The sequence below is a fragment of the Furfurilactobacillus sp. WILCCON 0119 genome, from assembly GCF_053471565.1.
This window is the reverse complement of the sequence record NZ_JBPCCV010000003.1, coordinates 294499-352169: the sequence shown is the minus strand read 5'-3', so window position 1 is coordinate 352169 and position 57671 is coordinate 294499. Positions and strand designations below refer to the sequence as shown.

The 57671-nt window shown below is 47.6% G+C and carries 44 protein-coding genes (1 of these 44 running past the window's edge); 25 read left to right on the top strand and 19 right to left on the bottom strand.

Annotated elements, in window-relative coordinates; all coding sequences use genetic code 11:
* Positions 1 to 967 carry the 3' portion of an NAD(P)/FAD-dependent oxidoreductase gene (locus tag ACRYI5_RS07115; protein ID WP_448224789.1) on the top strand. The gene continues 209 nt to the left of window position 1, outside the view, so 967 of the gene's 1176 nt are visible here — the last part of the coding sequence; its start codon lies beyond the left edge, outside the window; the stop codon is at positions 965 to 967.
* A 62-nt stretch (positions 968 to 1029) separates the two neighbouring features.
* Here ACRYI5_RS07115 and ACRYI5_RS07110 read toward each other — a convergent pair whose 3' ends face one another.
* The 8 genes from ACRYI5_RS07110 to ACRYI5_RS07075 all read right to left on the bottom strand — a co-directional run bounded on the left by ACRYI5_RS07110 (position 1030) and on the right by ACRYI5_RS07075 (position 9902).
* Complete coding sequence (locus ACRYI5_RS07110; RefSeq protein WP_448224788.1) at positions 1030 to 2268, bottom strand: MBL fold metallo-hydrolase; 1239 nt, start codon at positions 2266 to 2268, stop codon at positions 1030 to 1032.
* 98 nt (positions 2269 to 2366) lie between these two features.
* Complete coding sequence (locus tag ACRYI5_RS07105; protein ID WP_448224787.1) at positions 2367 to 3635, bottom strand: ABC transporter substrate-binding protein; 1269 nt, start codon at positions 3633 to 3635, stop codon at positions 2367 to 2369.
* Positions 3636 to 3731: 96 nt separating this feature from the next.
* Positions 3732 to 4556 carry a carbohydrate ABC transporter permease gene (locus tag ACRYI5_RS07100; RefSeq protein ID WP_448224786.1) on the bottom strand — a complete coding sequence of 275 codons (825 nt, stop codon included), beginning with the start codon at positions 4554 to 4556 and terminating at the stop codon, positions 3732 to 3734.
* A 12-nt stretch (positions 4557 to 4568) separates the two neighbouring features.
* On the bottom strand, positions 4569 to 5465 hold the full coding sequence (locus ACRYI5_RS07095) for a carbohydrate ABC transporter permease (protein ID WP_448224785.1): 897 nt from the start codon (positions 5463 to 5465) through the stop codon (positions 4569 to 4571).
* Positions 5462 to 6562, bottom strand: coding sequence for an ABC transporter ATP-binding protein (locus ACRYI5_RS07090; RefSeq protein ID WP_448224784.1), 1101 nt, complete (start codon positions 6560 to 6562; stop codon positions 5462 to 5464). Before ACRYI5_RS07090 ends, ACRYI5_RS07095 begins: the two co-directional genes overlap by 4 nt.
* A gap of 556 nt (positions 6563 to 7118) precedes the next feature.
* Positions 7119 to 8690: an MFS transporter gene (locus ACRYI5_RS07085; RefSeq protein WP_448224783.1), complete on the bottom strand. Its 1572-nt coding sequence runs from the start codon at positions 8688 to 8690 to the stop codon at positions 7119 to 7121.
* A gap of 21 nt (positions 8691 to 8711) precedes the next feature.
* Positions 8712 to 9263, bottom strand: coding sequence for a PadR family transcriptional regulator (locus ACRYI5_RS07080; RefSeq protein ID WP_448224782.1), 552 nt, complete (start codon positions 9261 to 9263; stop codon positions 8712 to 8714).
* A 174-nt stretch (positions 9264 to 9437) separates the two neighbouring features.
* A complete protein-coding gene (locus ACRYI5_RS07075) occupies positions 9438 to 9902 on the bottom strand; it encodes a GNAT family N-acetyltransferase (protein WP_407880282.1) in 465 nt (154 codons plus the stop codon).
* Positions 9903 to 9941: 39 nt separating this feature from the next.
* Between ACRYI5_RS07075 and ACRYI5_RS07070 the strand changes: the two genes are divergently transcribed.
* The 3 genes from ACRYI5_RS07070 to cls all read left to right on the top strand — a co-directional run bounded on the left by ACRYI5_RS07070 (position 9942) and on the right by cls (position 13369).
* Complete coding sequence (locus ACRYI5_RS07070; RefSeq protein ID WP_448224781.1) at positions 9942 to 10592, top strand: endonuclease III domain-containing protein; 651 nt, start codon at positions 9942 to 9944, stop codon at positions 10590 to 10592.
* Positions 10593 to 10604: 12 nt separating this feature from the next.
* A complete protein-coding gene (locus tag ACRYI5_RS07065; RefSeq protein ID WP_448224780.1) occupies positions 10605 to 11831 on the top strand; it encodes an ATP-binding protein in 1227 nt (408 codons plus the stop codon).
* Between the two features lie 92 nt (positions 11832 to 11923).
* On the top strand, positions 11924 to 13369 hold the full coding sequence (gene cls / locus ACRYI5_RS07060; protein ID WP_448224779.1) for a cardiolipin synthase: 1446 nt from the start codon (positions 11924 to 11926) through the stop codon (positions 13367 to 13369).
* Positions 13370 to 13441: 72 nt separating this feature from the next.
* Here cls and ACRYI5_RS07055 read toward each other — a convergent pair whose 3' ends face one another.
* Both ACRYI5_RS07055 and ACRYI5_RS07050 read right to left on the bottom strand, forming a co-directional pair.
* Positions 13442 to 14902 carry a DUF4097 family beta strand repeat-containing protein gene (locus ACRYI5_RS07055; RefSeq protein ID WP_448224778.1) on the bottom strand — a complete coding sequence of 487 codons (1461 nt, stop codon included), beginning with the start codon at positions 14900 to 14902 and terminating at the stop codon, positions 13442 to 13444.
* Positions 14889 to 15245, bottom strand: coding sequence for a PadR family transcriptional regulator (locus tag ACRYI5_RS07050; protein WP_407880273.1), 357 nt, complete (start codon positions 15243 to 15245; stop codon positions 14889 to 14891). Before ACRYI5_RS07050 ends, ACRYI5_RS07055 begins: the two co-directional genes overlap by 14 nt.
* 720 nt (positions 15246 to 15965) lie before the next feature.
* Between ACRYI5_RS07050 and ACRYI5_RS07045 the strand changes: the two genes are divergently transcribed.
* The 3 genes from ACRYI5_RS07045 to ACRYI5_RS07035 are packed head-to-tail and all read left to right on the top strand — an operon-like array spanning position 15966 to position 24571.
* The gene (locus tag ACRYI5_RS07045) at positions 15966 to 19574 is read left to right on the top strand and encodes a PD-(D/E)XK nuclease family protein (RefSeq protein WP_448224777.1); all 3609 of its coding nucleotides are present in this window, start codon (positions 15966 to 15968) and stop codon (positions 19572 to 19574) included.
* A complete protein-coding gene (addA, locus tag ACRYI5_RS07040; RefSeq protein ID WP_448224776.1) occupies positions 19561 to 23379 on the top strand; it encodes a helicase-exonuclease AddAB subunit AddA in 3819 nt (1272 codons plus the stop codon). The genes ACRYI5_RS07045 and addA overlap by 14 nt, the downstream gene beginning before the upstream one ends.
* Positions 23380 to 23395: 16 nt before the next feature.
* Entirely contained in the window at positions 23396 to 24571 is a 1176-nt protein-coding gene (locus ACRYI5_RS07035; protein WP_448224775.1) for an NADH-dependent flavin oxidoreductase, read from the top strand.
* A gap of 138 nt (positions 24572 to 24709) precedes the next feature.
* Here the strand turns inward: ACRYI5_RS07035 and gndA are convergent, their stop codons facing one another.
* Complete coding sequence (gndA, locus tag ACRYI5_RS07030; RefSeq protein ID WP_407880265.1) at positions 24710 to 26152, bottom strand: NADP-dependent phosphogluconate dehydrogenase; 1443 nt, start codon at positions 26150 to 26152, stop codon at positions 24710 to 24712.
* A 327-nt stretch (positions 26153 to 26479) separates the two neighbouring features.
* Between gndA and ACRYI5_RS07025 the strand changes: the two genes are divergently transcribed.
* Complete coding sequence (locus ACRYI5_RS07025; RefSeq protein ID WP_448224774.1) at positions 26480 to 27658, top strand: thiolase family protein; 1179 nt, start codon at positions 26480 to 26482, stop codon at positions 27656 to 27658.
* A gap of 347 nt (positions 27659 to 28005) precedes the next feature.
* Positions 28006 to 28452 (top strand): MarR family winged helix-turn-helix transcriptional regulator, encoded by a 447-nt coding sequence (locus ACRYI5_RS07020; protein WP_407880262.1) that lies wholly within the window; start codon positions 28006 to 28008, stop codon positions 28450 to 28452.
* Here ACRYI5_RS07020 and ACRYI5_RS07015 read toward each other — a convergent pair.
* The gene (locus ACRYI5_RS07015; protein WP_448224773.1) at positions 28449 to 28874 is read right to left on the bottom strand and encodes a GtrA family protein; all 426 of its coding nucleotides are present in this window, start codon (positions 28872 to 28874) and stop codon (positions 28449 to 28451) included. The genes ACRYI5_RS07020 and ACRYI5_RS07015 overlap by 4 nt on opposite strands.
* A 234-nt stretch (positions 28875 to 29108) precedes the next feature.
* On the opposite strand from ACRYI5_RS07015, the gene ACRYI5_RS07010 reads away from it, so the two are divergent.
* Positions 29109 to 30089: a choloylglycine hydrolase family protein gene (locus ACRYI5_RS07010; RefSeq protein WP_407880259.1), complete on the top strand. Its 981-nt coding sequence runs from the start codon at positions 29109 to 29111 to the stop codon at positions 30087 to 30089.
* 239 nt (positions 30090 to 30328) lie between these two features.
* The gene (locus ACRYI5_RS07005; RefSeq protein ID WP_448224772.1) at positions 30329 to 30553 is read left to right on the top strand and encodes a hypothetical protein; all 225 of its coding nucleotides are present in this window, start codon (positions 30329 to 30331) and stop codon (positions 30551 to 30553) included.
* 72 nt (positions 30554 to 30625) lie between these two features.
* On the opposite strand, the gene zwf is transcribed toward ACRYI5_RS07005, so the two are convergent.
* On the bottom strand, positions 30626 to 32107 hold the full coding sequence (gene zwf, locus ACRYI5_RS07000) for a glucose-6-phosphate dehydrogenase (protein WP_448224771.1): 1482 nt from the start codon (positions 32105 to 32107) through the stop codon (positions 30626 to 30628).
* Between the two features lie 299 nt (positions 32108 to 32406).
* Complete coding sequence (gene glpK / locus ACRYI5_RS06995) at positions 32407 to 33909, bottom strand: glycerol kinase GlpK (RefSeq protein ID WP_448224770.1); 1503 nt, start codon at positions 33907 to 33909, stop codon at positions 32407 to 32409.
* Positions 33910 to 34105: 196 nt separating this feature from the next.
* Between glpK and ACRYI5_RS06990 the strand changes: the two genes are divergently transcribed.
* From ACRYI5_RS06990 to ACRYI5_RS06975, 4 genes are all read left to right on the top strand, one after another.
* Complete coding sequence (locus ACRYI5_RS06990; protein ID WP_448224769.1) at positions 34106 to 34642, top strand: RrF2 family transcriptional regulator; 537 nt, start codon at positions 34106 to 34108, stop codon at positions 34640 to 34642.
* Between the two features lie 10 nt (positions 34643 to 34652).
* Positions 34653 to 37937 carry an MMPL family transporter gene (locus ACRYI5_RS06985; RefSeq protein WP_448224768.1) on the top strand — a complete coding sequence of 1095 codons (3285 nt, stop codon included), beginning with the start codon at positions 34653 to 34655 and terminating at the stop codon, positions 37935 to 37937.
* 339 nt (positions 37938 to 38276) lie between these two features.
* On the top strand, positions 38277 to 39620 hold the full coding sequence (locus tag ACRYI5_RS06980; protein WP_448224767.1) for an FAD-dependent oxidoreductase: 1344 nt from the start codon (positions 38277 to 38279) through the stop codon (positions 39618 to 39620).
* A gap of 253 nt (positions 39621 to 39873) precedes the next feature.
* Positions 39874 to 41514 carry a hypothetical protein gene (locus ACRYI5_RS06975; RefSeq protein WP_448224766.1) on the top strand — a complete coding sequence of 547 codons (1641 nt, stop codon included), beginning with the start codon at positions 39874 to 39876 and terminating at the stop codon, positions 41512 to 41514.
* Between the two features lie 125 nt (positions 41515 to 41639).
* Here ACRYI5_RS06975 and ACRYI5_RS06970 read toward each other — a convergent pair whose 3' ends face one another.
* Complete coding sequence (locus ACRYI5_RS06970) at positions 41640 to 43826, bottom strand: Tex family protein (RefSeq protein ID WP_448224765.1); 2187 nt, start codon at positions 43824 to 43826, stop codon at positions 41640 to 41642.
* A 311-nt stretch (positions 43827 to 44137) separates the two neighbouring features.
* On the opposite strand from ACRYI5_RS06970, the gene ACRYI5_RS06965 reads away from it, so the two are divergent.
* The 6 genes from ACRYI5_RS06965 to ACRYI5_RS06940 all read left to right on the top strand — a co-directional run bounded on the left by ACRYI5_RS06965 (position 44138) and on the right by ACRYI5_RS06940 (position 49001).
* On the top strand, positions 44138 to 44875 hold the full coding sequence (locus ACRYI5_RS06965) for a VTC domain-containing protein (RefSeq protein WP_448224764.1): 738 nt from the start codon (positions 44138 to 44140) through the stop codon (positions 44873 to 44875).
* Positions 44857 to 45534 carry a DUF4956 domain-containing protein gene (locus tag ACRYI5_RS06960; protein ID WP_407880242.1) on the top strand — a complete coding sequence of 226 codons (678 nt, stop codon included), beginning with the start codon at positions 44857 to 44859 and terminating at the stop codon, positions 45532 to 45534. The genes ACRYI5_RS06965 and ACRYI5_RS06960 overlap by 19 nt, the downstream gene beginning before the upstream one ends.
* Positions 45535 to 45545: 11 nt before the next feature.
* A complete protein-coding gene (locus tag ACRYI5_RS06955) occupies positions 45546 to 46115 on the top strand; it encodes a TetR/AcrR family transcriptional regulator (RefSeq protein ID WP_448224763.1) in 570 nt (189 codons plus the stop codon).
* Between the two features lie 16 nt (positions 46116 to 46131).
* Positions 46132 to 47601: a CotH kinase family protein gene (locus tag ACRYI5_RS06950; RefSeq protein WP_448224762.1), complete on the top strand. Its 1470-nt coding sequence runs from the start codon at positions 46132 to 46134 to the stop codon at positions 47599 to 47601.
* Between the two features lie 19 nt (positions 47602 to 47620).
* A complete protein-coding gene (sfsA, locus tag ACRYI5_RS06945) occupies positions 47621 to 48364 on the top strand; it encodes a DNA/RNA nuclease SfsA (RefSeq protein WP_448224761.1) in 744 nt (247 codons plus the stop codon).
* A 196-nt stretch (positions 48365 to 48560) separates the two neighbouring features.
* The gene (locus ACRYI5_RS06940; protein ID WP_448224760.1) at positions 48561 to 49001 is read left to right on the top strand and encodes a VOC family protein; all 441 of its coding nucleotides are present in this window, start codon (positions 48561 to 48563) and stop codon (positions 48999 to 49001) included.
* 481 nt (positions 49002 to 49482) lie between these two features.
* Here the strand turns inward: ACRYI5_RS06940 and adhP are convergent, their stop codons facing one another.
* On the bottom strand, positions 49483 to 50505 hold the full coding sequence (adhP, locus tag ACRYI5_RS06935; protein WP_448224759.1) for an alcohol dehydrogenase AdhP: 1023 nt from the start codon (positions 50503 to 50505) through the stop codon (positions 49483 to 49485).
* A gap of 291 nt (positions 50506 to 50796) precedes the next feature.
* On the opposite strand from adhP, the gene ACRYI5_RS06930 reads away from it, so the two are divergent.
* Positions 50797 to 51975, top strand: a complete 1179-nt coding sequence (locus tag ACRYI5_RS06930) for an MDR family MFS transporter (RefSeq protein ID WP_407880234.1) — start codon at positions 50797 to 50799, stop codon at positions 51973 to 51975.
* Positions 51976 to 52206: 231 nt separating this feature from the next.
* On the opposite strand, the gene nrdI is transcribed toward ACRYI5_RS06930, so the two are convergent.
* Positions 52207 to 52662 carry a class Ib ribonucleoside-diphosphate reductase assembly flavoprotein NrdI gene (gene nrdI / locus ACRYI5_RS06925; RefSeq protein ID WP_448224758.1) on the bottom strand — a complete coding sequence of 152 codons (456 nt, stop codon included), beginning with the start codon at positions 52660 to 52662 and terminating at the stop codon, positions 52207 to 52209.
* Between the two features lie 126 nt (positions 52663 to 52788).
* On the opposite strand from nrdI, the gene ACRYI5_RS06920 reads away from it, so the two are divergent.
* Both ACRYI5_RS06920 and ACRYI5_RS06915 read left to right on the top strand, forming a co-directional pair.
* Positions 52789 to 53619: an HAD family hydrolase gene (locus ACRYI5_RS06920; RefSeq protein ID WP_448224757.1), complete on the top strand. Its 831-nt coding sequence runs from the start codon at positions 52789 to 52791 to the stop codon at positions 53617 to 53619.
* Positions 53616 to 54194: a TetR/AcrR family transcriptional regulator gene (locus ACRYI5_RS06915; RefSeq protein WP_448224756.1), complete on the top strand. Its 579-nt coding sequence runs from the start codon at positions 53616 to 53618 to the stop codon at positions 54192 to 54194. The genes ACRYI5_RS06920 and ACRYI5_RS06915 overlap by 4 nt, the downstream gene beginning before the upstream one ends.
* On the opposite strand, the gene ACRYI5_RS06910 is transcribed toward ACRYI5_RS06915, so the two are convergent.
* Entirely contained in the window at positions 54186 to 55019 is an 834-nt protein-coding gene (locus ACRYI5_RS06910) for an MBL fold metallo-hydrolase (RefSeq protein WP_448224755.1), read from the bottom strand. The two genes, ACRYI5_RS06915 and ACRYI5_RS06910, sit on opposite strands and share 9 nt — an antisense overlap.
* Positions 55020 to 55144: 125 nt before the next feature.
* Here ACRYI5_RS06910 and ACRYI5_RS06905 point away from each other — a divergent pair, with 125 nt between their 5' ends.
* Positions 55145 to 55669 carry a dihydrofolate reductase family protein gene (locus ACRYI5_RS06905; protein ID WP_448224754.1) on the top strand — a complete coding sequence of 175 codons (525 nt, stop codon included), beginning with the start codon at positions 55145 to 55147 and terminating at the stop codon, positions 55667 to 55669.
* Positions 55670 to 56001: 332 nt separating this feature from the next.
* Here ACRYI5_RS06905 and ACRYI5_RS06900 read toward each other — a convergent pair whose 3' ends face one another.
* Complete coding sequence (locus ACRYI5_RS06900) at positions 56002 to 57378, bottom strand: hemolysin family protein (protein ID WP_407880221.1); 1377 nt, start codon at positions 57376 to 57378, stop codon at positions 56002 to 56004.
* Positions 57379 to 57671: the final 293 nt, after the last annotated feature.

Sequence of the window (57671 nt, the reverse complement as noted above, 5' to 3'; positions counted from 1 at the left end):
GCAGGATACGGTGACCAAGATCGACGTTGATCACAAGCAAGTTAGTGTTGCAGGTGAAGCAGCACCACTTAATTATGATTACTTGGTGGTTGCACTCGGCTTTGAATCAGAGGACTTTGGCATTAAGGGCGCCGCTGAGTACGGTCTAAAGCTTCAAGACATCGACAGTGCCGTCGCCATTCGGAAGCACTTAGAAACACGTTTAGCAGCCTATAACGAGACTAAGGATGAACGGGACCTCCACATTATTGTGTGTGGGGCCGGTTTTACTAGTATCGAACTGTTGGGTGAACTAGTTCACCGGATGCCTAGTTTAATTCAGCAATACAATTTACCAGCAGATAAGATCGAAATTACCTGTTTGGAGGCCCAACCAAAAGTTTTGCCAATGTTTGATGAAAAACTTGTTGATTACGCGGTGAAGTATTTGGCAGATAATGGCGCCATCATCCACACCGCAACGGCAATTGATGAAGTAACTGCCCACGGGGTCGTTAGTGGTGACAAGACGTATGAAGCAAACACAATTATCTGGACGACTGGTGTTCGCGGAAGCCAAGTGATTGCCGACTCCGGTTTTGATCAAAAGCGGAACCGGGTTGCTGTCGAACCAACGTTAACCCTTAAGGATCACCCAGATGTCTTTATCATTGGGGATAATAGTGCGGTTCCTGACCCAGCTAGTGGGCGGTTCTACCCAACAACTGGGCAAATCGCGATTGCACAAGCAACCCATGTCGTTAAGAACATCAAGGGGAGTCTTGAAGGACAGTCGATGACGAACTTTACGTACAAGTCCATGGGAACGGTTTGTTCACTTGGGCCAACTAGAGGCATTGCTGAAATTGGGTCAACTGGTTCAATCAAGCTAAAGGGGCATAAGGTTTCTCTCGTTAAGAAAATGATTAATGATCGTTCGATTATGGAAGAAACCGGCTTTGCTAACATGATGCGCAACCTTAGCTAGTTAAATTAAAAAGCTTATCAACACACATTACGATTTGTGTGCTGATAAGCTTTTTTTGTCGGTTAGAAGTGGTAAGACTGATTTCGCTCAGGCAAGCGGGTTTCGGTGGGGAGTGAAGCCAATGCCTCTGCGGCCGCCGCTGGGTGGAATGAATGCCACAAGACGGTGGTCTGTCCGTTTACCCGTTTGGCAATGGCGACTAATGCATTGGGGGTCGCGTGGCCAGAACTACTGAGTGTTTGTAACTGCCAGTGATGCGTTGAGAGAAAGTCCTGGAGAACGGCAAAGCGTGGGTCATAATCACCCAGTGGTTCACCATTACTATGCAGATACAGTAGTGGACCAAACGAATCAAGCTGGGGAAGATTTTCAAAACTATTTTGCAGACAAAAATGATCAGGCTCATGGCGAAGCGTGGCAGATGAAACTGGAATAAGTGTATTGAGATCTTCACGGTTTAAATGTGTGGTATTTAAGACATGAATCAGTGCCTCAGGGTAAAATGCATGAAGCAACCGGGCGTAAGCAAGCTCCCAAACAACGGGCCGGTTGAGTGCATTGGCTGTTTGGTTAAACCGGAGGAGTCGCTCTAAATTTCGTGGATAGGGGTTTAACACAAGTAGCTCAGGGTGCGTTTGGATGAGCTCGCGAAAGCTAGCTTGCAATTGCGCTTCACTGGCAGGTTCTTGTTCTGATGGCGGGAAGCTGAAACTTGTGGCTTCCAACATAAAGAGGTCTAAGTGAGCCTGATGAAAGACATCGAGCCAGTGGTGCACGTTTTCAATGTGGGGACCGTTGAGCCGGACATCGCCAGAGATGCCAAAAGAATGCCGCCCATCTGAAATCAGGAGGGCCGTAGCACCAAACGCATCGTGGTCGCTGGCAAACCCAGTCACCGTTAAGTCACCGATCTGGACTGGGGTATCGTAATGAAACGAGTGAAAGTTGAGCCCCATTGGCTTAGCGAGACCGGCCGCGGCCAAGTGCTTGTAAAGACGATAGGAATCGGCTGAGAGGTAAACGGGGATGTCCGTTTTTAAATATTGGAGGGCTGCGGTGTGATCAAGGTGCAGGTGGCTGATGAAAATCGCCTCATGGCGGTAAGGACTTGGTTCAGCTGACCGGGTAAAAAGTTCGGGTAGATCCGGCAAGAGATGGTTAGCCATTAAGGTGTCTGGATCTGCGTCATCGCTGTTAACTGCAATCCCGAAGTCCGTGATAATTCGCGATGTGGCGGTTGTGATCTCGACAATATTGCCACCAATAGTGTTTAGGCCGTTTAGAAAACGAACGTTAGTCATAAAATGGCCTCCTTTTAAAAAGAATTAAGTGCTATGTAAGTAAAGCGGCTCCTGACACTGGACCGCTCTACAAAACCTAAAGTTGATGGGAAACGTGGTTACTGCTTTTCTGTGATTTGTTTCGTTTGGGTTGCTAATTGATCGAGGGCGTCCTTTGCGGAGGTTCCTTTGGTTAGCATGTCGTTAAAGGCATTTTGTTTATCATTGTAGTACTCACTGAATCCAACAAATGTTGGTTGCGAGAAGGCTTGGGGTAATGAATTAACGGCGGCTTTGTTTTCAGGATGGGCCTTTAGAAAGTCCTGATAATCCGTGGATTTGGTTGCGCTCTTATCTAGTGGAACGTAGCCAGTTAGCTTAGCCCATTTTGTGGCCGTCGTTGGCTTCAGCAGATACTTCATAAAGTCGTAGGCACCCTGCTGTTGCTTTTTGCTGGCCCTCTTAAAGAGCACAACGTCGTTACCAGCAACTTCTGTGCCGCTTTTACCGTCATATGACGGTACTGGGGCTGTTGTCCAGTGAAGGTCCTTTGGTGCTTGCAATTTTGTCTGGGTCAACCCGGCAGAGGAACCAATGTAGAAGGCTGATTTACCGTTAACAAAGTTTTTGGTCCAGTACATATCTGATCCAGCGGATTTGGCAGTGCCATCCTTAACCATGTCGAGAACAAACTTAGCAGCGGAAATGGCCTTTTTATTGTTAACATTGACCGTTCCTGCGCTGGTTACGGGGGTGACACCGGCAGCATGGGTCATGCCGTCCCATTCCATGTCAAAACTCTTATCGAATCCGTAAGCGTAGATCCCGTCTTGTTTGAGTTTAGCACCGTCTTTTTTCAGATCTTCCCACGTCTTCGGAACGGTTAGATTGTATTTTTTAAGAATGTCCTGGTTCACGTACATAATGCGGGTGGATTTTGATAATGGCGTTGAGTAATAGGATTTCCCAATCTTTGATCCGGTCAAGAATGCGGGATAAATGTCGTTGCGCGCCTTTTTAGACATGCTACTGTACATTGGATCAAGGTTATCAATGAAACCGTGACTCTTGTAATCAGGAAGGTTTGTGTAAGTTGTCATCCCAATAACGGGGAGGCTATGTGATTTTGCTGCGGCCATAACTTTTTGATTCATCTGGGCGTAATCACCCTGAGACGTTGTCGTCACGTGATAAGTTTTTTGCGACTTGTTGTAGTCGTTGACGATGGTTTCAAGGTTCTTTTGGTACGGTCCAGTTAAGCCACTCCAAAAGGAGATGTTTGTTGGTGTCGCGTGCTTTGATGCGTGAGCCGGTTGAAAAACGGTCATGGTTAATGTTGCGGCAGCAGCAAGTGTTGCCAAAATTGCAAACCCCTTGTGGATCTTCATAATGGTGAGCCTTCCTTTCTACGATAACCAAGTATGTTAAGCAAAACGCCCCTCATTTGCGAATGGCAACACCCCTTTCGGTGAGGAATGTGTGAACTAGCCTTTAAGACCGGCGTGGCTAATTCCAGCAATAATGTATTTTTGAAGGATCAGGTAGACAATGATCATTGGCAAAACGACAAACGTGGAGGCAGCCATAAGGAGCTGAAACTGGGTGCCTGCGTCACTTGTAAAGGCGTTTAAGCCGACAGGCAACGTGCGTAATTTTGCAGAGTTGGTGACAATGAGCGGCCACATGAAGGAGTTCCAGCTCCCAATGACCTCAAGGATGCCAATGGCGGTGATGGCAGATTTAGACAGTGGGACCATCATGGTCCACAAAAAGTGCCAATCGGACGCGCCATCAATCTTGGCGGCATAATACAGTTCGTTTGGAATGGTGTTAAACGTTTGCCGCAACGTAAAGACCGCGAAGAAGCTGGCAAGCCAGGGGATGATCAATGCGCCATAGGTGTTGATTAACCCAAATTTCGACAAGGTAACGAAATTTGGAATGATGAGCATTTCACCAGGAACCATCATGGTGGAGAGGAATAAGCCGAATAGCGCTCGCTGACCGTAAAAGGATAGTCGTGAAAAGGCAAACGCAGCGAGGATGGTCGTAAACAGCTGGCCAATGGTGGTTATGGTGGTTACGAAAATGCTGTTCAGAAAGTAGGTGAAAAACGGGGCTGCGTGCCAAGCACTGACAAAGTTATGCCACTGAAGGTGCTTAGGGAGCCAGGTTGGGGGAACAACCATTGTTTCTGGTGCGGTCTTCAGTGCGGTGGTCAGCATCCAAATGAACGGAATTAACATGGTCACGGCACCGAGAACCAGGACGGTGAACAATAATAATTGGCTTAAACGTTGTTTTGTCATTGTGACGCTCCCTTACACATAGTGAACGTGCTTTTTGCCGTACCAGAGTTGCCCAAGGGTAACGAGAAGAATCATGATGAATAACACGACACCTGAAGCGGCGGCAACACCGTACTTCCATTCAGAATAGAATTTTTGGTACAGGTAAAAGACGATTGTTAACGTGGCCTTCCCGGGTCCTGGGGAACCCGAAAAGAGAACAAAGATCTCGTCAAACACCTTGAAGCCGCCAATAACGCTGGTGATGCTGACCAAGAACGTCATTGGGGATAGCAGTGGTAAGGTAATGTGGATGAAACGTTGCCATGCGTTGGCGCCGTCGATTTTAGCGACCTGGTCGTAACGTTGATTGATGTTGTTTAACCCGACTAAGAACAAAATAATTTTAAAACCAAGGCCCTTCCAAACAGTCATCATAATGAGTGCTGGCATGGCCCAGTGGGGATCGTTTAACCAATCAATGGCATGAATCCCAAAGTGAGCTAAAACAGCGTTAAACAGCCCGTATTGGCCGTTATAAAGCCATTGCCAAACGAGGGAGATTGCGACGGTGCTGGTCACAAATGGCAAGAAGTAGGCCGTCTTGAGAAGGCCTGCCAGCCAGTGGACGTTGTTTAGCATCATCGCGATCCCCAGCGATAAAATGACAGATAGTGGAACGACCCCTAAGACAAAGATGAGGGTGTTTCTGACGGCAAGATGAAAGTCTGGATCAGTCAAAATGAAGCGGAAATTATCGAGGCCAAGCGCGCTCACCTTGTCAGTGAAAAAGTCATACTTCGTGTAAAAGCTCATCGCAAAGGATTTGACGATGGGGTAGATGTTGAAAACGATGGTGATGATCAGCATTGGCGCTAGGTAGGTTAGGGCAATTAGCGTTGATTTTAAGGTGGGTCGTTGATTAATCATGCACCGGTTGCCTCCCTGGTTGAAAATGGTGTAATGGTGGCAGATTGAACCGGTGGCCAGATGCGTTGATCCGTTTGATCAAAGATGAAGGTCCCGGTGGGCGCAAGGGCGAATGCGAATGATTGTTGGGATCGATTATGTAGATCGGCTGGAAAACTGGTTGAGATGAGATCATCGCCAGCGTAGTTAATGCGCGTCATAATTTCACGGCCAAATTGGTGTGTTACTAAGTGAGTCCCATTAAGAACAATATCGTGAGTTCCTGGTTGCACTGGTACCAAGCTTTCAGCACGAACAGCGAGGGTGCGGCCGGCTTTTAAAATGGCCTCCGGGATGTGGCCTGCAAGGTCATGTTGCGCATCGGCTAATGGGAGTGTATTGATGATTGGGGCGCCGATGAAACGGGCTACGAAAAGGTTGGCCGGTTGTTCATAGAGTCGGTTTGGGGTGGTGAACTGTTGAATTGCCCCTTCGTTTAAGACCATAATTTGATCCGCAATGTGAGTTGCTTCTTCCTGATCATGAGTGACAAAAACCGTTGTGATGCCCGTTTCCTGCTGAATGCGGCGGATTTCTTCACGCATTTCGACCCGTAGGCGCGCGTCTAAGTTTGATAAGGGTTCATCGAGCAACAGAATGCTGGGGGACTTTGCTAAGGCACGAGCGATGGCAACCCGTTGTTGTTGACCACCAGACAGCTCGCCGGGGTGTTTGTCGAGCTCATCAGTTAAATGAACTAACGCTGCCAGTTCATGCGCTCGGGCCAACCGGGCTGCTTTTGGCATTTTCATCATCTTCATGGGAAAGCAGATGTTATCAAGAACGGTCATGTGCGGATAAAGCGCATAGTTCTGAAAAACCATCCCCACTTTTCGGGCCAAGGCATCATGGTGCGTCACGTCTTGGTCGCCAAAGTAAATTTGGCCAGCAGTTGGTTGAAGTAAACCACTGATCAAATTGAGGGTCGTTGACTTACCACAGCCACTAGGGCCGAGGAGACAAGTCAACTGTCCTTCGGGGATGGTGAAACTAATTTGATTTAAAATGTGATGATGATTGTCGTAGGCCAGTGAGACCTGTTTAAAGGTAACGTCCACAGTAAAACACCCTTTCAAAGTAAACTAACGTCAAAGCTGGAAAGTAGGATCAAGGAACATTGACGGCAACGGCAGCGAACACCATTGCTGAGATTATGTTAGTGGTTCATTTAGAATTACCCGTTGGGGCTAGTATACACGATTGAAAACGATGGTCAATCATTTTAAAGTTCGGTTTTATATTCAAAAATTAATAAAAAAATCTATAAATAACGTAATATTACATAAATTATGAACATCAGTAATTGGGCACTTGCATGTAAAGCCATCGATAGTGCCGAAATAAAGGTGAAATTGGCGAATCACACAGGGCACTTATTGATTAGTTACCAGGTGGAATGCGTTAAGAAACGGGTGAAAAACAAGTTAGTCATTTTCTTATTTAAACGTCGGTTAAATAAGAAAACTGGTGATGGCAAATGTGAAGCAGTCATGAAACTAATGATTATTTTAAAGTGGTGGCCACCGTTTCAGCGGTCGGAAAATCTGGATGAACGAAAAGGCGGCTGCCTTCCCTAAAATGGGAAGACAGTCGCCTTTTTCGTCAGTGAAATTGTTAAGCGTTCGCGGATGAATGGTGATCGCGAACCAGTAAAATTGCTGCGAAAGCACCGAGAAGTGCAAAGCCAATGGCTAACAGTAAAAGGTTTTTGAAACCAAGATCAAACGCCGAAATAACGAGGTGGTGAACGTTATGGTAAGCAGGAAGTTGGCGCAGTGGCGCTGCTTGTTTGCTGGCAAGCACAGCTTTGCCGGAAAATGGTCCAGCAGCGAGGAGGCCATGTTTAATCCCACCAAGGGCCTGGGGTGGTAGCCCCGTATTTGCGAGGTGGCTAGTAATGTGGTCATGATAGGCATTGGTTAACTGAATGCCCAAGGTGACGACCCCAAAGCTAATCCCAAACTGACGGAAGACGTTGACGATGCCACTTGCCATTCCAATGTGCTTAGGTTCGACGGCGCTAATGGCCGCAGCAGATAGTGGGGGATTCACGGTTGCGTTACCAAGTCCTAAAAAGACGAACGCAATGGCAAAGTTTTCGTACGTAACGTTTGGCGTAATGGTGCGGTACAACAGGTACAGGCCGAGGCTAATGGAGAGCATTCCGGCAAACATTAACCAGCGATTTCCCCAGCGGTTCGTTAAAATTCCAATGACAGGGCCTAAAATAAGGCTGAAGACACTGATTGTTAATTGCCGAATCCCCGTTTGCATAGCGGAGTAACCAATGTAGTTTTGCATGAGAACGGTGAGGTACGTGTACATTGCGTAGAGCCCGGCACCAAGGCCAAAGCCGACAAGGGTTGCCCCAACAAATGATGGAATTTTAAACATCCGCACATCCATCATGGGTTCCTTGATCCGCAATTCAAGGATCACAAAGGCAACCAGGAGGAGCAAACCACCACCTAATAAGCCAGCAACATGAACGTTAAGCCATGACCAACTGGTGTGATTTTCTTTTTGCAACAAACCAAAGATGATGCAGAAAATGGCAACGGTACTAATGACGATCCCGACGATGTCGACGTGGCCATTTCGGTTACCGTAGCTTTCATCGACAAAGAAGAAGGCCATCAACAGGGCGATAATGCCGACGGGAACGTTAATTAAGAAGATGGCCCGCCATGAAAAGGCTTGAACCAGGATTCCCCCAAAGAGTGGTCCGATGGCCGTTGCCAAACCAACAACGGAACTCCAGATTCCAAGGGCAACACCACGTTCTTTCCCTTTAAACGTTGTGGCGACGATCGCCATGGACAAACTGAGCATGGCGGCACCACCAAACCCTTGAACCCCACGGAAAATGTTTAATTGAAGGCCGCTTTGAGCGAGTGCTGAGGCGAGTGAACCCAAGGTGAAAATCAACAAGCCCATTTGGAAAATGCGTTTCCGGCCAAACAGGTCACCTAGCTTAGAAATTAGTAAAAGGCTAACGGCGTAGACCATGGTGTACGCGTTGATAATCCACTGTAAATTGTTAAACGACTCGTTGAAATCGCGCTGAATGGTTGGCAATGCGACGTTAACAACGGTCACATCAAGAAGAGCCATGAACACGCCGAGACACACTGCCACGAGGGCAAGCCAGTGGCGAATGGCTGGTGATAATTTAAATTTTTGCATGATGTAGTGCTCCTTTAAAAGTTACTTGAGGTTAGTGAGTGCGCCTGCTGAAAGCTCACGTTGAACGGTGATTGCCCAGTCGATGGCGGCTTGTGCTTTGGCCAGTCGGTATTGACCAAGGGCGGTTGAGGTAAACTTGTCAGCGTCGTCCATGTCAGCCGCCTGAATGGCTGATTTGGCAGTCTGGGCGCTATCTCTTACGGCCGTTTTATAAGCAATAAACGTCTCAAGCAGGTCGATGGCTTCCGGCGTTGTCAGATGATGTAAATTATCAAGTTTGAAAAGGTACAGCATTTCTTCATTCTTACCTGGCGTGATTGGCTTTGCCATTAACGCTTTGAAGTGGTCGCGACCATGATCGGTGAGGTGAGCGACATTTTGCTGACGACCACCGTCGTGTTGCGTATTCACTAGGGTAATATCGCCCGCTTCTTCAAGCTTATCCAACAGCGGATAAATGATCCCCCAGCTGACCGTAAATCGGTCACCGATAACGTGACTAAGAATGTCACGTAATTGGTAACCGGTTAATGGGTTGTCCATCAATTCACCTAAAACAAATAGTGTGTACATGAATTACGACTCCTTTTATATCAAAAAGATATATATCTAACAGATACATAGCATACGCGCATTTACAGAGAAGTCAACAAAAAATAAAAAAGTGCCAGTAAGCACCACCCGGTAATGATTAGCCGAAAGACGAATCATTGTGAGGGCGGTGGTCACTGGCACTAAGCGATCAAACTAAATGGTGGCGTGGCGGCCTAAATTTGGGTATTGATCAAGGCGCGTGTCTTCTAACGTAATGTTTGGCGGCGTTGCGAGCACATCACGTTTTGTTTCACGGAAGTGGTGGTGGGCATAAAAGGCGCGGGCCGCTTCATTTTGAATGACAACTTTCAACTGTAACGGTTCAGTCGCAATTGTTCGTAAGCCACCTATGAGGGCGGTCCCGACATGCTGATGATGAAATGCAGGGTCAACGAATAATAGGTGAATAAAACTGGCTAAGCGGTAAAATGAAGTGAACCCTACGACCTGCTGATTTAACTCAGCGACTAAAATGAGTTCACCGCGGCTATCACGGTCAAAATCTGTGAGGCGCGGCTGATGAACCCATGGAAAGGCACGCTGGCGGGCCACGAGGTAAATTTGTTCAAGTCTGGGATAGTCTGCCACGGTAGCAGGGCGAATGGTGATCTGTGACATGATGGACGCCTTTCTTGGATCAATGATGAGGATAATTTGATGAAGTTAAAACCACTATACAACATTTTAGAAACGAATATGGGGCCACAAAACTGGTTGGCACCCGAAACGCTGTGGGCACAGTCACCCCTTCAAGTGATGTGGACAGCGATTCTCATTCAGAATGCGAGTGCCGCCAACGCGACAGCCGCTGCAAAGGCATTACTAGCGGCAACTGATAATGATCCGGCAGTCATCCGCAACCTTGATCCTGAAGCATTAGCAACGGTGATTAAACCGGCTGGATTGTACAGGATGAAGGCAACGTATTTAATTGCGGCCGCCGAGTGGTTAGGGCGTTACGATGATGATTTGCTCGCCATTGAACGGATGGATCGAAAAACATTGCAAACAGCACTTTTATCCGTCAAGGGCCTGGGAAACGAAACGGTGGATGACATTATGATGTACGGTTTTCATCACCCACTGTTTATTGCGGATACCTATGCCCGGCGGCAAGTTGGTTGGCTTGGACTTGAAGTACCAAAATCATACCGAGCGTTTCAACAACTTGTGGAGGCGGATGCTGGGCTAACGTGGTTTGAGTTTCAAGAGCTTCACGCACTGATTGACGGTCTGGGCAAACAAATTAAGACGGCCACACAGTGGGAGGCCAGCTTTATGGGGTCGTTTAAACTAAGGGAACGTTAGGGAGGTCAACCGATGCAAGAACCAGACATTATGCTGACAGATTGGGCACTCAACAAGACAACTGGGCAAACGGTGAGCGTCTCGGCGGATGACCTGTTAAACCAACTCTTATTGATTGTCGGCCAAACGGGAAGCGGTAAATCGACGTCAATGGTTGCCCTGTTAATGGCACTGCAACACAAGAGCCAAACGGCAATTATTTTAGACCCAACTGGTGAGTATGTGAACCTGCCAAACGCTGTGGTGGGTCAATTAGGGGGCAAGGCCTTTCTTGACTACACGGCGTTAACGGCACCAGAGCTGGCCCAGCTGGCAGGCATTACGGATCATGAGGCGATTGAAACGCTGGGCGCGGCCATTGTCAGCTTACGAATCATGAAGAATGTGGTCCGTAAACAGGGACTTTACGTGAAGATGAACCGGTTGTGGTCGGATCACGAGGATGCATTAGCACGGTTACACGCGTATCCACGGCCCTACAACGGCGCGCTATTACCAGAGCAGTTGTTAGCAGAATGCGTTAAGCCGCTAGCGGGCGCCGCAGCCAATTTTGATGTAATCGGTCAACAACCTGATTTTGAAAAGCAGACCCGCCTCTATCCAGCGGTTGTGAAGCTTCGTCAGTGGTTAAGCAATCCGGTGTACCAACGCTTACTGCGGTTGCCGATGACGGATCAGATGAAGAAGCGGTTACCCAAAACACGGTATGATGTCGGCTACTTGATGCGGTTGTTTGCCGCCATGAAGGCCGACCACCGCCACCTTGTTATAGATCTCTCAGCATTAGCTGGTGATTTACGGACAGGCCGCTTGATCGTGAGTCTATTAGCCGCGCGGTTACTTCGGTTGAAACAAACCATGAGGCAGAGTGTTCCGGTTGTTTTAACCATTGATGAAGCACATCGCTACTTGTCACAATCGACGGAAATGGCCGATGACGGCTTATCACGGCTTGCACGTGAGGGGCGTAAAGTGGGTGCGTACCTCATGCTGACGACGCAAAGTCCGCTGGATCTACCACAACAGTTAGTGGGCGAATTTGGTCAGTTAATGATTCACCGGTTAACAACAGGGGCGGAATTAGCGTTATTGCTCGCCAATCCCGAGGTGATCGCTGAGATCGCGCAGCAAAATGTGGGTGAGGCAACGCTGGCTGGGACGCACTTTAGAGAACCGGTGCCGCTTAAAATTAGTCCCGCAAATGTCGTCCATGAAACAGCGAGCCCACGTTTTCATTAGTTAGCAGAATCCAGGAGAAAATGGTCGCGGGATGGTTAAAAGATGAGTAAGATGAATGTAGTAAATGTTGAATTATTGGAGGACGTGACCTGATGAATTGGGCACACATTATTTTTGAAGTCGTGATTTACGTCAACGCAGTGTTAGCGTTCATTACGGTGTTTCGAGAGCCCCGTGATATTGCCGCTACCTGGGCGTGGTTACTGGTGCTAGTCTTTTTACCGGTGATTGGCTTTATTGCCTATGCGTTTGTGGGTCGGCGACTACCGAAAAACCGCCTGTTTCAAATCCAGGAACAGGAGCAGTTGCAACTGGACGAGCGGTTAGCGCTTCAACGGGCCGAGTTATCATCGGAACGAAATGAAGCCGATGGTGTGACTGCCCAGGCGCTGGGAACGGTTAATCTCTTTATTGAGTCAGATCAGGCGTTTTTAACGCGGAACAACCGGGTTCATGTCATTAAGGATGGTAAAGCCCTGTTTCACGAATTATTTGAAGACATTGAACGGGCCAAACAAAGCATCCACATCGAGTTTTATACGATTTACGCGGATGACATTGGTCATGACTTACTGAACCTCCTGATTAAGAAGGCAAACGAAGGGGTGGTCGTCCGGGTATTGTATGATTCATGGGGGTCCATGGGTGTTCGACCAAAGTTCTACGACCCGTTACGAGCAGCGGGTGGTGAAGCCTATCCGTTTCTACAGACACGGAGCGCATGGGCCGATTTCCGACTGAACTTTCGTGATCACCGAAAGATCGTGGTGATCGACGGGACAATCGGTTACACCGGTGGTTTCAACATCGGGGATCAGTATCTGGGTCGGAAAGAAAAGTTTGGTTACTGGCGCGATACCCATTTGCGGATCGTGGGTGCCGGAATTTACGGCCTTCAGTCACGGTTTATTCGGGATTGGAACGCAACCAGTAAAGTTAACCCGTTAACTGTTACAAATGACTTGTTCCGTGTGACAAAGGTTAAGGGGAACACCAACATGCAGATTGTGTCCTCTGGGCCTGATTCTGATAAAGAGCAGATTAAGATGGGGTATTTACGACTCATCAACTCTGCCCAAAAGCGACTGTGGATTCAGTCACCGTACCTCATTCCAGATGACTCTGTGTTAGACGCACTTCGGGTTGCCGCAGGGAGCGGTGTGGACGTTCGCATCATGATTCCGTCGATGCCAGATCACGCGTTCGTTTACCGGGCGACGGAATATTACGCAAAGCAGCTGGCACGTGAAGGCGTTAAAATCTTTAAGTATCGGAATGGTTTCATCCATTCAAAGACCATGGTGGTGGATGATGGTGTGGCCTCTGTCGGCTCAGCGAACCTTGATTTCCGAAGTTTTAAACTGAATTTTGAACTTAATGCGTTTATTTATGACCCTGACATTACGGCACAACTTGCGACATTGTTTGAGGCGGACAGTCAGGTCAGTGAATTAACCACATATACGGACTTTGTTTCCCAATCATGGTGGCGTAAATTTAAACAAACGTTCTCCCGGCTCCTATCACCAATTTTATAGTGAAGGCACAAAAAGACCAGCTCCTCGTCAATGAGGGGCTGGTCTTTTATTTGGTGTAACTGTGCTGTGTCTTTAGGAGAGGCGAATGGTCCCTGATTTTGCTACGGCGGTTACGTAAAATTCGGGGTCTTCGCCCACAGCGCCATCCTTGAAGGCACTCGTCTTATGATCATAAATGGCTGTTCGTGGGCCACTAACGGCACCACTTTCGGCATCGAGGTCAAAATTATATTCAGTGCCAGGTGCAAAGTGCAGTTTGATCGTCCCGGAGGTTGCGGATGTATCAAGGTTGCCAGTTAGGCCAGAAAAATCAAGGTTGATGGTTCCAGACTTCGCCTGAATGGAACCGGCACCGGTAAGCGCCGTTCCGCGGACGATGCCTGAGTTTGCAACCAGATCAAACGTCTTCGCCTTAACTTCATCCAAACGGGTTGAGCCACTGTGGACACGGGAACGAAGGAGGCCGTCAACGGTCAAATGCCGGAGTTTAACGTTGCCAGAACTATTTTCGATATCGAGATCCTTCATGTGGCCGCCGTCAACTTGAAGGGTGCCGCTGTTAATGACAGTTCGAACCTGGTTCAACATGGTTAGATCAGTCAATTTAGCAACCCCAGAACGGACATTGAGCAGGAGGTCACCAGTAAAGCTCATCGGAATCAGCAGTTGTGTCCGGATGCGTAACGGAAGGAGGTGTGGCCGTTTGCCGCTTTTGATCGTTAAGGTACCGTTGTTGACGTCTGTGTGGGCAAAGTAACTGGTGTTTGCCCGGCTCATGTATTCTCTGAGGATGATTGTGTCCGTGGTGTGGTTAGGGAGCACCCGGACACTTGAGTTAACGTAATCGAAGTTGATTCGGTCGATTGTTTCCGGTGAGAACGTCACTTCGTTAACCATTGATAAACGATCTACATAAATTTCAGTATCGGTTGCGTCTGTACGGTCAAAGCTCTTATCAAAGTTAGCAAACGTGGTGTCATCAGTTGTGGTTTTCTTTGGTGAAGTTGCTTTTTGGCTCGGCACGTCTTCACGGTGGAAGCCAGTGTCATCAATGACAAGGTTTCCTAAGCGAACGCCATCGCTCGTAAAACTGACCTGGCCGTTATTGATGTCCAACCCGTTTTCATCAATGTTAATGGTTTTACCACCGTTAACGGTTAAGCCATTTTCGTCGGCCTTAAACAGTTTTCCGCCGTCGATTGAAATTTGATTATCCGTGATGTCGATGTGGTGGCCATGATGGTGATAGTGGCCCTCATGCTTATGGGTCGTGGTGTCGTCATCAGTAAATGTGGCATCATCTTCAGGATTGGTCTGATTGATCTCGTCCACGAGATCATCAAGGTCACCTAGTTGTTCAAACGCATGATTGACGGCATCCGTCATGCTTTCGCCTTGGGCCTCGCGCTCATGAGCGGCTTCACTTAGATCGGCGGTAAGTTCTTCACGCAATTCGTGCATATCCGTTGTATCTGGGTAGTCAGCAAAGTAATTATCGAGGCGTTCTTTAACCATGTTATCAATTGTGTCCATTTTCATCGATCCTTCCTGTAATCAAATCATCAATGACATTTTTAGCAAATGCCCAGTTAGCAACGTTTTGTGCAAGGGTGAGGTTCCCATCTTCGGTCAGGCGGTAGTACTTTCGCCGGCCACCCTGGGTTTCATCGCCCCAGTAACTTTCAATTTCACCATTTTTTTCCATCCGCCGAAACGCGGTGTACAATGTTGCTTCGTTTAATTCATAAGCGTCGTGACTGAGTGTTCGAATGGCTTTTGCGATTTCGTAACCGTAGCTGTCACCCTGACTCAGAATGTTGAGGATGATCGTCGTGGTGTGACCACGGATAATCTCCTTTGAAATTTCGGGCGTCATGAGTAAGCCTCCCTAGATTTTTCGTTAGTTGTTTTTGTGAACGGGTACAATGTATCACGTATTACTATTTGTGTCAAAGTAATATGCGTGGAAAAATTGAATCAACCACGATAAGGACCCAACAAAAAACGCCCATTCCTAATGGAATGGGCGTTTTAGACGATTCGGTCATCGCAAAGCCAACGGTAACATTTTCGTTACGGTGGGGCTTGCTCACAAACCGTGGCCGGATCAACCGGCTATTAAACTGTGCAACTCCGGAGTTGCTTAATTGTGACGGATTCTAGGTTGCCGCCCGCCTGTTGCCAGCTGATGAACAACTTCATCCAACTGACCTTGCAGTGCCTAGGAAGGAATCTTTCTAAGGCCATCATTTTTTCGCTGTCTTGTGATTCCTCATTGGCCATTCGTCTAACCATCATAACTGATTATGGGACGTTCGCTCCCGGACGATGTTTATCAGAACAAAACCATTTCACGATGAGAATCAGCCATAGACGCGAGTGCACCAGCCATTCAGGTGATGTGCCTGAACTGTGCTTTCGATCATTAAAGGCCAACTTCCTTCCTCACTTATGAGTATAGCAAAAGCCATTTGAAAGCGCTACCATTTTGCCTAAAATAATTTATATCGCCAAGTTTTGATGGTGTTGATTCGGCATGCTTTCGAGTAAAATAAAGGCATTAGCAAGCGAAACAGGAATACGAAGGGAGTTCGTTTTGACACTAAACTTTATTTTGGGACAGGCAAAGATGGATCATCGCCAGGCAATGATGAACGACATGTGGGTATCGATGCAAAAGCATCCAAATGACCAATACTTCATCATTGTGCCGAATCACATTAAGTTTAATGCGGAAGTGGGCGCATTAAGCGCGTTAAAAGCCATCAGTGGTCAAACGACACCGGTTTTTGCCAACGGGCAGCTACAGGTCTTTTCGTTCAGCCGGTTGGCGTGGTACTTCATGAAAAATACGCCAAGTTACCAACGGCCCCGGCTATCAAATGCAGGCTTAAGCATGCTGCTGTACCACATTATTGCCATGCACCAAACAGAATTGACCCTGTTTGCGGGTGAGCTGAACCAAACGGGCTTCATCAATCAATTAGTCCGGCAATTTGCGGAGCTGAAGGTTGGTCAGGTGAGCGCCGCAGACTTACAAAGAATCGCCGGGACACTTGATGTTGCAGACCAAGCAGATCTGGGTGGAAAACTCCATGATTTAGCAATCGTGTATCAAGCGTACACCGAATCATTAGGCGATTATGTCGATCAGGCAGATTTGATTAACCAGTTAACCAATTTCTTTGTTAGTGGTTCGAGTTTAGAACATGCCCATTTTTATATTAACGGCTTTACCGGTTTTTCGGCACAGGAACAAGCATTAATAACGACAATGATGGTTAAAGCGGCGAGTGTCACCGTTTCGTTAGTGTTGAATCAAGTGCCAACAAAACAGCCAGAATTAGGCGACTTGTTTTATGAACCGGCAAATACGTATCTTAAATTAAGTCAGTTAGCCCATGAAAATCACGTTGAAGTGCTCGCTGCCATTAACAGTAGCAGTGTCCGTGTTAGTGAGACGTTAGCCCAGCTTGATGACTATTGGGTGGCGAGTCAACCTGCCAAACGTGTTCCACCGGTTAAAAGTGCGCAACCAGGCCAGTTGCAGGTGTTTACGGCGCCAACGCGCTTAGATGAACTTAATCAAGTTGCCCGGCAAATTCGAACGTTGGTGGCAGAGCAACCTGAGCGGTATCATTACCGTGATTTCTTGGTGCTGAGTCGACACTTGGCACCATATGAAAACATGGTGGGCCCAGTCTTTGATCAAATGGAAGTTCCGTACTTTGATGACTCAGATAAACCGATGGATAAACATCCGTTGATTGAATTGATTGGCGCACTCTTTGATGTTCGGGCGCATTATTATCGTTATCAAGACGTGATGCGCCTGTTGAAAACGGAATTATTGATCCCAACGATTGATGAAACGCCAATGACCATTGCGGCATTTCGGCAGGCGTTAGCACTGACGGAAAACTGGGTGTTAAAGACGGGGATTGAAGGCCACCGGTGGGTGGAAACCGCTGATTGGACGTACTGGCGCATGCGTAATGTTGATGAAGAGACGCTAACGGACGCAGACGCGGAGGTCCAACGGCAGCTAAACGTTATCCATCATTACGTTGGTAGCATTCTACCTACGTTTTTCAAGCAACTTGAACAGGCTGCTAACGGAAAAGACGCCGCGAAGATTTTGTACGAGTTTCTCCAAACAACAGGGGTGATTGACCGTTTAAATGCATGGCGGACCACGGCCACGGAACGTGGTGACCTTGCCCGAGCAACACGTAACGAGCAGGCGTGGAATACATTCACGGGGATCCTTGATGAGTACGTGGCCCTACTTGGGACTGCTGATGGGTTTGACGTGAGTGAATTCGGGATGCTATTACTGAACGGTTTCGAAGGGGTGAATTACACCCAAATTCCGGCAACGTTGGATCAGGTCATTATCTCTGAAACGGGAATTATTCAACTCGCAGATTATAAAGTTGTCTTTTTAATGGGGGCAACGGATGATGTGATGCCAGATCAAGTCCGCGAAAGTACGATTCTAACGGATGGTGATCGGGATCGTTTGACGCCACGGTTAGCAGCGGATCAGTTTATTTCACAAAATGCGAGTACCCAGATGACCTTTGACCCGTATGTAAATTACATGGGCTTTTTGACGGGGACCGAGCAACTCGTGTTGTCCTATCCACAAGGGGGGGACGGTGAAACAGGTCTCCAACCATCACGCTATGTGACCAGTATTGTGGCTCACTTTGGCCTAACGGTGATTGATTATCAAACCACGCCAACATTGGCGGCAGAGCAACCTGGAGCGTTACAACCGTTTATTGGGTCACCGCGGTTTACCCTAACAAATTTAGTTAAAATTGGTTATCAAGCAAAGGCAGAAAAAGCACCGGTTCCGCGACTATGGGTGTTCATTTATCGGTGGCTGAAACAGTCATCAATGAACCGGTTAACAGATCAGCTGTTGGGCGGGTTGGACTACCGCAATGTGCCAGAACCACTCCGGCCGGATATTGTAAGTGGGTTATATGGCGAACAATTAAACACCTCGATTTCACAATTAGAGACCTTTTACCGCAATCAGTATGAATACTTTTTGAAGTTTGGCCTGCGTTTGGCCGAACGTGATGAATTTGAATTATCCTCAGCGGGCACGGGGGAATACTTCCATATGGCCCTAGATCAGCTGATGAAACTGGTGGTTAGTCGTGGGGTGGAACTCAGTGCGTTAAACGACGCAGCGTTGAATGATTTAATTGATGAAGTGATGCCGACCATTAATGCACAACCGCAGTTTGTTATTTTAGGTAGTTCACACCGAATGGGCTATGTACGGGACCAGTTGATTGAAACAATCAAACGAATGGTGGCTATTATCGGTCAACAGCAACGGCAAACGCCGATGCGGACGTTAGCCACCGAAGTGCTGTTTGGTCACGTTGGTGCGGATCAAGGGCTTCCCGCCTTATCATTTAAATTAGCGGGTGGTCGAAAGATCAACGTTCGTGGAAAAATTGACCGGGTTGATGGAATGAACGTGGACAACCGGGAATATCTGAGCGTTGTGGATTACAAATCTGGCCGGCGAACGTTTGACTTTGAACAGGCCTATTACGGTTTATCGATGCAAATGTTGACCTACCTCGACGCACTTCGTCAGGATGCGGATGCAGTGAGTCCAAGTCAGCTAAATGAACTGGCGGGGGCCTTATACCTCCACATTCAGAGTGCGGGCGTCTCACTTAATCAGCTAAGTAAGGGGAAATTGTTAGACCTTGAAAACGCGGATGTGATCAATAATGCCCTGTTAGCTTCGCATAAATATCAGGGTGTGCTGGTGGCGGACCCAACGTTACTCACAAGTCTTGATGAAGCTATTAGTGAGGGGGGGACGTCGAAGATTTATCCCGTGGCCTTGAAAAAGGATCTGACGCTCTCTGCGACGGCGAAATCAGTGATTAAACCCACGGATTTGGCTAATTTTCTGGCCTATGAAGAGACGTTAATTAAAAACGCCGGGAACCAGATTTTTGCCGGGGCGGATAAACTGAATCCGTTTCAAGATGCGCGGAAGCAAACGGGGTTGCAGTACTCACCGTACACGTCTGTGATGCGATTTGACGCGATGTTACCAGAAAATCGGTACCACGTTTTGGATAAATTAAGCCCAGCGGAAGTGTTGAAGCGCGTGGCACCTGAAGTGGCGGATGTAGAGGAGGAAACACATGGCGACAACTAAATTGGCGTTCACACCAGCACAGAATGCAGCCATTCATCATCGTGGTCATGACGTCCTCGTTTCTGCCTCGGCAGGGTCTGGGAAGACACGTGTCTTAGTGGAACGTGTTATTTCTGAACTCCTGGATGAGCAAAACGAGACGGACATTACCAATTTACTGGTGGTGACGTTTACGAATGCGGCTGCTAGAGAAATGCGGGAACGGATTCAGACGACACTCCGGACGACCATCAACGAAACAACGGGGAGTGATGACGCCAGCGCTGCCCGCAGACGGCAGTTGATGCACCAGCTGAATCTATTGGCGAGTGCCGATATCAGTACGCTGGATGCCTTTTGTTTGCGGCTGGTTCAAAAGTATTACTACGTCATCAAGCTGGACCCAGTTTTTCGACAGTTAGCAGATGAAACGGAAGCACAACTCCTGAAGGAAGATGTTTGGGGTGACCTTCGTGAACAGCTGTACGCGGATGACCCCACTGGTCAGTTTGCGGAATTGACCCGGAACTTCTCAAATGATCGGGATGACCAGGGCTTAGCTGATTTGGTCTTTCGCTTAGCGACGTTTGCCACGGCTAAGGCGGATCCAGAGGCATGGTTGACGGCGTTACCGGATCAATACCGGTTACCGGCCACACAGTTATGGCAAAGCGACCTGGTTCAAACGGCAGTGGTCCCGGATGTTATGGATACAGTTCGCCAGTGCCAAAGTGATGTTCAAACTGCCGTTAATTTGAGTGCTGGTTTTTCAACGGATGAGTATCAGAAAAAGTGGCAGCCGGTGCTGGACGGCTTACAAGCGCAGTTTGCGGCCTTGCCAACGCAGCTTGAGACGGCCGATTGGAATCAGGTGCGAACACACTTAGCCGATGTTGAGTTAGGCCGGGCGCCTGGCTTGCGGAAGCTAGAGGACGATGACAAACGGTTGAACGAAGAACTGAAGTCATTACGAGCGGGGTTAAAGAAACGGCTGGATGGCCTGATTGACCGGTACTTTACGCTAAGTGAGGCCGATGTCCTGAACGTAAACGCCCATGCGCAAACGTTGGTGACGCGGTTAGCGACGGTGACAAAACAATTTATGACGGCGTTCGCCGCTGCAAAACGACAGCGCCACCTTGTGGACTTTGGTGACTTGGAGCACTTTGCCTACCAAATTTTGCAGGATCCTGGTGTTCATGAGGCCATTACGGCAAAGTATCATGAAGTTCTGGTGGATGAATATCAGGATATTAATGAGCTTCAGGAACAAATTTTACAGTCAGCAGCGCGCCATGATCCAGGAAATATGTTCATGGTTGGTGATATGAAACAGTCGATCTATCGCTTCCGGTTGGCCGACCCCACGCTGTTTCTTCACAAATACAATACGTTTGCCACGACGCCTTCAGAAGCGGGTGAACGGATCATCTTGGCCGATAATTTTCGGTCCATGAAAAACGTCGATGCGTTTACAAACCTGATTTTCACGCAATTAATGGATGAACGGTTGGGAGAAATGAATTACGCGGGGGACGCTGAACTACAGTATGGGCCTAAAGATTACCCCGAAGATAATGTGCCCAAGACCCAGGTCATGATTTACGAAAGTGGTGAGGAGACACCGCTGACTGACGACGATGACGAGGCGGTGACGACGGATCTTGCGATTACAGATCGGGCGGAAGGCCAAATCGTCATGGTCGCTAGCAAAATTCGAGACATGGTTGAAAACCACGAGCAGATTTTCGATCGTCGGGCCGGCATGGATCGGGACATGACCTATGGTGATGTGGCGTTACTGGTGCCAACCCGCAGTAATAACCTGTTGCTTCAGGAGCAGTTTACAAAGTTGGGCGTGCCCCTTCAGGTTCGCGATACCGCTAATTATTTTCAAACGACAGAAATTCAGATTATGATGGCGCTCCTGCGGTTGATTGATAACCCGTACCAGGATATTCCGTTAGCGGCGGTGCTGCGGTCGCCAATTATCGGATTGAAAGAAAACGAACTGGCCTATTTACGGATTCAAAATAAAACGAGCGACTACTTTCAGGCGTTGCTTGATTTTGAAGAGCGGGTGGTTAATCAACCCGAACAAATTGGTGATTTTGGGATGAGGATCCATGAACGAGTGCGCCACTTCCTCGACCAGCTAGAGCTGTTTCGTGACATTGCCCGGCAAAATCAGTTGGTGACGTTGATTTGGACGATCTATCAGGAAACCGGGTTTCTGGATTACGTGGCGGGGATGCCAAGCGGCCAACAACGGGTGAATAACCTGCACGCCCTTTATGCACGGGCTGCTGATTATGAAAACAGCAGTTTTAAAGGGTTATTCCAATTTGTTCACTTCATTACCGAAATGCAAAAGCACGACAAGGACCTGGCTGAGGTTACCGAAACGACCACTGAAAACGCGGTGTCAGTGATGACGATTCACGGGAGTAAAGGGTTGGAATTTCCGGTGGTCTTTGTCATGGACGCCTCACACGGTTTTAACTTATCAGACCAGCGAAGTGCAGTGATTTTGGATGACCATCTAGGAATCGGGATTACGTGGCTTGATCAAACACGCCACGTCAAGATCGATACGTTACAGAAGAAAATCGTCGCGAGCGCATCGCTGAAAAAGACGTTGTCAGAAGAGATGCGGGTGTTATACGTGGCGTTGACCCGGGCACAACAACGACTTTTCATTGTTGGAACGTATAAAAATCAGGCAGCGTTGACGCAACAATGGCAAAAGGCGGCAAACAGTAACCGGTTAACCATAAACACGGCGTTACGTGCAGAGGGGAAAACGTTTATGGATTGGCTGGGGATGACGCTGGTTCGGGTACCGCACATTGCTGACCAACTAGGCATTAGCCATTTGGTGGTGCCGTTACCCGGGGCCTCAGAACTAACGGAGCGGTTGAACAGCTTTGAGTTAGTGTTCCAGACCCGGGCGGCCTTAGAAGCATCCGGCGTGTTAGCAGAAACGGATGATGAAGCGACAAATCACCTTGAAACGTTACGGACGGCAGCAAGTCAAAGCCTCGGCGGGTCACTTGATGTTGACGCGTTGGAGCAAGTTTTGGCGTTTAAGTATGCAAACCACGCGGCAACAGAGACAACGGCGTATCAGTCTGTGTCAGAATTAAAACGGTTGTTTGAAGAACCGGATCAAAACCAGTTTGGTTTCCTCGATCTTGATGAACAAACGAAGGCAAAATCACGGCTGCTAACAACGGATTTACGAACGCCACAGTTTATGCAGACGGTCACGGCACCCAAGGCGACCGAGATTGGAACGGCCACCCACCTAGTTTTGCAGAGCATTGATTTGACTAACGGTCAGCCCACGGCAGCGGCGTTGCAAGCACAAATTGATCAGCTGGTCGCAGATCATGTGATGAATGATGCCGTGGCGTTAGCCATTAACATGGACCAACTGAAAGCATTCTTCGATAGTAAACTTGGCCAGCAAATTGTGGCCCACGGGCATGACGTGAACCGTGAAGCCGCCTTTTCATTATTAATGCCCGCGTATGAGCTGTATCAGGGCATCAATGAACCGGCTGATCCAACACAAGCGGAACAGATCCTTGTCCACGGAATTATTGACGGCTACTTTATTGAAAATGGTGAAATAACCGTGTTTGACTACAAAACGGATCATGTGAATCCGCAGGCTGTGGATGCTGGTTTGGCTGCGTTAGTCACGCGGTATCGCGGGCAGTTAAATCTGTATGCGGCGGCCTTAACAAGCATGACGGGGCTCCCCGTCGCCCATAAAGTGCTGTTTTCGCTGAGTGCTGGGCGTGCCATTGAAGTGAACTAAAGGAGACGATGGAAACATGACAAACTATAAATTTCTTCAACCACTAACGTTGGCTAATGGGGTTGTGATTAAAAACCGGATCGTGATGGCGCCCATGACCGAAATGAGTGCGTATGAATCTGGTGCAATTACCAAGGATCAACTTGATTATTACGGCATGCGTTCTGGCGGGGTTGGAATGGAAATCACTGCCTGCGCAAATGTTACACCGTTAGGAAAGGGCTTTGAGGGGAACCTTAGTGCTGCAAGCGATCGAATGATCCCGGGATTATCAAAGCTAGCCCAGGTCATGAAATCTAACGGGACAAAAGCCATTCTTCAGATTTTTGATGCCGGTCGGATGACTTCGTCAAAGATTTTGAAGGGTGAACAGCCGGTTAGTGCTTCTGCAATTCGTGCTGAACGACCTGGTTTAGAAACACCGCGCGAATTAACGAGCGCTGAAGTGCTGGCTGAAATTAAGGCCTTTGGTGAAGCGGCTCGGCGTGCAGCACAAGCGGGCTTTGATGGGGTCGAAATTCACGGAGCCAACACCTATTTGATCCAACAGTTCTTTTCACCAAACTCCAACCAGCGGACGGATCAATGGGGTGGAAGTGTTGAAAACCGGATGCGGTTTCCACTTGCGGTCATTGATCAGGTTCGTGAGGCAGCCGGTCAATATGCGGCCGATGACTTTACTATCGGGTACCGGATTAGTCCAGAAGAAGTGGAGACACCAGGAATTCGGTTGGCGGATACCCTTACTTTTGTTGATAAATTAGCTGATTCAACGTTGGATTATTTACACGTTTCAATGGGAAACGTGTGGCGGACATCGTTGAATAATCAAGAAGCGACAGCCCCGATCCTCCCGCAGATTAAGCAGGTGCTTGGTGACCGGTTGCCACTGATTGGTGTTGGTGGGATTGAAACGCCCGCTGACGCTGAAAAGGTGATGGACGCAGGTGTTGATTTTGCGGCAATTGGTCGTGAGTTGATCCGTGAACCGAAGTGGGTTCAAAAAGTCATTGCTGATGATGAGGACACCATTCGGTATGTCATTTCACCGAATGACATTGATGATTTAAACGTACCTGCTCCTCTGTGGGACTTCCTGAATGCGGTCTTTAAACCAATTGCCGGGATCTCAACGGAAGCGACACCCGAGGAAACGTTTGCTAACGCAGCGGCGCCGTGGGAAAAGTTTTAACGACCATAATGGGTTTAAGTCATGCAAAAAGCGTCACCGGAATTTTTTTCTGGTGACGCTTTTTGACGTCCTGCTTGTTTGGGCACAGAAAAAACGCTGCGACCAGTAGGCCACAGCGTTTTAAGAGTGAGTCTATTGTTATTGTTCTTCGTACCAGCTGTAATGGAAGTTACCAGGACGGTCGACACGTTCGTAGGTGTGAGCCCCGAAGTAGTCACGCTGTGCTTGTAACAGGTTAGCAGGCAGAACTTCTGCACGGAAGCTGTCGTAGTAAGTGATGGCTGCTGAGAAGCTAGGAACTGGAACCCCAGCTTGAACGGCCATGGCAACGACGTCACGAACAGATTGTTGGTACTTAGTGGCAATGTCCTTGAAGTAGTCGTCGAACAATAAGTTCGTCAACTTAGGATCCTTGTCATAGGCATCCGTGATGTTTTGAAGGAAGCCAGCACGGATGATACATCCGGCACGCCAGATCTGTGCAAGCTGACCGAATTGTAAGTCCCAGTCGTAGGTTTCGGAAGCAACGCGAAGTTGTTCGAATCCTTGGGCATAACTCATCAACTTACTGAAGAACAAGGCTTGACGAATCTTTTCGACGAATTCAGTCTTGTCACCAATTTCAGCCTTACCTTGCATTGCAGCGGCTGGTAATGCCTTAGAAGCCTTAACACGTTCGTCCTTCATCATTGAAATGTAACGTGCATAAACGGATTCAGTAATAACGGATTGTGGGACTTGGATGTTCAAAGCGTCTTCTGAACTCCACTTACCAGTTCCCTTGTTGTTACCACGGTCTAAGATGGCGTCAACGATTGGTAAGTTCTTGTCGTCACCTAAGTCATCCTTACGGCTCAAAATGTCGGCCGTAATTTCGATTAAGTAACTGTCCAATTCGCCCTTGTTCCATTCCTTGAAAATGTCAGCCATTTCGTCAACAGAGATTCCGGCGACGTTACGCATGATGTTGTAACTTTCGTCGATCAGTTCTTCATCACCGTATTCAATCCCGTTATGAACCATCTTAACGTAGTGACCAGCACCGTTAGGGCCGATGTAAGTGACACAAGGGGTGCCATCTTGAGGTGCTTTGGCAGAGATTTGTTCGAGGATTGGTGCAACCAAGTCATAGGCGTCTTTTTGACCACCAGGCATCAAAGAAGGTCCTTGTAAGGCACCTAATTCACCACCAGAGACACCCATCCCGATAAAGTTGATCCCGGATTTGTCCAGTTCAGCATTCCGAGCCATGGTGTCGTGGAAGTTAGTGTTCCCACCATCGATCAAAACGTCACCCTTGTCCAATAGAGGCAAGAGTTCTTGAATAACGGCGTCAGTTGGCATCCCAGCTTTAACCATCAGTAAAATCCGCCGAGGTGTTTCTAATGAGTTAACGAAGTCTGCAACAGTATAACTAGGAACCAGCTTCTTTTCGCTGTGATCCTTCATCATATCGTCAGTCTTAGACCGTGAACGGTTGTAAACGCCGACAGTGTAGCCACGGCTTTCGATGTTCAGGGCCAAGTTCTTCCCCATAACTGCTAAACCAACAACACCAATTTGTGCTTTTTGATCTGCCATGATAAACCTTCCTTGTTCTGTATTAGCATGAAAATTGTTGTCAATTAGACAAAATGCCGTCAAAACAACAATGTTCCATAATTGTGAAAAGCGACACGAGTACAGCTATTATGGTAGTTGATGTGCCCGAATTTTTCAACTACTAGGCCACGCTTTTGGGGTAAACCAATGAAATAAATTTTCTTTACAGAGAAACAGGGATGATTGACGCGCATTAAATGATAAAAGTCTGTAACGATGGTTAGTTAACCAATCAAAACAATTGCCGGGGTCGAAGACATCAGGTAGACTGAACGTTACTGAAAACATGAAGAAAGAGGGAACATCATGGACGAGGTTGTAATCGTTAGTGCAGTGCGAACACCGGTTGGTAAGATGGGTGGTCATTTAGCTAGTTTTAGCGCGGTTGACTTGGGTGTAATAGCGGCTAAAGCGGCCATCGAACGGGCAGGGATCGCGCCGGCGATTGTTGACCAGACCATTGCCGGAAACGTGCTACAGGCGGGAAGCGGTCAAAATGTTGGTCGGCAAATTAGCATTAAGGCTGGTGTTCCGGAGACCAGTCCGGCGATGACGATAAACGAAGTGTGTGGTTCAGGACTAAAGGCGATTCGTTTAGGCCAGGCAGCCATTACCATGGGCGATGCTGACAGTGTTCTAGTCGTTGGGACAGAAAGCATGAGCAATGCGCCATACCTTGCGAAGGGCATGCGGTTTGGAACAAAGTTTGGTGATACAACGTTTGTCGACAGCATGGAGCATGATGGCCTCACGGACGCCTTTAGCGATAAACCAATGGGGGTCACCGCCGAAAACGTTGCCGCAATGTACCACGTGACCCGTGAAGAGCAGGATGCATTTGCATTAGCGTCCCACCAAAAGGCAGCACAGGCTAGCGATGACGGGCAATTTGCTGATGAAATGGTGCCACTCACGGTTACTGAACGGCATGGGCAACGCGTGGTGGATCGCGACGAAACGATTCGTGAAGATACTGATCTTGAAAAGCTCGCCAAACTAGCACCGACGTTTGAAGACCACGGAACGGTTACAGCCGGGAACGCAGCGCCATTAAACGATGGTGCCGCGGCAATGGTGCTGATGCGGCGGGAACGTGCAGAGGAACTGGCGGTTCCGATCCTTGCAACCATCACGGGCTACCAAGAAGTCGGGGTTGATCCACAAATCATGGGGTATTCACCGGTTAGTGCGGTTCACGGGTTACTGGCGAAAACAAAAACAGCCATTGATGACATTGACCTCTTCGAACTAAACGAAGCGTTCGCAGCGCCAAGCGTGGCCGTTGCGCGTGAGTTAGGAATCCCAGCGGAAAAACTGAATCCTAATGGCGGTTCCATTGCGATCGGTCATCCGTTAGGTGCAACCGGTGTTCGCATTGTGACCGGCCTTATTTATGCACTTCGTCATGCGGAGCGTCATGTTGGTGTTGCCGGGTTATGTATCGGTGGTGGCCTGGGCATCGCACTGCAAATCAACGTTGACTAAGGATTTTTGGGGCTCAATTGAGCTGATTTTATGATTATTAACTAAAAGGCAGCACTTATGAATGAATGCGTCATTCATAAGTGCTGCCTTTTTGAAATTTGTGGGTTGATCACATGTATTTTAATGTGAAATATTAAACAAAACGACGCTGTTTACTGTTATTAGGCCCTTTCTAGCAAAACGTTTATCGTTGTTCAATTAGGTCATAAAAAATTTAAATCAGAAATTAGTTAATAATGTTTCTCAAAGTCCCACACTTTGAACGGATTTATGATAAGTGCTGAGTGAGAGAGATGGTATAAATATGGACAAGACAGAAACTTGTAAACTATTTAGGAGATAAATAAATGATTAAAACAGATTTAACGACAACAGCGATTTTACGTCAGGTCGACCTTGTTCACCGTGAGATTGATGATTTAGAAAAAAACGTTGGCCGGATTTGTCAAAAACACGACTTAAACGTTTTGGATTACCTGATTTTGGATGAACTGGGTGAAGTTTCAGAAGGGGCGCGTAATGAGCAGTTAGCCCACAAGCTTCACGTGTCGTCTGCGCTATTTAGTATTCGTCTTAAGCGGTTATTAACTGCCAAACTGATTCAAATTGAAACAGACGTGAAGGACCGGCGGGTTCACCGCATCTTACTGACAGAAGCAGGGGAACTCTGCCTGGACGAAATTGCGAACCAAATTGAGGATGAGGCGCCTTTAACGGCTGCGTTTGACGAATTACGTTCAGAATTCGAACTTGCAACTAAGGTTATCGATAAAAGCCATAACGCAATTGCTTAGTTTTTGTTGATGGGTTGCTGTTGATCGATGTGGTTGCTGGCTGTCTTAAAAACGAGTGCTTTACTAAGAAAGTAATTAACGACAATTGCGATGGCGTGGGCAATCAACTTGCTGACCGTGGCGTTGACCGTTAGTTGTGAGATTAAGAGCCACAAGAAAATGACTTCGATGACGTAAGTTAAGACACGTGTCAGGTAGAATGAACCAATCTCAGGCCACCATCCGGTTGCGTGTGTTTTAAAGACAAGGTATTTATTAACAACGAAGGCAAAGAAAACGGACACGACCCAATCGATCAAGTTGGCTAGTTGGTATTCAATGCCTAACTTTTTATCTAAGAAATAGAACAAGAGGACGTTGAACGTGACGGTAACGGCTCCCCATAAGGCATAACGCTGTGCTTCGGACGATTCATTGTTCATGATCTAAAGTGCTCCTTTATCTGAATGGTTAAATTTAGAATAGGGGACGAACTTTGGTTCACGTTCTCATGTTTTTCGATGGTTGGCGAAATTGTAATTATTAAAGGGTTTGGCGAAGGTGAAGCGCTCACAACGTTTTCTCACACAAACTGTAAAATAATGCGATTGTGAGAAGTTATTTGGTAGATAACTTTTAGAATTGGCGGTAATCGAAATGCAAAAGAGGGATAAATCATGTGTACAAGCCTGACCTTTGAAACAACCGATGGATTACACTTCCTAGCACGGACAATGGACTACGCTTTTGAATTGGGTGGCCGTCCAGTCTTCTTGCCCCGCGGTTATCGGTGGGAAAGTGCAACGAAGGAAGCCGAATTTGTTAACCAGTATGCCTTTTTGGGTACTGGGCGTCAGTTAGGGACCTACTTTTTCGCAGATGGGTTGAATGAATTTGGTCTGTCTGTTGCTGCGCTCTACTTTCCACGTGAGGCACAATACCAAAATCCAGATTCTAGCAAAAAGAACCTGGCACCTCATGAACTCGTTTCCGTGTTACTCGGAAACTGCCGTAACTTGGAAGAAGTTCAAGCTGAATTAGATTCCATTCGGTTGGTTAACTTTGAAACGCCGTTGATTAATGTCGTTCCACCATTGCACTGGATCGTGACAGACGCTAGTGGTCGGTGCTGCGTTATCGAACCAACTGGTGAAAAGTTAACGTTACAAGACAACCCGGTTGAAGTCATGACAAATGCACCTGAACTTCAGTGGCACATTAAGAACTTAAACAACTACGTCACGTTGCAGACAGAAGCCTACGGGAACAAACAGTTTATGGGTGTAACGGCCCATGCGTTTGGTCAGGGGACAGGAACCGTTCAATTACCAGGTGGTTACACGCCACCACAGCGGTTTGTTCGGACCGCCTTTTTGAAGGAAAACATCGAACAACCAACCGGTGAAATGGCTGGTGTGAACGCGATTACCCACATTCTTCATAACGTAGAAATCCCTCGCGGTGTTAACATCAAGGAAGGCGTTCCTGATTACACGCAGTACATTGGGATTATGGGGGTTACTTCAAAGAAGTATTACTTTATTCCATATCACAACCAGAGCGTGTTCCAGATTGAATTGTCTGATGAATTATTGCAACAGACAGAACCAGTTGAATATCCATTTGTGAATGATCAACAGGTTGTGAAGTTAAATTAAGCATGAAATAGAAAGCGGTGGGCGCAAAAAAAGCGGCCATCGTTTTTGTGTACAGTCATTAATTATTGTGACGATAATTTTGCGATTAAAAGTAATTCTTCTATTGCATAAAATTAATTTACAGATTAAACTAAAGTCACTCGATTCGGAGGCTTAACGGCCACTTTAGTTGTTTGACTTTATTTTTAACATAGTTAAATAATGATTAACGAATAACTTTAAACATAGGAGGCCAGACAGTGGCTGCAGAAAAATTACGTGCATCACTTACAAAGGAACCCAAAATGCGTCATGATCGTCAACTTGGCGATTACGTGATTACCGCAATGGAACTTGGAAGTGGGTACTTTCAGTTTGATGTCGATAGCATGACGTTTAACGGTAATTTTGTGGAAGCAAAACGTCCGGATGGTACTTTCGCCACGATGTTAAATAATGAAGAACGAATTATCGAACTTCAGTAGATGATCAATAAAATGGCGCCTTTCTCCTGTTTAGGAGAAAGGCGCCATTTTTTATAACATGATTGAATTTGATTACCGGTTAAGTTTGTAGATCCATGACCGGTGATCACGTTGCAACAGTTCGTCTGATGCAGCAGGGCCCATTGAACCAGAAACGTAATTCGGGAAGTTAGGGGTTTCTGAATCCCAAAGCTTTTGAATAACGTCAACGAAGTTCCAAGCGTAGGAAACTTCATCCCATGAAGCGAAGTTTGTTTGGTCACCCTTCAAGGTGTCATGCAGCAAACGTTCGTATGGTTCTGGCGTTTCTTCCTTTTGGGCAACGTCTTGTTGGAAGTCCAAGTGGATTGGTTCCGTTGCAAAGCCTTGACCAGCAGTCTTGGCGTTAACTTGCAGTGAGAAACCTGAGTTTGGTTCAACGTAAATGGTGAGCACGTTAGGTGCCAACGTGTTGTCACGGTTTTGTGGGAAGGCGAAAATGTCGATCAATGGCTTCTTGAAGACAACGTCGATCCGCGTGAACTTGTCAGCTAAACGTTTCCCAGTCCGCACGTAGAATGGCACACCGGACCACCGGTAGTTATCAAAGAGTAACTTCCCGGCAACAAACGTGTCGTTTGTGGAGTCCTTTGGTACGTTTGGTTCGTCACGGTAGGCAGGTTCTGTGTCGTTAGCACCGTATTGGCCACGAATGAAGTTCTTTGAGGCTTCGGCAGGGCTGTAAACCCGGAGTGAACGTAATGCCTTGATCTTTTCGACACGAACATCAGCATCCGTGAAGGAAACGGGTTGTTCCATGGCAAGTTGAGAAACGATTTGCATGATGTGGTTTTGAACCATATCACGTAAGGCACCAGCAGTATCGTAGTAACCGGCCCGGTCTTCAACACCAAGCTTTTCACTCAATGTGACCTGGATGTTGTCGATGTAACGGTTGTTCCATAGTGATTCAACCAAGGTGTTACCAAACCGAAGTGCTTGGATGTTTTGAACCATTTCTTTACCAAGGTAGTGGTCGATCCGGTAAATTTGGTTTTCGCTAAAGGCACCAGCAAGCTGGTCGTTTAATGTTTCAGCGGTCTTGTAGTCCGTTCCGAATGGCTTTTCGATGACCAGACGGTTTGAGCCATCGTTAGATAATAGGCCTTCTGACTTCAGGTTCAGGGCAACTTCACCGAAGAAACGTGGGGCCATGGACAGGTAGAAAATCCGGTCGCCACCAATACTATATTGTTTATCTAATTTTTCAAGCAAGTCCTTCATGACAGCATAATGGGCCTTATCAGTCACATCGTGTGCCAAGTAGTAGAAGTGTGATGTAAAGACTTCAGCCGCGTGCATATCTGCATCTGGTTGGTCATCACGAATGGATTGCGTGACAATTTCGCGGAACTTTTCGTCTGACCACGTGTCACGGGCCGTTCCAACAACGGCGAAGTGTTCGCCTAAGTTTCCACGGACATAAAGTTTAAATAATGATGGGTATAGTTTACGCTTGGCCAGGTCACCAGTACCGCCAAAGAAGGTAAACAATGAGCTGTATTCTGTTGCCACGTCTTTCACTCCTTAAATGCCTTTAATGTAAGTTGACGCAGTGATAGGAAGCGTAACCGCTTTCTATTATTGCCGTGGTTCATTATATAACATAATTTTGCGCTATGCACCCGCTTTGCGCAACCGTTTTCATTCAAATGAGGGGTGTGATGAGTGATGAAAACGTATCAGACCAACGATTAGCATTGTCGCCGTCAAATAAAAAAACTTGTGAACTTTTTTTCACGATTAAAAAATGCTATGAAAAGTTTTTTCCACAGCATTTTTCTTGTGTCTTAATGATTTTTTCGACAATAGCATTATTTGAACAACTCGGTCGCCTTAACGGCCATCTGCCAACCGTGATAGAGGTGGTGGCGCCGCTCGGCACTCATTGTGGGCGAAAATGTTTTGCCGGGCTGATAAATGGCTTTTAGTGCATCAACATTATCCCAAAAGCCCACCGCCAGACCCGCGAGGTAGGCGGCACCAAGCGCAGTTGTTTCTTCATCAGCTGATCGGTTGACGTTCATATTGAGAATGTCGGCCTGGAACTGCATGAGGTAGGTATTGCGCGATGAAGCACCATCGGCGTTTAACTGCGGAATGGTTAGCTGCGTATCCTTCTTCATGGTTTCGATGATGTCGCGCGTTTGGTAAGCAATTGCCTGAAGCGTGGCTTTCACGAAGTCATTTTGGGTTGTTCCCCGAGTGATCCCGTAAACAGCACCACGCGCTTGATCATCCCAATAGGGCGCGCCAAGGCCAGAAAATGCGGGGACAAGGTATACCTCATCGTCATTTGTTGAGGCCAGAGCCGCACGTTTAGCAGCGGGCTCATCAGGAATCATGTGCATTTCGTCTTGAAGCCAGCTAATGGCCGACCCGGCGACGAAAATGGAGCCTTCAAGGGCATACTTAACGGTTCCGTTGGCTCCATAAGCAATGGTGGTCAACAACCCGTTGGTGGAAATAAGCGGGGTCGTACCCGTATTCATGATGATGAAAGCACCAGCGCCATAGGTGTTCTTGACGACCCCCTTTTCAAACCCCATTTGTCCAAAGAGGGCCGCCTGTTGGTCCCCTGCAAGTGCTGCGATTGGAACCTCGGCGCCGAAAAATTGGTAGTTTTGTGTGTGCCCGTAAACTTCGGCCGATGATTTCACCGTTGGCAAAAGGGCACGGGGAATGTTCATGAGGTGAAGAATTTCATCATCCCAGTCAAGCGTGTGGATGTTAAACAGCATGGTTCGGCTTGCATTCGAGTAATCGGTAACGTGAAGCGCCGCACCCGAAAGTTTCCAGGCAAGCCATGAATCAACGGTCCCAAAGCACAATTCGCCCCGTTCCGCCCGCGCTTGGGCACCAGGAACATGGTCGAGGAGCCAACGGATTTTTGCGGCAGAAAAGTATGGATTGATGAACAAACCGGTTTTTTTGTGGATGAGATCGTTATAACCGTCCTTAATCAATTGTGGTGTGCGCTCATCTACTTGCTGTGATTGCCAACCGATGGCGGGCGCAATTGGTTCGCCGGTCGTTTTGTCCCAGATGATGGTGGTTTCACGTTGCGTGACGATGCCGACGCCGGCAATTTGGTCAGGGTGAATTCCGGTATTGATCAAAACGGTGGAAATGGCTGATTGAACGGAATTCCAGAGTAAGTTTGGGTCATGTTCCACCCAACCGGGGTGCCGGTTGATTTGTGGGAGTGGTTGTGACGCAGCTGTTACCCGGCGACCGTGTTGATTGATGATAATTGCTCGTGACGCGGTTGTCCCTTGATCAACGGCCAGGATGTAATGTTCAGTAATGAATGCCATGGTGTGCCTCGCTTTGCTTGACTTGCCCCGGGGTGAAGGCAGTTACCTGATTGACAGTTTACATTGTTGACAGTATAGCGAATAACCCGATGAACAACAAATGAGAAAAGTGGCGTTAAGGTTGATTTAATTTTATAACGGGATATCATGTATCCTGTTTAGTGATGGATATTGAATGTCGTGGTTAGGAGGGCACATGAAAGTTAAGGCGAGTTTGGAACAGGGAATCTGTATTTTGATGTTACTTGCAATTCAAAAACAGGCGGTTCCGTTACAAAGCACGTTGATTTCACAACGGTTGGAACTATCTGATTCGTATACCAAGAAAATCGTTCAACGGTTGGCAAAAGCCGGGTTGGTTCGATCTGTTTCGGGGAAGGCCGGTGGGGTCGTTTTAAACCGGGAACCAGATCAAATTAGCATGCTGGATGTTTTTGACGCAATCGAAGGAACGGAGCCGTTTGGAATGACCTCAGGGTTAGCGGATCATGTTTTTCGGATTTCAGATGATCCATCGTTTGAGGCGGTTTATCACATTGGCAAATTGGATACAAGCCGGCCGCTGGGGGACGTTAAGGATAAAGCGCTTGCCGTTTTTGATCGTGCAGAACAGCAGTTTCGTCATGAACTGGCCAACTTTTATTTAGAATCGTTGTGTCCGCACCGTGATGGCAAACGGATTACGATCGATTGGACGCCATGGCTAACGTCAAAGGCAAACGAAGAGAATTGAGGCAGCGCTAATGAGTTGGATGAGAAGAAATCATGTGTGGCGTCTTGTGGGGTGGCTAGTGGTTTTAGTTGCGGCCATTCTGTTGACGCCGGATACAAATAAACTGGTGGCGGAAAAGGGTCAAATTACGATTCCAAGTAGTTACCAAAGTCAGCGGGCAACAAAGCTTCAGGATAAGTGGGGGAGCTCACAAAAGAATACGACTGCGGTCGTTGCGGTGTTTAGTAATGGGGACCACAAATTGACGGCAAGCCAAAACAAAGCCATTGATAAAACCATTACGAAGCTCAAACAGGATAAAAATAAATATCAAATTAAGGCCATTACCACGGCGCAGGACAGCTCAACGGCAAAGTCGCAGTTGGTTGCCAAAGATAAAACCACGCAACTTGTTCAAATGAACGTCAAGCTGAGCACAGTACACAGCCGGACAAAGATTCGGAGTGAGCTGACGAAGGCGGTTAAGACAAGCGGTGTGAAGACGTACATCACTGGGTCCGACATTTTAAACCAGGACTTTTCTGACGCCACACAAAAAGGGGTTCAGAAGACCGAAGTGATTGCGGCTGTGTTCATCTTTTTCGTCTTATTGCTAGTGTTCCGGTCACCCATCACACCATTGATTTCATTGTTTACGGTGGGTGTTTCTGGACTGGTTTCAATCAGTGTTGTAACGAACCTGGTTAAGCACTTTGGCTTTCCGTTTTCTAACTTCACCCAAGTGTTCATCATTATCGTGCTGTTTGGGATCGGAACGGATTACAACATCTTGTTGTATAACCAGTTTCGTGAGGAAATGGCGCACGGTAAATCAGCACGTGACGCCAGCAAGAGCGCAATTAAAATTGGTGGACGAACGGTTCTTTATTCCGGTGTCTCTGTCCTCATTGGGATGACCGTGCTGGCGTTTGCCCGGTTTTCACTGTACCGCTCGGCCGTTGGAATTGCGGTTGGGGTCGTTGTGCTGTTAGCAGTGCTCTTGACGTTGAACCCATTTTTCATGACGGTTCTTGGCCCACGGATGTTCTGGCCAGTTAAGAAGTTTAGCGGCGAAGGGAACAGTCGGTTGTGGCACACCTTAGGAAGTACATCCATGATTCGGCCGATTTTGTCACTCGTGATCATGGGCGTTGTGATGCTACCACTGGCGTTTGTTGGCCACGGCGTCCTTGATTATGATGATACTGTGGAAATTAGTGACACCGTTCCGGCTAAGGAAGGGTTCAAATTAGTTCAAAAGCACTTCTCAAAGGGAACAGCTGAACCGACAACCATTTACATCAGTAGCAAGCACAAACTGAATAACGAAGAATCATTACAAATCGTGGATCGGGTCACAGGTCAACTGAAAAAGACCACCGGTGTTAAGACGGTGCTCTCCGCGAGTCAACCTGGTGGATCAGAGATTAAGGCGCTGTATGTTCGCAACCAGATGGCAACTGTCACCGGCGGCTTAACAAAGTCTCAACAAGGAATCAACCAAATCAACAGTGGGTTAACCAGCGCCAAACAACAATTGGACGGCGCCAACATTAGCGGTGGTGTTTCCTCAGCACAAGAATTGGCAACCGGCTCACAACAGGTTGCTAGCGGAACAGCCGCTTTGAGTAGTGGAATTAGTCAGGTTACTACCGGTGTTAACGAATTGAATTCACAGCTTCAATCTAGTACCGGTGGGAGCCAACAAGCCCAACTGCAACAGTTGGAAACGGCCTTGCCACAGTTGAACGCAGCCATCAGCAGCCTGAATCAGCAGGTGAGTGCAGCGTCAACGGGATCCACAAGTGGCATTCAGGGATCATTAACGACAATTGGTGATTCAACAAAGGACATCGGGACGCAATTAAAGTCTGTTCAAACGGCACTGAGTAGCATGACGATGCCGTCTGTGGATGCAAGTCAGTTAGTGGCGCAGATGCAGGGGAACGGGGCAAACTTAACGTCTGAACAACAGGCCACCGTTACGGCAGTTATTAACGGCGCACTGCAACAGCAGAGTAGCTCAACCGCCAGTTTACAAAAGCAGGTGAGTGATTCGCTAAGCCAAATTGGTTCTGATGCACAAACGATTGGGAGTAACGACCAGAGCGTTGCGACCCAATTGCAAACGTTACAAGCATCAACAAGTCAGTTACAACAAGCAATCAGCCAGTTGAATACGGCCTCAAACCAGATACTGCCAGCATCTGCGACCGCCATTTCACAGCTGAGCGGTGGGTTGACGCAGCTAACAAGCAGCACGGCACAATTGGCAAGCGCCATGGGAACAATCAACGGAAGTACCGGGACGTTAACTAGCGGTGCCAACCAAGTGGCAAGCGGCAACGTTCAAATGGCGTCGAAACTGAGCGAACTTGGCAACGAAACCCAAACGCTATCGAATGGATTAGGAAGCGCAACAACGGGCCTTGGGACAATTTCTGCTGGGTCAAAATCGGTCAACAGTTATCTGGGCGGATTAAAGGACTCAAGTGCAGCAAAGACGTACTACATTCCTAAGGAACAATTGACGAGCAAGACGTTTGCACCAGTCATGAAGACGTACTTCTCGCCAAGTAAGAAGATTACGAAAATTACCGTGATCCTTGATGATGACCCAAGCTCACAGGCAGCCATGAACCGCTTGCCACGGCTTGAAGCAATCGTTAAGGGTGCGTTAAAGGGAACCAGCTTAAACGACGCTGAGGTCGCCTTTGGTGGCACGACGTCGCAGACAAATGACACGAATGAAATGGCATCGAGTGACTTTAGCCGGACGGCCATCATCATGTTAGCCGGAATTTTCATTGCTTTGATGGTCGTTACGCGGTCACTGGTTCAACCAATTGCGATTGAGGCCACACTCTTGATCGCTTACAGCAGTGCAACAAACATCGTGTACTGGTTGGTTAAGACGTTCCTGGGACAAAGCATGCTGACATGGAACACGCCGTTCTTTGCCTTTGTAATGCTGATCTCTCTCGGGGTCGATTACTCGATCTTCCTGATGGCGAAGTACCGTGAGTTCCTGCATGAGCCGACCTCGACGGATGCAAGAATGTTGAAGGCAACAACGATCATCGGAACGGTGGTTATCTCTGCCGGAATCATCCTGAGCGGGACGTTTGCCGCGTTGATTCCGTCAGGTGTCATGACGTTGATTCAGGTTGCGTTGGTTGTGATCGTCGGGATTATTCTGTTGATCATTTTGATTCCAATCATTATGCCAGCAGTTATGAAGATCACGTATCCAACCCCACAGTCACGAATTAACGACGAAAACGCACAGGCAACACGGAGCAAACAAAATAATTAGTTGACGAAAAACGTTGCCGGTTAGTGATCCTTAACCGGCAACGTTTTTTTTGAAAAATAAGCTTTACGATATTAATGGTTATTTTACAAAAATATCTACTAGATTGTGAATTATCTAGTGATAACTGAACCGTTGATATGACAATGGTTTAGTGGTGTTAATTCTCGTCAAAATGTAATAATTTCACAAAGTGTTGTTAAGGTGCTTTAGTGACGGGGGTCATCGCTTGTGAAGCAGTGAGGAGTAGCAAGTGTAAGCGTTGACAACAAAATTAAAGGGGATAGAATTAAAATTGTTTACAACTGAAATTAAATTTAGTGCCACTGGAGGAAACTTTTCATGAAAGTTATCGTTATTGGAGCTACGCATGCGGGGACTTTTGCCACGCAACAAATTTTAACGGAGCACCCGGATTATGATGTGACGGTTTACGAACGTCACGATAATTTATCATTCCTATCATGTGGGATCGCCTTATGGGTTGGTGGTCATGTGTCAGATGCTGACAAGATGTTCTACTCAAACCCTGACGCATTAGCACAGTTGGGTGCCAACATGCAGATGGAACACGACGTGACAGACGTTGATACAGCCAACAAGACGGTAACGGTCAAGGACTTGAAGTCTGGTGACATTACAACGGAAAGTTATGACAAGCTGGTTGTTACAACTGGATCATCGCCCGTTATCCCACCAATCGATGGAATCGATAACAAGAACGTTTATCTATGTAAGAACTGGACACACGCTCAACAATTGAAGAATGCTGTTGATAAAATTAAGAGTGTTGTTGTCATTGGCTCAGGGTACATTGGTGCCGAAATGGCTGAACAATACGCTTTAGCCGGCAAGGACGTTACGTTGATTGACGGCTTCTCACGTGTGTTAGCCAAGAATTTTGATAAAGAAATTACTGACCGGGTTGAAAAACAGTTTACTGATCACGGTGTGAAGTTGGCCCTGGGTCAAATGGTAACTAGTTTTACTGGTGACGACCAAGTTACTGTCACCACTGATGCCGGCAGTTACACCGCTGACATGGCTGTTTTATGTACTGGATTCAAACCAAGCACTGATTTGATGAAGGGCAAGGTTGACATGTTGCCTAACGGTGCCATCACAACCGACGACTACATGCGGTCAACAAGTAACCCTGACATCTTTGCTGCTGGGGACTCAGCAACTGTTCATTACAACCCAACGCACAAGGATGACTACATTCCGTTGGCAACTAATGCCGTTCGTCAAGGGATCTTAGTGGGTCATAACATCGACAAACCAACCGTTAAGTACATCGGGACGCAATCCACATCAGCTGTGGAACTGTTTGGTCAAACGATCGCTGCCTCAGGGTTAACGGTTGAAGGTGCCAAAGCACGCGGCGTGGAAGTGGACTCAGTTGACTTCGAACAAGATTACCGGCCAGACTTTATGTTGACCACAACGCCAGTGCTTTGTACGTTGACGTGGGATCCTGAAACGCACAAGATCCTTGGTGGTTCTTTCTACAGTAACCATGATGTGTCACAATCAGCTAACGTTATTTCAATGGCCATTCAAACTGGGATGACAATTGAAACGTTATCCATGGTTGACATGTTCTTCCAACCAAACTACGACCAACCTGTTCACTGGGTTAGCGGGGTTGCGATGGCAGCCGTTGCGAAGGCCAACGCTAAATAGGTAACTCGATTACTGACTTTTAAAAACTGAACCGTTGATTAAGCAGAATGATTGCATAGTTGGTTTGCTTTTTTAAAGATCTTCGTTAACTCAAAATGATTGCTGAGCTTGGATTGGCTTAGCAATCATTTTTTGATGCCCGGATTATTGGGCGGTTTGTTTAACGTGCAAGCACCATTTAAGCTGCCAATTGGTTTTAGAGATATGGTACGATGTTTTCGTATTTATTTAAGAGAGGAACGGTGACAAGACTGTGGATTATCATGAATCACTGGCTAATCAACAACAAGCATATCGTGAAACGGCCGGCTTTTACGGCTGGGTTCGGGATCATCGGCAAGTATGCTTATGGGTGACGTTTATTTTAGCGGCATTAGCCATTGAACTGCCTTTTTTACTAAACAACCATTTATTTGGCGGGTGGGATCAACAATTTCACGTAAACCGGATCGAAGAGTTGTACCTATCAGCAAAGCATGGGGTGTGGCATAACGCCATTAGTACCTACACCTTTAAGGGCTCGGGACTCGGGATTCAAATCTTTTATCCCTATGTGTTTCTTTACCCGTACGCATTGTTACGGCTCATCGGGATTCCCGGGATCACGGCCCTGTACTTAGGAAACGTGTTTTACATTGTCCTGAGTGCGTGGGTTTGTTACTGGTGCATGAGAACGTTTTTACGTCTGCGGGGGGCGCGGCGGCCCGAATTAGGCGCGTGGTTCTTCAGCATGCTGTATAACGTGGCCGGGTACATGGTCTTTAATGACACCGTGCGTTTTGATCTCCCTGAATCGCAGTCCATGACGTGGTACGTGATTTTATTCCTTGGTCTTTACATGACGTTGACCAAACAGCGGCGCGGGTGGCTGCTGACGACCCTTGGTGCGGTTCTGTTGGTGTACACCCACGTGTTATCGGCCCTCCTTGCGGCTGGAATCGTTGTGTTGGTGCTGATCATCGCGTGGCGCCAATTGGATGACCTCCGGACGTGGCGTGATTTGATTTTAACTGGTTTGGTAACGGCGGTGATCGCAGCCCCCGAGTTAGTCGTTATGTTGAAAACGACCCACCAAGTGGTGATTGAATCACCACGGATCGGTTCCCTGTACACGCAAGCGATTACGCCGTTTGTTGCCGTGTTTTATGGTTTGGCAAACGTAACAAAGACGGGGCTTTTGACACACGGCGTTACGTTAGGAACCGTTGTCTTGGTCGGAATGATTGCGACATGGTTTGGTTTTCGGCACCTAGATCATTTAGGGAAAACGTTGCTGATTTTAAGCACGGTGCTCTTTTGGGCGACTACGCGGCTCTTTCCGTGGCAACTGTTTGAAAAGACACCGATTCGCTTGATCCAACACCCATGGCGGTTGTATACGTTTATCAGTCTGTTTGCGCTGGTCGCGTTAACACTCCTTGCAGATCGAATTGACCTAACGTTCCGGTGGCGAAATTGGGCAGTGGGACTATCGCTGCTGTTAACGCTCGGTACCGGGTTCACCTACACTGCATTGGCGAAGCCACGTGTGACGCCTGCTTCTTACCAGACGTTTGCAACCAAAGCAGAGTACTTTGACTATGCACCGCAAAGTAGTTTGAAACATTTGAAGTCGATCTACCATCACGACGCCTTAATTCGGGCCCATGGGCATGTGGTTAAAACGATTCATGTGCATATGGCAGCTCAACCAAACGTGTTGACCGTAACGGTGCCAACGAGCGCACGTGGTCAGGTGGTTGATCTCCCAATCTTTAACTACGGTGGGGGTTATGCAGTGACAACGAATCACGGGAAAACGTTAACCGCTCATGTTTCAAAACGGGGAACGGTTCAAGTGAACGTGCCGCGAGGGACAACAACGTTACGGGTTCAGTATCGGAGTGGTCTTTAACAGCACGGTTTGATCACTGGTAATGGAACGTGTCCCAATGATCAGAAATGTTGGTTTAAATTAAAGCGCCTGTCATCCCAATTGTTGTTGGGAAGACAGGCGCTTTTAGCATGCTTATTTTTAAACTAGGCCTCATTGGGGTCTAGCATGGTGAGCTGAATTCGCTGACGGACTTCATCAACGTCATCGACCCAAACGGTGACAATGTCGCCAACCGCGACAACGGCGGCGGGGTCCTTTACAAACCGTTTCGTCAGTTTGGAGACGTGAACGAGACCATCGTGTTTAACACCAACATCGACAAACGCGCCGAAGTCGACCACGTTGCGGACGGTTCCCTGTAATTCCATCCCGGGCTTGAGATCGGCCAAGGTGAGGACGTCATGACGCAGGAGCGGTGCGGGCATGTCGTCACGCAGATCACGGCCGGGTTTAGCCAGACTGGTCAAAATGTCCGTGACGGTGGCAACGCCGGCGCCCGTTTGTTGCGCGAGCTGATCGTGGTTGAGGGCGGCTAATGTCGTCGCAAGTGCCGGTGCGCCTAGTTGGCTGGTATCCGTTGCGGTCAGGTCGAGGATCTGTTTTGCAACCGGATAGCTCTCCGGGTGAATGTCTGTGTTATCCAAAGGATTTTTCCCACCGATGATGCGAAGAAACCCAACGGCCTGTTCGTAGGCTTTCGGACCGAGGCGTGCCACCTTCTTCAACTGGCGCCGATCGGTGTATCGACCGTTTTCATTTCGGTAGGTGACCACGTTGTTTGCGATGGTCTTGTTTAACCCGGAAATGTGAGCAAGCAGTTCACTGCTGGCCGTGTTTAGGTCGACACCAACCTGGTTAACAGCCGTTTCCACGACGTTATCTAACTGTTGGGTCAGTTCTTTGGTGGGCACGTCATGCTGATACTGGCCCACACCGACACTTTGCGGATCGATCTTGACCAATTCTGCAAGGGGATCTTGAAGCCGCCGGCCGATACTGATGGCGCTTCGTTCCTCGACGTGGAGGTCCGGAAATTCGTCACGCGCGGCTTGGCTAGCTGAATAAACGGAAGCACCAGCTTCGTTAACGATAACGTACTGAACGTTTCGATCAATGCCACGGAGAACTTCAGCGACAAACACCTCTGACTCACGGGAAGCCGTTCCGTTACCAATCGCAATCATTTCCACCTGGTAGGTCTCGATTAAATCGTGAAGTTGGCCAGCAGCGGCCTGCCGTTTGTCATTTGAAGCGGGCTTATGGGGGTAGATCACGAGTTTTGTGAGGAACTTGCCGTTGGCGTCGATAACCGCTAATTTACAACCGGTCCGGTACGCCGGGTCGAAGCCAAGGACGACTCTGCCCTTCATTGGTGCCTGCATCAAAAGGTGATACAGGTTTGTTCCAAACACCCCAATTGCATGGGTGTTGGCGTCATCGGTGAGGTCGCCACGAAGTTCACGTTCGATGGCAGGGCCGATGAAGCGTTTATAGGTGTCCTCATAAGCGGCTGTGATGATGGTCACGGCAGAACCTTGATGATGACCGACAATTCTAAACCGAAGGAAGTTCAAAATGGCAGCAGGGTCGACTGCGATGGTTACTTTGAGGACCCCAGCTTTTTCACCCCGGTTAATGGCGAGCGTTTGGTAGGTGGCAAGTTTTGCAAGTGGTTGTTCAAAGTCATAATACTGCTGGTAAACGCCGTCCTCATCAAGAGCCTTCCCCTTGGTCTTGACGCTTGTTGCTAACGTTGCGTGCTGGCGGGTGTAATCACGAATAAATTCACGGAAGGATGCTTCTTCACTGAAGGCTTCCGCAAGAATTTCGTGAGCGCCTGTAATAACGGCGTCAACATCCGGCAGTTCTTGGGCGGCGTCAACGTAGGCGGCCGCTTCGCTTCTTGCATCGGTCGTTGGAAACGTCAGTAACCACTTAGCAAACGGCATGAGGCCATGTTCTTTTGCAATTGTCGCCTTCGTTCGCCGCTTTTGTTTGTACGGAAGGTAGAGGTCTTCGACTGCTTGTAATGTTGTTGCGTGGTTGATTTGTTCTTTAAGAGTCGGGGTCAACGCGTTTTGTGCATCAATGGTGGTCAAAACATCGTGTTTGCGGTTCGCAAGTTTTTCCACGTGCGTCCATGTATCCTGGACCGCCCGAATCTGGACTTCATCAAGGCTCCCGGTCATTTCCTTTCGGTAACGGGCTACAAAGGGAACCGTGTTGCCGTCGTTTAAAAGGGTCAGGGTCGTGGTGATTTGGTGCCGGGTAATGTCTGGTAGTGCTGTGCTCACTTGATTGAGCAGTGTTTGATCGAGCGTAGTTGTCATGATTTCTCCTGTCAGTTCGTTAGGATTACATAGAGCTAGTATACGTGCTTTTGCGGGCGAAACATAGGTGACAATCGGGAAAATTCCCGTTATCGCACAGTGTTCGTAAAAACTGTTACAGTGTCGGAATTTCCGAAGATAATTACGATTGAAAGTCCTTAATGGTTAATTGAATGAATTGATTAAACGCCTATCTACGGGAGTTTAAGGAAACAATTAAAAAATTCAATTCGTGTTAGAAAGGCGGTGTACAGTGTTCGGCAATGATGATATACTTTACCGGTTAAATTATCGGAAAGCGGGTGAAAAATATGATTGAGACCCCGGCGGCACCCAAGACTGTGCCAATGGTGTTTAAACGTCACGAACAAAAGTATGTGATGGATCAAGATACCTATCAGCGGCTGTTGGTCGCACTTGAAAACGAAATTACGATCGATCAGTTTGGCCGACAAACCATTTCATCGTTGTATTACGATACGGATAGTTATATGTTTGCTCGACGTCAGCTGGATGACAGTAAGTACCGTGAAAAGCTCCGACTTCGTGCGTATGGCAGTGATGTGACGGCGGATCAAACTGCCTTCATTGAACTAAAAAAGAAGGTCTTAGGAATCACGTATAAACGGCGAATTGCGGTGCCGTACCATGAGGCCAAGGCGTACTTGGCTGGTGAGGGCGGATTAACTGTCTCGGCCGACATGAACAAACGGGAAATTGACTTCTTCGTGCAGGATCATTCATTGACGCGAAACACAGCGGTCATTTATGAACGATCGGCCTATGCAACTGAGACGGGACTCCGGTTGACGTTTGATGAAAACATCCGGTGGCGCACAGAAGACACCGACTTACTAACAGGTACGACCGGGACGCCATTACTGGCACCTGGAATGGTCGTCATGGAGATTAAAATCCCACAAACCCTGCCGTTTGCGTGGAGTCATCTGTTTGCAGGGCTAAAAATCTATCCACAACCGTTTTCAAAGTACGGATTAATTTATAAATATGGCATTCTGGGAGGACAACAATGCTTGTCAGCTATTTAGGACCAAAACATCACTTAATTACGTTTGAACAGGTTTTGATTACGACGCTGGTGACCCTGATTTTAGGGTTGATCGTGGCGTTTGTGTACATGTATCGCAATCATTACTCAAAACACTTTATCTTTGCAGTTGCGCTCTTACCAATTATGGTGCAGTCCATCATTATGACGGTGCACGGGAACCTTGGGGCCGGATTAACGGTGGCCGGTGCATTTAGCCTGGTTCGGTTCCGGTCTGCGCCAGGGAATGCACGGGAGATGGTGACCATCTTCTTTGCCATGACGATTGGCTTGGCGACAGGGCGGGGCTACTTACTGTACGCGATGTTCTTTACCATCGTGGTCAGTTTAGCCATGTTGCTCTACACGATTTTAGATTTTGGGGCAGGTAATCAAAACGTTCGGATCATGAAAATCACGATGCCGGAAAATTTAGATTATGAGCACGCGTTTGATGATATTTTTGATAAATACACGAAAGAAGTGACAATCGATAACGTTCGAACGACAAACCTTGGGAGTCTGTTTGAAGTTGAATATCACATTGAGTTAAATAACTTGGACCAACAAAAAGCGTTTCTTGACGAAATTCGTGAACGGAACGGGAACTTGGAAGTTTCCTTACGTGCAGACATGGTTAAAACAGGGAACATCATCTAGGAGAAATTGGCATGAAACGAACACCACTTTCACGTGAATTAATCGTGACTGAGGCCTATAAAATGGCCGAAAGTGACACACTCGGCAACCTGTCGTTACGTGGGGTTGCCCGAAATTTAAACGTTCAGCCGCAAACACTGTATCACTACTTTCCTAGTCTCGAAGATCTTAAACTGGCAGTGGCCATTCGGGGACGCGAGTTATTGATGCGCCAGTTGTATGCAAACTTGGTTCCGGTGTCTGGAATGGATGCGTTACGTGTTTTTGCGATGACCATCTTCCAGTTTGCGGAGGCCCACCCGTCGTTTCAAGAAATGTTAACGCGGGCGTTTACTGGTACTAACGCGGCATTGCCAATCACTTCAATTGAAAGTGCAGATGTTCGCCACGTCCTTTTAGACATTTTGACGCCAATGATTGCCAACCAGACGGAACGGGAGCGCACGGCGCGGGCCTTTTTAGCAACGCTGTTTGGCTACGCGAAGTTAAGCATTAACGGTTTTTTCAAGGACGTGGATGTTGAAGAGGATTTTCGAAACATTGTTGAGTTTTTAATTAAAGCAGTAGCGGGGCAAGAATAGGAGCAGTTGGGAGACCATGAAAAAAAGAAAACGCGCACTGGGGTTAACGGTGATTTTGACGGTTGTCATCGTCGCATTGGTTGGATCATTTACATGGATTCACTTCAATACCACCCGGCAGTTGCCATTGTTATCAAGTCAAGAAACAAAGGATCTTCCCAAAGTGAAGGTGAGTGGTGCCGTTTCACAAACGGATAATGACGGGCCGGTCGTGAAGTTTGATTTTCATGATAAGAAGACCAAGAAGAAAGTCACGGCGTACGCCAAGATGGAATGGCAGGGGCAAAGTTCCCGCAAGTTCCCGCAAAAAAACTGGAAGCTGAAGTTTTACAAAGACAAACAGCTGAAACATAAGTATAAGTGGCGGGCTAACCCAGGTTGGAAGAAGCACAGTGTGTACGTGTTGAAGGCCAACTATGTTGACGCAACACAATCACGAAACGTTGTGAACGCAAACTTGTGGAGCCAAATGGTGGCCACCCGCCAAGGTGCACCAAAGCAATTGGCAAGTTCGCAGAATAATGGGGCCATTAGTGGTTTTCCCGTTGAAATGAAGGTTAACGGTGATGACTGGGGGATGTACACACTAACCACGGCGAAAGAACCAAAACTGTGGGGAATGGACAAAAAGAACCCGAATAACATCGCAATATCTAGTAATCAGTGGACGCGCGGCGACATGTTCTGGTCAACCAACGTGGCGTACACCGAACACGGGTGGACTTCTGAACAGCCGAAGACGTGGACACCTGCACAGAAGCAGGCGTTTGAACGACTGGATAACTTTGTTGTGAACAGTAGTGATAAGGACTTTAAGGCGCATGCCAGCGAGTACCTAGATGTTAATTCTGTGATCGATATGTACCTGTTCACGAACTTAACACACGATCAGGATGGCCTGGGTAGAAACCTAATGCTGATCACCTATGACGGGAAGCACTGGAGCACGACGATGTATGACATTGACGCAACCTGGGGCCTGTATGAAAACGGGAAGAAGTTGTATCCTTCTGGACAGGCTGTGTCGCACAACTATCCAAACCACGGTGACATGGCAACCGCAGAAGGAAACCGCCTCCTTCAACGGGTTGCTGCTGCGTATCCAGACCGGGTTGAGGATCGGTGGAAGTCATTACGGAAGACAACGTTAACGCCTGATAAAGTGACGAACCAGTTTTCAACGTACATGAATGATATTGGTGAACAAAATTACCAAAATAACATTCAGTTGAATCCAGGAATTCCATCAGCGAAAATCACAAGCTTGATGCAGTTGAAGCAGTCGATCAACAAGCAGTTTAAGACAAGCGACGCACTGTTCGATAATTACACGGAGAACGTCAAGAAGCTCGATTTTTCGTACCATGCACCAACCATAAGCGCCGCAGAATCAGAAAGCATCAAAGCAGCGTCCAAGGCCTCCCAAGCAGCGAAGGTAAAGAATTCGGACACTGAAAGTACGACCACTTCGACAGTTCAAAAGTAATGTTGTGAGGTAATCCATCTTGAAGTATGAAGGCGTTCAATTAGCATCGTATGTTGACCGGCCCTCTCGGTTCACCTGCCGGGTTGAACTAAACGGGGCGGTTGTTGATACCCACTTAAAAAATACCGGGCGTGGTGCTGAAGTGTTGATTCCAAACGCAACGGTTGCGGTGGTTCCTGCCAAGAATCCTGACCGAAAGACCCATTGGGATCTCGTTGCGATTGTTAAAGAGACGGCTCATGGGCGGTTTTGGATCAACGTAGATAGTTCAGCGCCAAATCAGGTGACGAAAGAAGCCGTGACAGCGGGACGGCTTGTCTTGCCGGAGCTTGATGGCGACATTATGGCGTTTCAACCAGAAGTCACGTTTGGTGATTCGCGGGTCGACTTCAAGGGCGTGACGACAACGGGCCGTGAGTTCTTTGTGGAAACGAAGGGGTGTACGTTGGAAAATGAAGGAATCGTTGGTTTTCCAGATGCCCCAAGTGTTCGGGCGGTCAAACACGTTGTCAATTTGGCTGCGGCCGTGGCGGCCGGCTATCAGGCCTATTTACTGTTTGTCATTCAGATGGATAATGTTGACGTAATGACGTTAGATAAAACGATGGCACCGAAATTGACGGCGGCCATTCGCGAGGCTGAGACGGCGGGCGGTCATGTACTGGCATATTGCTCGACAGTGGATGAACACGGGATTACCCTACACCGTCCGACAACGTTTGATATTGACGCACCATTCACCAATCCACAGCTGAAATTATAAAGCGTTAATGACGAATGACCACTTTTCTCGTGTATAAGGGAAAGGTGGTCATTTTTAGCTAGTTCAGTTAATAAATAGTTGTCAAATTGACATAGTGGCGGGAGTTTCCTATACTTTAATGTACAGCTGAAATGGGGGACAAACTATCACACTCACATTACATCCATACGTTCACTTTCCGAACGCAAAGGAAGCCATGGCGTATTACCAAGAAATCTTTGGTGCCGACCACTTGTTTCGAATTCCGCTCACTGAAGACGCGGCTAACGAATTGGGGCTAATTGATTCAAACTTAGAAGAGACGACGATGCACGGTGGGTTTCAAATCATGGGGACACAAATTTTGTGTTCTGATGATTTTATGAATCAACCACAACATGCGACGAACATTGCCATCATGCTTGATTTCGATGCAGATGACCGTGATGACGCCGTGACGGCGGAAACCTTTTTCACCCGTGTCGCTAATTCACAGCGTGTCCGGGTGACGGCGCCGTATGCGAAAGCGTACTTTAGTGGTAAACGTGGGGAGTTCACCGATGAATACGGTGTTAACTGGATCGTTAGTTGCCGGCCACATGACTGGGTGACAAAGACCCCAGTTTTGGAAGACGATGAAACGATTGCCACGCGGTAAGTAAACTGATCAGGAAACGTAGAAAGCCACCAGTACCGGATGAATTATCCGGCATTGGTGGCTTTTGTTGTTGGTGATTAGGTTTTAACCGCGATGGTTCGCACTGTTTTTTGGTGTCGTGCTCACCAGTACAGAAAGTTCCGCCTAACCCAAAAGCGATCATTGGCCAAGGACGCCAACGACCGCTTTTCAGTTAGTGCTCACTTTCTAAACGTACTGGTTCGCACTGATTTTTTGATGTCGTACTCACCCTCGCAAAAAGTTGCGCCTAATCTAAAACCAGCCATTGGCCGAGTGCGCCAACAGCTGGTTTCCAATTAGTGCTCGCTTTTTACCGCGATGGTTCGCACTGATTTTTTGTCGTGCTCACCAGTACAGAAAGTTGCGCCTAACCCAAAAGCGATCATTGGCCGAGTGCGCCAACGACCGCTTTTCAGTTAGTGCTCGCTTTCTAAACGTACTGGTTCGCACTGATTTTTTATTACTTGTTATGCACGAAGTCCACGACGTTACGGCCAACAACCTTGTTGTCCTTTAATTCTTGGATCATGTCGTTAATTTCTGATAATTTACGAGTCTTCACGATTGGGTGAACCAATCCTTCAGCACCGAATTGGAATGTTTCAGCCAAGTCTTGGCGAGTTCCAACTAATGAACCAGCAACAACGATTCCGTCCAGAACCGTCTTTGCGATGTTCAATTGCATGTTCCCTTGTGGTAAGGCAACGGCAACCAACTTCCCGTCTGGGCGAAGTGAGTCTACAGCTTGGTCAAAGGCTGCAGTTGTAACGGCAGTAACCAAGGCTGCGTGAACACCACCAACCTTTTCTTGGATCTGTTTATCAACATCACCATCATGACGGTTGATCAATAAGTCAGCACCTGCTTCTTTGGCAGCTTGCAACTTGTCAGGGTTACCATCAACGGCAACCACATGAGCACCAAAGACATGCTTAGCATATTGGATGGCCAGGTTACCTAAACCACCGGCACCAACAACTGAAACCCATTGACCAGGCTTAACATCAGCGACTTTGATGGCCTTGTACATTGTCACACCGGCACAAGTCAGTGAAGTTGCTTCAACAGGGTCCAAACCTTCTGGAACCTTCACAGCGTAGTTAGCGTCAACGATAACTTGTTCAGCCATGGCACCGTCAACCGTGTAACCAGAGTTTTCAACGTTGCGGCAAAGTGTTTCACGGCCAGTCAGACAGTATTCACAGTGGCCACAGCCCTTGAAGAACCAAGCGATTGAAACGCGGTCGCCGACCTTAACGGCGTCAACGCCATCAGCAACCTTAGAAACGATCCCAACACCTTCGTGACCAATGATCCGGCCAGGCTTGTCACCAAAGTCACCGGCAGCAACGTGTAAGTCGGTGTGGCAAAGACCACAGTATTCAACGTCTACTAAGGCTTCACCAGGTTTTAAATCACGTAACGTAACGTCTTTAACGTCAACAAACCCATCGATTGAATCTCTAACAACAGCAGCTTTCATGAAGCAGTCTCCTTTTTTATATCAATCATTTTTTGTCTACGTTTACATGATAGCAGGCAGACGCGATAAATGAAAGTGAATAAATGAGCATTTGTAAACTTTTTACATAATTTAAAGACTATTTCTTGATGGAAACACGGAAAAATCCCGGTATCAAGAATTTATGGCAATTATTTTCAGACCTTCTCTTGTGAAGACTTAATGCATGGGTGACTGGGACACGACGGCATTGCGTTGGCGTGATAGAATGGAGATAATAAGGCGATTTGCCTCAATTAAGGAGCGGATATTGTGACAAGCCAACGGCGAGAAGTAAAATTCGGCTGGCTGTTTGTGGCATCATTATTGAACAACACGGGGGCCAGTTTTTTATGGCCACTAACGACCATCTACATGCATAATTATCTTCATGAATCACTCACACTTGCCGGGTGGGTGCTATTGGGAATGTCGGTGATGATGATCATTGGTGATTCAGTGGGGGGCTATTTATTCGACCACTGGAAACCATATGAAACGGGGATCATCTCGGCGGCCATTGCCACGGCGGCTGTGTTTGCCTTGATCTTTTGGCATGGCTGGCCCGTTTATGCGTTCTTCCTCCTCCTCGTCGGTTTTGGTGACGGGGTGAATATGACGATTTTAAATTCGTTGGCCACATGGTTACCGGGGTCCTCTACCCGGCATGTGTTTAACATGCTGTACGTTGCGATGAACATTGGGGTTGTTATTGGAACGTTGATTGTGGGTTATGCCATTAATTTTGGGATCACCACGGTTTTCATTATTGCCACCGTTTGTTACGCGGCGTTAACGCTTGTGGTTGCCTTGCATTTCAACGTGACGGCGCCTAAAGCACAGCATGAAGCGGCACGACGTGATGGCAAACGGACAAAGATTCCTGTTTTGATCAGCCTGATTCTGGTCTTGCTACTTGCCATTAACGTTGCCTACTCACAGTGGGAAAGTGTAATTTCGGTTCACATGACAAGCCTAGGGATTCCGGTGCTAAAGTATAGTCTGTTGTGGACGTTAAACGGACTGATCATCGTGATCTGTCAGCCATTTATTACCCGGTGGAGTGAACGGTACCGCATTGAAAATGTTATTTTGGTAGGGATCACCTTGTTTGCGGCCTCATTTTTCATGTTGATTTTTGCGCGGACATACGCCATGTTTATTGCGACGATGATCGTGCTAACGTTTGGTGAAATGATTGGTCACCCGGCACTGCCAGCGTGGATCGCAGTTAAGGCGCCATCCATGCAAGCTGGGCGCTATCAAGGGTTTGCGAACATGGCGATTGCGTTCGGGCGGGCAATTGGGCCCCTTTTTGGTGGCTTGATGCTGGACTATGCGACGTTTACGATGCTATTTATGGTGGTGGGAGTGGTTCAATTGCTCCCATTGGCGGCGGTGTACTGGCGTGCGCATGATGAACGAATGGCACAGAAAAAACGAAGAGAATAAAAAGAGAGCGAACCAAACTGCGGGAGGCTCCCTCATCTAACGTAAAGGACCACTTATGGACGATTTTTGTCCATGAGTGGTCCTTTACGTTAGATGAGTTGAAGTCTGCGGTTTGGTTCGCGTTTATGAAAGGGAAGAGAAAGGACCACTTATGGACGATTTTTGTCCATGAGTGGCCCTTTACGTTAGCTGAGTCGAAGTCTGCGGTTTGGTTCGCGTTTATGAAAGTGGTTATTTAGCGTGTTCTACCATAATGCTGTAAATTCGTTCTACATCACGATTTGTGCCGCGAAGCTCGTAATCGGCAATGAAAGGAAAACCATAGGCCTCTGCATACCGCCGCGCGGTTAAACAGTATTGTTCATTGAAGTTCCGGTTGCCAGAGCCAACGACCCCACGGCAAAGGGTCCGGTTGTCATGGTAAGCGATGTATTCGCCGAGTACGTTGGTCATTAACTCTTTGACCCCGTTGTCGATGCCGTTGCCACCATCTAAGTAGGTGGGCACAAACGCAAAGTACGGTGCAGTTTCATCGGCAAAATCATTTTGCTCCGAAATTTCTCGGGCACTAATTGTTGGGTTGGCGGCATTTTGCTCATGTTGTGTGGCTGCGTATGCCGTTAAGTGATCAATGAAGCTTCTGGTGTTGCCTTCAATGGAGATGTAGCGAATGTTCAGTGGTGTCATGTCAGGTCCTCCAAGTCGGTGTTCAATATGGTGAGTGTACCGCAAAATTTCCAGTGAAAACAGGCTTGATAATTGCAGATTTTCAGAGGTCAACTAGCGTACACTGGTGGAAGGGGAGGGACGCTGATGGAACGATTTTTAATTGTGACTGACATTGATGGAACCTTGATCCCACCAACACAGAAGGTATCGACGTTGACGAAAACGGTGTTGACTCGTTTGCGTGATGAGGGGCATGAAGTCTACATTGCTAGCGGGCGGATGCTAGCGTTAGCGAAAGTCATCGCGGATCAGGTGGATGATGAGATGGGGATTATTGGGTCAAATGGAGCTGTAATCGCTGAAAATAATAAAGTTCAGGTGACCCATTTAGGGGCTACGGCCGTCACCACCGCACGGCAGGTGGCCGAAGAGTTTGGTTTAAGTTTCCGTTTGTTCACGCAAACAGCAACATACCATAATGTAACGGATGAAAATGTTTTGGCGCACATGAATAAGCTTCGTCAGAAAACGACCTCTCCCATGGTCTTTTTAGCAGCTGGCGAAATGGTGCCAGGGTTGAATGAAACGGTAACAAACGGATTACTGGTGGACGATCACAATGATGGTCGTTTAACAAAGGCCCGGGCGGCGTTGGCTAGTGCCGCAAACATGGCACTATCGTCGTCAAGTCCGAATAACATTGAGTTAATTCCTAAGGGCATCAGTAAGGCAACGGGATTAGCAATCGTTCAGAACCAGGTTGGAATCGCCACTGACCGGACGATCGTGTTTGGAAACGGACATAACGATGTTCCGTTGTTTAAGAAGGCCGCAATTAGCGTTGCAATGGCGGATGCACCGGCTGAAGTGCGGACCGCTGCAAATCACGTAACGGTGCCCGCCGAGCAAGACGGGGTCGCCCATTTTTTGATGGACTACTTTAAACTGACGGACCTTTCGGGTGGTAATCAATGACTAAGCAGGACCTTCGCAGTCAACGAACAAAACGGCGCATCGAGCAGAGCTTACTAAAGCTGCTACAGGACGTGCCGCTAGGAAAGATTACGGTGGCGCAAATTTGTACGACAGCGACGGTGAGCCGGTCAACATTTTACGCGCACTATTATGATAAATATGCGGTGCTTGAAACGGTGGTTGCAGCAGAGACAGAGCGGTTTGCCGACCTACTAAAAGCGCGGTTTGCCGCTGGTCAGGTAGTTGATGTCCAAGCGACGGTGGGGCCCGTCTTTAAATGGTTGTTGGCCACGCCACAAGTCACCCAAACGTTACTCAGGATTCATGAACCACGCGCCGACTTTGGTGCTAACTTGCAGGCAATCCTAACCGCTCAGTTTGAACACTTTCTTGACGAACATGCGGATAAAACGAAGCTAACGATTCCACTGAATTATTTGGCGGCCCAGTACAGTAGCTGGGTGATGACGGAACTCACCTATCAACTTAATCACCAAACAACGGCCGGGCTCCTCGCGTTTTCACAACGCGTTCAAAGTGAGTTGTTTAAAATGGCGGGCATTACGCTAACGTAACGTTTTTGTCGGGTTCTGTTTTACCCAGTCGTGAAGTTCAGCGGGATTGTGGGCACAGAATACGTGAACGTTCTGATCCGTTAAAATAAGGTTCCGAAGGGCGTTCACATTTTCAAGGCGTTGCGTTTGGTTCCACTGGTTAAACCGCTCGAAGCGCGCCAACTGTGGGGCCATGCTGGGTGTCTGGTTGTGAACTTCATGTGGATCAAAATAAGTATCGCCAGCATGAACTAACCAGCCGTCATCGCCGGTGTCAATGGCGACAGCACAGTGACCACGGGAATGGCCGGCGGTCGGAATCAACAGAATTTCCGGTGGCAACCCGGTTAGTTGTTGCACGTGATTGAAGCCCTTCCAGTTATCACCAACCTCGTTATATGTGTGCCAGTTGGGGCCGTATTGCCACATTGATTGGCGATAACGATGACTGGTTTTGAAGCCGCGCTCGCTCATCGCAGTTTCCCATTCCGTTTGAAAAACGTGGACGGTGGCATTTGGGAAATCGACAAGACCACCAGCATGATCAAGGTCAAGGTGGGTCATAACGATGTTACGGACGTCACGAGGGTCGTAACCCAATGCTTTAATTTGTTCCACGGCGGCCAGGGCGATGTTACCCTGTTGCGGTTTTGCATAGATGTGGGTGAAGGCAAACCCAAGTCGTGGCTCCGCGTTAAGCTGGTCCTTTCGACCAAGACCCGTGTCGACCAGGACTAAACCGTCTTTACCGGTATCAATTAACAGGCAGTGCATAACGAGCGCCTCGCCCTCATACTGAAGTCCTTGAACAAAGCCACAGTTGATGTGATAAATTTTAAATGCCATGATGGTGTTCCTCCCTAACGTTTTCGATGTGCTCATCATAAACGCTGGTTGGACGGGGAACAATAAACGATTTGCGACAAAGTGTTCGATAAAGTTGACTAAACGCAATGGTAACGGAGGAATGCATGATGCGAAAAGTGATTCTGTACATCGCAACAAGTTTGGATGGGCGGTTGGCGGATGCAGCCGGTGAAATTGAGTGGCTGGAACAAACGCCGGTGAGTGGTGATACGGGATATTCCACGTTATTAGACCGCATCGATACGTTGATCATGGGACGGACAACGTATGATTATGTAGTGACGCATACAGATGTTTATCCGTATGCAGATAAGGAAAGCATTGTCCTGACCCACCAAAAGATGGCCCCGCAAGCAAACGTCACATTTCTGAGTGAGGATGTGGTTAAACTGGTTCGGGAGCGTCGTGAACAATCTGGAAAAGCGATTTGGATCGTGGGCGGTGCAGAAATGGTTCAAGCACTCCTTCAGGCGTCGTTAATTGATGAGATCCAGTTGTTTATTGCGCCGCATTTACTGGGTGCCGGAGTGTCACTTTGGGCAACCAGTGCAGTTCAGGCCCAGTACCGATTAGTGGGCGTCAAACAGCATGACCAGTTGGCAGAGTTAGATTATGAACGCTTGAATTAGCGAGAAGAACTAAAGAAGTGAACAAATTGTTTACAAATTGAAAACAGGCAATTAGACTAACGTGGTAGTACCTTGGTACTAAGGTCATATGGTACCAAGGTACCAACAAAAAACACCCCACTGGCATGAGGTGCTACGAATTACCGTTTTCAAAGCGGTGACTTGGTTTCGTGAATTTAACTCATATAGTACAAATTAAGCCCACTCAACTCGTCAAAGTTTTCGAGGGCTTTTTTTGTACCATTATTTCTTGGTTAACGAAATAATGCTAAAAACAAACATGGCTTGCTCCCGGTGAAATACCAAGAGCAAGCCATGTTTGTTTTTAAGTGTTAATTTTGTGATTGTTCTGATTGATCCTGTGCGTCTTCGTCAGTCGTTGTGACTGGTTTACGAATGACTTCAAACCAATTAATGTAGGCATTCTCGTAATCCAGTGCGGTGAACTGAAAATCACCAATCTGGTAACTGTCGCCGGCTTTAATGTCAGGATCATTTTCGATGATGTAACCCGTTAATGTAACAACTTCGGACTCTTCAAACTTTTTAATGTCAGTTTGGAAGTAACGTTCAAAGTCATAAAGGGTCATCTTCCCGGAAACGTGGAATGAACCGTCATCCTGCTTAAAGATGTACTCATCGGAAACGTCATCGATTTCATCGTGGACCGTCCCAAACAGTTCTTCGTAAATGTCCTTATCCGTGACGATCCCAGAAGTACCACCGTATTCATCAACGACGACCACGATGGGGGTCTGTTTGTTGATCATTTGTTGAAGCACATCTTGAATCGGCATGGTTTCAGGCACGGTGATGATGTTCCGCAGAATTTTAGCAACGCTAATGCTGCTGTCCGTTTGGCTTTGACGAATCAAGTCGTAGTTGAAAACATAACCGAGGATTTTATCCTTATCACCGTCAGCAACAACCGGAAGGCGACTGAATTGCTCAGTCAGATAAACCTGGAGGGCGTCTTTAACGGTATCCGTCACGTCAATGACTTCGAGTTGAGTCCGGTCGATCATGATGTCTCTAGCAACCTTGTCGTTCATTTCAAACGCGCGTTGCATGAACACGTAATCTTCTTGATCGAGCTCACCACCAGAAACGGCGTTCCGTGACAGGTTCAAAATTTCCGCCTGACTGAACGCCTCGTCGCTTTCTGAGGCCGGTTGCATCCCGAGCATTCGGACGATTCCGTTCGCAGAGGTGTTTAATAACCATACGAATGGATAGAACAGAATGTGGAAGTACCGCAACGGTGTCACAACAGCCATCAAAACCTGAAACGGCCGGTCAATGGCGATGTTTTTAGGAACGATTTCTGTGACAACCACTTCAAAGTAGGTCAGGATGATAATCCCAGCCACAGAACCAATGGCGTGACCTAACGTGGCGTTAAAACTGAGGTGGGCGATGCCGAAGAAATCGATCAATAGTTCCGCGACCGTCTCTTCACCAATCCACCCAAGGATGATACCGGCTAATGTCGTCCCCACCTGAGTTGTTGAAAGATATTCATTTAAGTTGTGGACCATGTTCAGGGCCACTGTGATTTTTTTTGACTTTTTGTCACGCTTATTTTGTTCTTCTTCCAGAACACTTGGCCGTGTCTGCACCAGGGCAAACTCAGCGGCCACGAAAAAGGTGGCAAAGATGAATGTAATTAGCATGATGATCAAATTACTAATTATCTGACCACTATCCAACGAAAATTCCCCATTTCTTGGTTTAAAAACCTTACAACATTATACCGCGTCAGCATATAAGAACAAACTAAATTCGATGAGAATTGTTAAAATAGCCCATCAGAATGGGATTTATCGGCTAAAATGGTGCACAATTTAACGAATTAGTCCGTAAACTGTGGAAATTATTGAAGAATGATTGGCCATTTTAAAAACTGATGGTTGTTTTTACGAGAGGGTGCTTGCTGATTAATTCGCGTCGATTCTGATCAGGCGTATACTGGTAATGAGATGTCGTGCTTACCATCGCAAAA

Coding starts and splice junctions, on each gene's coding strand:
- ACRYI5_RS07105 (WP_448224787.1), bottom strand. CDS start 3,635: ATGAAGATCCACAAGGGGTTTGCAATTTTGGCAACACTTGCTGCTGCC.
- gndA (WP_407880265.1), bottom strand. CDS start 26,152: ATGGCAGATCAAAAAGCACAAATTGGTGTTGTTGGTTTAGCAGTTATG.
- ACRYI5_RS06920 (WP_448224757.1), top strand. CDS start 52,789: ATGGAACGATTTTTAATTGTGACTGACATTGATGGAACCTTGATCCCA.
- ACRYI5_RS07020 (WP_407880262.1), top strand. CDS start 28,006: ATGATTAAAACAGATTTAACGACAACAGCGATTTTACGTCAGGTCGAC.
- ACRYI5_RS07100 (WP_448224786.1), bottom strand. CDS start 4,556: ATGACAAAACAACGTTTAAGCCAATTATTATTGTTCACCGTCCTGGTT.
- addA (WP_448224776.1), top strand. CDS start 19,561: ATGGCGACAACTAAATTGGCGTTCACACCAGCACAGAATGCAGCCATT.
- ACRYI5_RS06940 (WP_448224760.1), top strand. CDS start 48,561: ATGGCGTATTACCAAGAAATCTTTGGTGCCGACCACTTGTTTCGAATT.
- cls (WP_448224779.1), top strand. CDS start 11,924: ATGAATTGGGCACACATTATTTTTGAAGTCGTGATTTACGTCAACGCA.
- adhP (WP_448224759.1), bottom strand. CDS start 50,505: ATGAAAGCTGCTGTTGTTAGAGATTCAATCGATGGGTTTGTTGACGTT.
- ACRYI5_RS07010 (WP_407880259.1), top strand. CDS start 29,109: ATGTGTACAAGCCTGACCTTTGAAACAACCGATGGATTACACTTCCTA.
- ACRYI5_RS07055 (WP_448224778.1), bottom strand. CDS start 14,902: ATGGACACAATTGATAACATGGTTAAAGAACGCCTCGATAATTACTTT.
- ACRYI5_RS06950 (WP_448224762.1), top strand. CDS start 46,132: ATGAAAAAAAGAAAACGCGCACTGGGGTTAACGGTGATTTTGACGGTT.
- ACRYI5_RS07075 (WP_407880282.1), bottom strand. CDS start 9,902: ATGTCACAGATCACCATTCGCCCTGCTACCGTGGCAGACTATCCCAGA.
- ACRYI5_RS06980 (WP_448224767.1), top strand. CDS start 38,277: ATGAAAGTTATCGTTATTGGAGCTACGCATGCGGGGACTTTTGCCACG.
- ACRYI5_RS06965 (WP_448224764.1), top strand. CDS start 44,138: ATGATTGAGACCCCGGCGGCACCCAAGACTGTGCCAATGGTGTTTAAA.
- glpK (WP_448224770.1), bottom strand. CDS start 33,909: ATGGCATTCATTACTGAACATTACATCCTGGCCGTTGATCAAGGGACA.
- ACRYI5_RS06910 (WP_448224755.1), bottom strand. CDS start 55,019: ATGGCATTTAAAATTTATCACATCAACTGTGGCTTTGTTCAAGGACTT.
- ACRYI5_RS07035 (WP_448224775.1), top strand. CDS start 23,396: ATGACAAACTATAAATTTCTTCAACCACTAACGTTGGCTAATGGGGTT.
- ACRYI5_RS06985 (WP_448224768.1), top strand. CDS start 34,653: ATGAGTTGGATGAGAAGAAATCATGTGTGGCGTCTTGTGGGGTGGCTA.
- ACRYI5_RS06915 (WP_448224756.1), top strand. CDS start 53,616: ATGACTAAGCAGGACCTTCGCAGTCAACGAACAAAACGGCGCATCGAG.
- nrdI (WP_448224758.1), bottom strand. CDS start 52,662: ATGACACCACTGAACATTCGCTACATCTCCATTGAAGGCAACACCAGA.
- ACRYI5_RS06960 (WP_407880242.1), top strand. CDS start 44,857: ATGCTTGTCAGCTATTTAGGACCAAAACATCACTTAATTACGTTTGAA.
- ACRYI5_RS06970 (WP_448224765.1), bottom strand. CDS start 43,826: ATGACAACTACGCTCGATCAAACACTGCTCAATCAAGTGAGCACAGCA.
- ACRYI5_RS07095 (WP_448224785.1), bottom strand. CDS start 5,465: ATGATTAATCAACGACCCACCTTAAAATCAACGCTAATTGCCCTAACC.
- ACRYI5_RS07080 (WP_448224782.1), bottom strand. CDS start 9,263: ATGTACACACTATTTGTTTTAGGTGAATTGATGGACAACCCATTAACC.
- ACRYI5_RS06905 (WP_448224754.1), top strand. CDS start 55,145: ATGATGCGAAAAGTGATTCTGTACATCGCAACAAGTTTGGATGGGCGG.
- ACRYI5_RS06990 (WP_448224769.1), top strand. CDS start 34,106: ATGAAAGTTAAGGCGAGTTTGGAACAGGGAATCTGTATTTTGATGTTA.
- ACRYI5_RS07065 (WP_448224780.1), top strand. CDS start 10,605: ATGCAAGAACCAGACATTATGCTGACAGATTGGGCACTCAACAAGACA.
- ACRYI5_RS07025 (WP_448224774.1), top strand. CDS start 26,480: ATGGACGAGGTTGTAATCGTTAGTGCAGTGCGAACACCGGTTGGTAAG.
- ACRYI5_RS07085 (WP_448224783.1), bottom strand. CDS start 8,690: ATGCAAAAATTTAAATTATCACCAGCCATTCGCCACTGGCTTGCCCTC.
- ACRYI5_RS07110 (WP_448224788.1), bottom strand. CDS start 2,268: ATGACTAACGTTCGTTTTCTAAACGGCCTAAACACTATTGGTGGCAAT.
- ACRYI5_RS06955 (WP_448224763.1), top strand. CDS start 45,546: ATGAAACGAACACCACTTTCACGTGAATTAATCGTGACTGAGGCCTAT.
- ACRYI5_RS07050 (WP_407880273.1), bottom strand. CDS start 15,245: ATGACGCCCGAAATTTCAAAGGAGATTATCCGTGGTCACACCACGACG.
- ACRYI5_RS07015 (WP_448224773.1), bottom strand. CDS start 28,874: ATGAACAATGAATCGTCCGAAGCACAGCGTTATGCCTTATGGGGAGCC.
- ACRYI5_RS07070 (WP_448224781.1), top strand. CDS start 9,942: ATGAAGTTAAAACCACTATACAACATTTTAGAAACGAATATGGGGCCA.